Source organism: Burkholderia sp. ABCPW 111, assembly GCF_000773065.1.
Taxonomy (GTDB): Bacteria; Pseudomonadota; Gammaproteobacteria; order Burkholderiales; family Burkholderiaceae; genus Burkholderia; species Burkholderia savannae.
This window is the reverse complement of sequence record NZ_JPWT01000014.1, coordinates 1-57,671: the sequence shown is the minus strand read 5'-3', so window position 1 is coordinate 57,671 and position 57,671 is coordinate 1. Positions and strand designations below refer to the sequence as shown.

Below are 57,671 nucleotides of genomic sequence, written 5' to 3'. Positions count from 1 at the left end.
CTGCACGAGGCGGCCGAGCGCGTCGTAGATCGAGGTGGTCGCGCCGGTGCCGTCGGGCGGCGGCTGCCAGCCCGCGCCCGTCGCCGCGTACGGCAGGAACGATGCGGCGACGAGGCCGCGCGCGTTGCGCCGCACCGCGTTCGTGACGGTCCATTGGCCGGGCGCGGCGGCGGGCGTGCCCTTGCCGAGCACGTTGCCCGCGCCGTCGATCCACGTGACGGCGGGCACGGTGTCGTTGCCGCCGTGCGCGCTGCGCGTGGCGCTCGTGATCGTCGAGATCGCGCCCGCCGCGTACGCGAACGCGATCGTCGGCAGCGCGGCCGTGTCGAGCGGGCCGATCGTCGCGACGACGCGGCCGAGCGCGTCGAATGCGTCGGTCGTCAGGTGGCCGTTCGCGTCGGTGAGCGACGCGGTCTGGAACACGCGCGCGTCGGTCGTCGCCGACACCGCGTTGCCGAGCGCGTCGATCACCTTGACGACGCGCTGCCCGTTCGCGTCGTATTGCAGCGTCTGCTGCGCGCCGAGCGGGCCTTTCGTCGCGAGCGTCGGCCCCGTCGCGTTCGATCCGCGCGCGTGCGCGCGCCGCGTCTTCCACCAGCCGGACGCGTCGCCGCTCAGCCGGTGGTAGCCGTACTGCGTGAGATCGGGCGGATGGTCGCCCCAGACCGACGCGGCGAACGCGTCGTCGAACACGCGGTCTTCGATGCGTGTGACGAGGCCTTGCGTCGCCTGGCCTTCGGGTAATCCGGTGAACGCGTCGCCGTCGTAGAAGCAGATCGATGCGGACACGATGCCGCCGCCGGGCGCGGTCTGCGTGATGCGTGCCGGCAGCCTCAGGTTCTTGCCGCCCGTCGCGAGCGTGGTCGTCGTCGTCACGTACTGGTCGGGCGCGGCGACGCCCGTGCGCTGCGCGCGCGTGCGTTGCGACGTGACGTCGCCTTCGTTCGTGATCGCGAGATAGTCGACGGTGCGCGTCGACACGACCGCGCCTTGCCGCTCCCAGCGCTCTTCAGTCGACGTCGTGCAGTACGGCACCGCGATTTGCTTGCCGTTGCCCGCCGTCGACGCGACGAGCAGCGCATCGTACGCATGCCGCGTGATCGAATACGGCCGGCTCTCGAGCGGCGAGCCGTCGAGCCCGTACGTCGCGGTGACGAGCGGCTTGCGGCGCAGCGCGCCTAACTTGAGCGCGTCGTCGTTCGTGAGCGGGCGGCTCGGATCGGCCGGATCGAGCCCGAGATGAAACGTCGTCTCGACGCGCAGCGTCGGGCACGACGCGTCGCCGAGCTGTTCGCTGTCGACGCGGCCGAAGCCGAGGAACGTGCGCGTCGCGGGATCGTAGCGCGCGTCGTGATAGGCGTAGCGGGTCGACGTCGTCGCGCCGGTGCCGTGGTCGGTCTGGTCGGTGCGCGCAACGCACTGGATCGGAAACGGATGATAGGTTCGCCACGGCGCGCCGGCGGTGGCGTCGTCGCGCGCGTATTCGGTGCTCGTCCGGTAGCCGATGTGCGTGCTCTGCGCCGCGCCGTGCGTGAGATCGGTCAGCAGATACGGCTTCGCGCCGCCGCCGAGATCGAGATAGGCCTGGCGCGACGCGCCCGCGATCGACGGCAGCTGGAAATGCACGCCCGCCGTGCCCGAGCCGAGCAGGTCGACGACCCGGTAGCTGCCCGGAACCGCGACCGGCGTGCCGGGAATCGCGACGGGCGCGGCGAGCCGCGTCGCGCCGACGTTGCGCCATAGCGTGACGGATTGCAGGCCGACGTAGACGAGGTCCGCGCAGCCGTCGCCGTCGACGTCGTACAGCGCGAGCCGGCGCGGATCGAAATCGCGCGCGAACGCGGGCGACGGCGTCATCGCGATCGCCGCGTCCCAGCCGCCGTCCGCGCGCGCGGGCCAGTACGTGAGCCCGCCGCCCGTCACGCGCACGATGTCCATCAGCCCGTCGCCCGTCATGTCGGCGAGATGCACGTGCGGATCGGCGAGCGATACGGGCGGCGTGCGCGCGGGCGGCAGCACGCGCGGCGCGTCGGACCACGTCGTCGGGCCGTCGCGCAGGTACATCAGCCAGCCGCGCCCGGTGTCGAGCAGGATGTCGGTGATGCCGTCGCCGTTCAGATCGAGAAAGCGCAGCCGCACGTCGCTCGGCGAGACGGCGGGCGCGCGCTCGAACACGATCGGCCGGCCGAAGCCCGCGGGCTCCGAGCCGCCCGGCGCGGATAGCGGGTAGTAGCCGGAGAACGGCTCGTCGAGCACGAGCACGTCGACGCTGCCGTTGCCCGACATGTCCGCGAACGCGACGGACGGCGCCGACAGGCGCAGCGGCGCGGCCGTGCGCGCGAGCGGGCGCGGCGCGCCGAACCGGCCGCCGCCGAGGTTCGGATGCATCGTCGGCATGCCGTCGCCGAGATGGACGATGTCCGGCAGCCCGTCGCCGTTCAGGTCGACGAGATCGGTGTTCGGATCGGACAGCGGCGTCGTCCAGCCCGTTACCGGCACGAGCGCGGGCGCGCCGGGCTTCGAGTACGCGAACGTGCGATCGGGCGCGGCGAGGATCGAGCCGTCCGCCGCGTGGCCTTGCTCGCGGATCGTCGCGAGCAGCGAGCGGCCGTGGCCGTTGTCGTCGTCGTACAGCAGCGTCCAGCTGCGCACGAGGCTCTGCGCTTCGGTTCTCGCGTGCAGCTCGATGCGGCTGCAGCGCTTGTCGAGCGTGACGGGCGCGCCGTAGCCGCCGTCGACGAGCACGTCCGGCCGGCTCTCGTAGACGAACACGAGCTGGTACGTGCCCCACGCGATCGTCTGCGGCACGCGGTTGCCGCCGTCGGCGAGCCACGTGTACGCGATCGCGTTGCCGGCGCTGTCGGTGCAGCGATCGACGAGCCACGCGGCGGGCAGCGCGCCGCCGTCGCCGATCTGCGCGTTCGCGCTCGTGCCGAGCGTGTACTGCGTATCGGTCTTGTCGGTGGCCGTCCACGACGCGCCGGTGAATTCGATCAGCAGTCCTGTCGCATCGACGATCGGCCGAAAGCGCCGCGCGCCCATGTCGACGAGCTCGCCGACGCCGACGAGCGTGCACGCGCCGGGTGGCGCGGGCTCGGCCGCGCCCGTCGCCGGCGTGATCCTGCGGCGGATCGTCATCAGCCCGAGCGACCAGCCGAGGCCGAACGGCCCGTCGCCCGTGCCCGCCGAATACTGCAGCGTGTGCGGCGGCGTGATGCCGTTCGGGCCGGCCGGCACCGTCAGATCGAACTTCAGCGTCGCGGTGCCCGTGTTCAGATCGACGCTGAAGTCGCCCCCATCGCCGCTGACCGATCCGCCGCCGGAAGGCAGGTTCAGGATCTCGTCAGCGGTACCGCTTGTCTTGGCCACGGTTCGCCTCCCGATCGGAATTCAGCTGCGCGGCTTGAACGCGTAGTCGATGACGAGCACGAGATTGATGAGCGACGACAGATCGAGCTTGCCGCCCGGCGCGAGCGACGGATTCGCGGCGGCGCCGAGCGTGAGCGTCCAGTCGCCGAGCGCGGAGCCGCCGACGGCGCCCGCCCACGCGCTGCCCGCGCCCTGCGACGAGATCGCGCCCGTCGCGTCGGTCACGCCGGACAGCGCGCTCTTGCCGGGCGCGGCCAGCGCGATCGTGACGTTCGACGCGGACGTGCCCGGCGTCACCGCGACGAGCAGGCTCGCCGCGGTGACGCTCGGCGCGGTCTGATCGATCGGGAAATCCGCGGCGGACAGGTTGAGCGTCAGCGCGCCCGTCGACACGAAGCCGTAGAACAGGTCCGGATATAGCCATGCGAGCGGAATCGAACGCTCGCGGTTGTAGAAGCCGGGCCGGCTCGCGAGCTGCGCGAGCACGGGCTGCACGAGGCGCGGATCGAAGCGCGCTTCGTAGATGAACGTCAGCACGACGTCGGTCAGCGTGCCGTAGTTGATGTCGTTGAGCGCGGGCGGCAGGCTCAGTGTCCAGCTGCTCGCGACGCCCGCGCCTTCGAAGATGCCCGTCTGGTTGTCGGGCGGCGGCGCGAGCACCGCGTCCTGCACGGGATCGTAGTCCGAAATGATTTGCGTCTCCGCGCTCTGCACGCGCACCTTGCTCGGCGCGGCGGGCGTCGCGACGTCGGCGGGCAGCCGGTAGAACGAGATGCCGTCGTTGCCGAGCGTGCCGGACACGCCCGTGGGCGGCACGATGCCCTGCACCGACACGAGCACGCGCCGGATGCGGCCCTGGTAGGTGCCGGGGTAGGCGGAATCGAAATCGTCGAGCGTCGTCTCGAACGTCATCGTGCCCGTCTTGCGGAGCTGCGTCTCGAACAGGTAGCCGTAGCGGCTCGCGAGCGAGATCGACTGCTTCAGGTACTGCTTCTTGCCGCGCTTCGCGTTGACGAGATCGTCGGTGAACGACTGGATGTCGGCCATCAGCGCGTCCGCGGCGAGCAGCCCGTCGACGACGCCCTGATACGACGCCTTGATGAACGACACGCTCGTGTCGTTCTCGAAGTTGTACGCCTGCTGCATCAGCTTCGCCGCGCGCAGCGCCATGTCCATGTAGCGTTCGTAGATCTGATCGACGAAGTTGCCCATCGCTCGCCAGACCTGCGGCGTGAACGTGTCCGCATCGAACACGCCGAGCGTCTGCGCGGCCGCTTGCGCGTTGAGCTGAGCGACCGCGAGATTCGCGCCGGCCGCGCTCACCTGCGCGTTCGCCGCGGCGGCCTGCGCCTGGGCCTGCGCGAGCGCCTGCTGCATTTCGCTCGTCGTGCGGTTCATGCTGTCGATCTGGAACTGCTGGCTCAGGCGGTTCGCGGCGAGATTGGTGGCGGCCGCGACGGTCGCCGAATCGCCGGAGATCCTCTGGCCCGACAGATATTGGTTTGCCATCGCGCTCACGCCGTTGTAGTCGCCGTCGTCGCCGCCCGACACCTGCTGGCCCGTCGCCTGGATGATGATCACCTGGCTGTTGAGCGATCCGTACTCCTGCGCATTCTTCGCGGCGTTCGTCGCGCGCGTCTGCGCGACCGTCACGCCTGCCTGATACGCCTGCGCCTGCGCTTGCGCGACGGCGAGCTGCTGCTGCGCGGCGTTGACCTGGCCGTTCGCCTGCGACACCTGGTTCGCGAGCTCGGTGCGCGTCAATGTCGCCTGGTCCGCCTGGTTCCAGAAGTTGATGACCTGGTTTTCCGCCTGCTGCGCGAGCTGCGCGAAATTGATCGCGACCTGCTGCAGATAGCTGAACGACCAGATCGGCACGGCCGCCGCGTAGGTGCCCCAGTAGTCGAGCCCCGCGCCGATCTGCACGAGCTTCGCGTAGACCTTGAGAAGGACGGCCGCGATCGCGACGTCGTCGGCCGACACGCCGCTCGTGCCCGTTTGCGCGAGCGTCGCGAGCTGCGGCAGCAGCGCGGTCGCGCTCTTCGCGGCGCTCGCGAGCCCCGCGATCTGGTAGAGCGACGCCGCGGGCGCGGCCGGGCTGCCCGGCGTGACGACCTTGCTGTAGATCGCCGTCGCACCCGCGCGGTCGCCCTGCTGGTAGAGGCTGTCACCCCAGGCGCCGTAGAGCCCCGCGAGCGCGACCCACACGTACGGGCCTTCCGTCGTCGTGTTGATGTACGCGTAGGCCGCCGCCTGCAGGTAGTAGGTCTCGGCGTTCGCGTAGTCGCCGAGCGCCTGGTAGCACTGCGCGATCGCGAGCGGGATCGTATAGAAGTAGTCGTGCGGGAGCAGCACCGAGCGCTCCCAGAGGCTGTTCGCGTTCGTCAGCGCGTCGGGCAGCGCGGTCGCGGCTGCATGCGGCGCATAGAGGATCGTCTTGATCGACGCGATGTCCGGCGTGCCGCTCGCCGCCCACTGGATCGTCTTGACCGCGGTTTGCGCGCCGCTGCCCGTCAGGAGTCCGACCTGCTTTTGCGCGAGCAGCGTGATCGGCAATTTCGGTATCGGCAGGATCTTGATCGGCGTGAGCGCCGCGGGCGCGAGGTCGATGCCGCGTTGCGGCAGCGCGCCTGTCACCGCCGGATGAAAGGCCGGCGTCGCGCCCGGCGCGGCCGGCGGCGCGACGTTCGGATTCGCGGCCGGATGCACGGTCGGGTTAGGCATCTGCGGCGGCGAGAACGCGCCGGCGACGGTCGCGTCGAGCGCCTTCGCACGCGCGACGGCCACGTTGCTCGCGGCGCTGTTGCCTTGCGCCGTGTAGACCGATGCGAGCTGCATGTCCGACAGCGCCTGCGCGGTCGCGGCCGGATTCGCGCTGACGGGCGTGAGCCCCGCGCCGTGCAGCGCGGCGGCGCCGGCGAGCGCCTGCGCGGGCGGCGGCGTCGCGGGCCGCACGGGGCTCGCGGGCGCCGGCACGGACAGCACGTTCAGCCATTGCGACGTCGCGGACAGCAGCGAATCGAAGAGCGCGGGATCGCGCGGCAGCCGCGAGCGCAGCCTGCCGCCCAACTCGGGGTCCCATTGCGGATCGAGCTGCGAGTAGATCAGCGATTCGCAGGCGAAGTAATCGTCGAGCGCGTCGTCGTACGCGCGGGCCTTGAACGACGCGGCGGCCGACGCGAGCAGCGCATCGATCTGCGCGAGCAGCGCGGCGTCCGTGTTCGACGTGCCGACCGCGCGCGGATTGACGGGCGGACGATCGATGAAGCTGTAGGTCAAAACGCGCTGTGTGAGCGAAAGCATCGTGGCGCCCCCCGGCAATGGCGCGCGGCCGCGTTCGATCGCCGGATGGCGGTCGGCCGGCCGAGCACCTGGTTCACTGTTGCAACTTCGTTCGCGCGGACAGCGATGACGGCGTCGAGCGGTGCGCGCCGCTTTTGCCGAGGCAATGCGAAATCGAAAACCGGCGTGTCGAGACAATGGGAGTGCATGCCCGTGTGCATGCGGGCGCGTCGTCTCTTTAAATGATTCCTTGTCTCAATATCGTTATTGTCAGATCAATTCGACTGTCGAAATTTTTCCAATTCGCCCGAAAAGACAAACCGCCGACAGCCAGGTCGAGACGCGCCCTGTTCTTGCGCGGATGCGTGGGAACCCCGTCGCGGCGTGCGCCGCGCACCGCGAGCAAGCGGTTTCTTTCTGACTTCGCGCGCTTGCCGGAACGTGGCTTGCTCTACTTTAGGCGGATATTCGGTTAAGTCAATTCGCAACTTTGAAGCAATTCGTTCGCCATTGGATCGGCTGGCCGATTTCATTTAAAAGGCCATTCAATTGCGTCGGCAATTAATTAAGAATTACATGCCGGCATGCAAGGGCGAGCAAGCGGGCGCTGCCGGTTCGATGCGAAGGCGCACGGCGCTTGCGCCGCCTGTGCCGCCTGCGGCCGGTGCATGACCGGTGCGCGGCCGCCGCTCGCCTCGAATGCGACGTGCGCCGCCTGCGGCCGATCACGTTCGGTCACGCTCGACCCTTCGGCGCGCACGGAAACGAGACGGCCGATTCGCCGCGCGTCATTCGGCATCCTGACAGAACAATTTCAATCCGATGTCGGAATCGTCGACGACATAGCGGGCGCGCCGCGTCGCTTATGCGCGTGTCGCTTCGCCCGCCGCGCGAAAAACAAAACCCGGCGGGCCCCACCGGACCGCCGGGTTTTTCGTTTGCGCGTTGATTGTTCTATCGATCCCGCCGAATTTGGGCGAGAACGCTTGTGTTATCGCGCAACGACTCCAAGGTGCCACCGAGCGCGTTTTTATTCCGGACGGGCGATGCGTTGCCCGCCGGGCGCCGTTTCGAATCGACGACGCACGATTTGCCGCAGCCGATGTCCGTCGCGCGTGCTCCGCTCGCCGCCGCCGCGGTTCGCCGCGGCGGCCGGTTCGCAGTCAGCCGGCCCTCGTTCGACGGTCACAGGCCGAGCGTGCCGCTCTTGCTCGTCCCTCCGATGATCGGCGCGCAGACGGTCAGCCGGTAATCCAGCTTCTTGCCGGGCACGTCGAGCGTCAGATCGACTTCGGACTTCAGCTTGTCGACCGCGCCGCCGAACCTGCCGCTCGGATGCGCGGGGTTCAGCGTGCAGCCGCCGATCCACTGCCGGGCGATGTACAGCTCGGCCGTCGCGGAAGCCGGTTCCCCGCTGACGCGAAACTCCAGCGTGACCGGGCCGATCGTCACCGAATGGCCGGACGCGTTGAAGATACTCTCGTCGAGCTGGTCGGCCCGAATGTGTGCGAGCAGGTCCTGGTTCATGCCCGTTCTCTTGTTGTTGTCGTCAGGAGATCGAAGCGGACGAGCGGCGATCGTCCGCTTACTCGGCGTCGAGCGTCGCCGCGGCGGCCGACACGGCCTCGTGACGAAACAGCCCGACTCTCACGGGGATGATCCCGTTCGCACCGCGAATGAAGATCTCCTTGTGATACTGGCTCTCGAACGAGCAAGTCGGCGTGCGGTACTTCTTGACGGTCGGCGACGGGCGCCCCGCGATGCCCGCGACCTCGAGCAGCACCCCGCCGATGAAGCCGGGATCGTGCACGAGATGGATGTTGCCGACGTTGAGCGGCGCCGCGCCTTCCGCGACGATGTGCAGGAACCCCGGCGTATGCGGGCTCAGGGCCGTGAACGTGGCCGTTGCGCTCGTCACCGAGACGAGGACCCGGCGTGGCTCGATGATGTCCGACGAACTCATGTTGGTCTCCGCGCGCTGCTTGTCCGCAGCGTCATGTATCGAGAGAAGCATCGTTGCCGGCATGCGGCGGTGCCGGTGAAACGAACGATACGGCGGCGGCGGAGCGAAATCCATTACATGCGATTACGCGCGGCGAGTCATGCGACGGATCGTTCGTCCTTCCTGCGCTCGCGTGCCGCAGGCGACATGACGGGCCGTCGAGGCGGCGGCCCGCGTTTCCGTTTTGCGTTCGATTGCATTCGAGCCAGGCGACGCACGCGCGACGTCGCGACGTCGCGACGTTCGGCGCTGTCACGGCGCTGTCACGGCGCGGCGCCATGCGCGATCGATTCGCGGCGCGCGCGGCCTGCATCGATGCGCGCGGCCGTCGCCGACGCCGGGGTTCGACGCGCAATCGATTTCGTCGCCGCCGCCCGTTGCCATGCAGGCCGGCGTGCGCGTGTGCGCATGCACGCGTGAAAACATCCTGATTCCGACCGGCGCTTATATCGACTGTAACAGTCGACGATGCATTCGATTCGACGGCCGCGTGCCTATTGCCCGGCGTCGCGATGAAGCGCATTCGACGCGCCGCGTTTTCGCATCCGCATATCGATAATCGCGACGCATCGCGCGCGTTTCGAGCGGACGTCGGTCATTCGATAAAAAAGGCCCGGCGATCCGTCGCCGGACGCCGGGCTCTTTCGTTCGCTTGTTGTTGTTCGACGATTTTCTGGCTTTGACGGAATTCGTCGTCTGTTGTCATGCAAACGATTCGGAATGCGGTGCGGTTCGCCGCCGGCCGGTTTCGATTCGGCCGGCGCGCCGCGCTCACGCGGCGTCGAGCGACTGCAGGAATGCGTCGGCTTCTTCGTGCGGGATCTGCTTGACCTCGACGACTTCGGTCTTGTTGCTGCCGTGCACGACGATCGTCGGGTGGAACACGCCCTGGAACGTATGTCGCACGCGATACGGCCGCGTGCCGTTCGTGAGCGGTCCCGTCCAGCCCATCACGTCGATCTTCAGTCCGCCGACGAAGTGCGGATCGCGTACCAGTTGAATGCCAGTCGTGAAGCGCGGCGCGTTGCCTTCCACCTCGACGATGAGGGCGCCGGGCACGCGCAGACCGAGCCACACGTAAGTGGCGCTCGCTTTTTCGAATGGTTCGGGTCCATAAAATCCCATGGCGGTCTCCAAACGCTAGATATCCGTAACATTTTCGGAATATTGAATCGTGACCGGCTTACGGCCGCGCCGGTGAAACAAAAAATAGGCAACGCGATCGGCGAAATCCATTACACCCAATTACGGCTTGTCGGCGATGCGGCGCTTGCCTATGATTCAACAGAATCTGATATTCGACCGTCAATCATTCACATAAGACGCGCACGACGTCCTAATCGGGTGCCGCCGGACGCCGTGCATTTTTCCGCAGGTCGACGAAATGGCGCTATTGGAAAACGGTCTTTCCGGGGAAGCCAGTCTGCTGCGCGCGCACCACGTATTGGGTCGCGATCCGCAGCGTTGCGACACGGTCATCGCCGATCCCTACGTATCGCGCATCCATGCCAGCATCTGCTGGGCGGCGGGGCAGTGGGAACTGCACGATCACGGCCGCAACGGCACGTTCGTATCCGGGAGGTTCGTCGGCGAAGGCGAGTGCGTGGCGTTGCGCGACGGCGACCTGATCCAGTTCGGCAGCAGCGGCTCGGTGCGCTGGCGCGCGCGCCAGCTGAGCGAGCCCGTCGACATGCTGTGGCCGCTGCGCGCGCCCGCGCAGCCGATCGCGCTCGATCGCGCGCAGGCGCTGCCGGGCGCGGCGATCACCGTGAGCCGCTCGGCGCAGGGCGACTGGCTTTGCAACGACACGGCGCCCGCGCGCGTGCTGCGCGACGGCGACGCGGTGATCTGCGGCGATTTCGCGTGGCAGCTCGTGCTCGCGCATCGCAACGTCACGGCCGCGCTGCCGCGCGTCGTGCAGGCCGCGACCTTGCCGCAGCGCGTCGACTTCACTGTGAGCCGCGACGAAGAGCACGTGACGGCGACGCTGCATACGCGCGGCGGCGCCGTCGACCTTGGCGCGCGCGCCCATCATTACTGCCTCGTGACGCTCGCCCGCGCGCGCTTTGCCGATGCGCAGGCCGGTTACGACGCCGCGTCGCAGGGCTGGATCGAGCTCGACGTGCTCGCGCGCATGCTCGGCCTCGACGAATCGCACGTCAACGTGCAGATCCATCGCGCGCGCACGCAGTTCCTGCCGCTCCTGTCCCCCGGTTCTCCCGAGCTCGTCGAGCGCCGCCGAGGCGGCGTGCGCTTCGGCGCGCTCGCTTTCCGCGTCGTGCGCGGCGACCGGCTCGAATGCCAGTCGGCCGAGTCCGACGCTTTCACGATACCGCCCGATCCGGTCGCGCGCGGCGCGTCGACGCTCGTCTCGCCCGCCGCGCTGGGCTGAGCGGCGCTTCATGTCTGCTTCCGCACGGGCCGATCGCGCGCGCGCCTGCGATCGCGGCGCGCTGCGCGCGATCGCGCCGCCGCTGCCCGGCGACGGCGACGAGCTGCAGGGCGAGCACCGTTACCGGCTCGGCGCCGTGCTCGGCGAAGGCGGCGCGGGCCGCGTGCACGAAGCGGTGAGGCTCGACACGTCGCAGCGCGTCGCCGTCAAGCTGCTGCGCGAGGACGCGCCGCGCGGCGCGCGCGAGCGCACCCGCCTGCGCGCGCGCTTTCGCCGCGAGATGGCGCTGTGCGCGCGGCTGTCGCATCCGAACATCGTCGCGCTGCTCGACAGCGGCGAGACGGCGGACGGCGTGCTGTTCGCGGTGTTCGAGCACGTTGCGGGCCGCACGCTGCGCGCGCTGCTCGCGGCCGACGGCGCGCTGCCCGCCGAGGCGACGGGCGCGCTGATGGCGCAGGTGCTCGACGGCCTCGCGCACGCGCATGCGAACGGCGTCGTGCATCGCGACCTGAAGCCGCAGAACGTGATGGTGACGACGCGCGACGGCGAGCCGTGCGCGAAGATTCTCGATTTCGGCATCGGCGCGCTGCTGCCGGACGCGCATGCGGGCGACGAGCTGACGCTCACCGCGACGACCGAGGTGCTCGGCTCGCCGCAGTATTGCGCGCCCGAGCAATTGCGCGGCGAACCGCCGACCGCGAAGAGCGACTTCTACGCGTGGGGCCTGATGGTGATCGAATGCCTGACGGGGCAACCGGTGATGCAGGGCGCGAGCGTCGCGGACGTGCTGTATCAGCACCTGAGCCCCGTCGACGTCGCGCTGCCGCCCGCGATCGCCGCGCATCCGCTCGGCGACGTGCTGCGCGATGCGCTCGGCAAGGACCCGCGCCAGCGCGCGGAATCCGCGCAGACGCTTGCGAACCGGTTTCGCGCGATTCATTTTCCGGCGCTCGTCGGCGGCTTGCGCTACGGACGGCGCGCGCAGGCGGAGCCGGGCGTCGCGTATCGCGACCCCGGCGGGACGATCGCGGTTGACGCGCCCGTCGGGCGGCGGCAGATCACCGCACTGTGCTGCCGTGTCGCGGTCGCCGCGAACGGCGCGCAGCCGGACGACGCCGCGGCGGCCGAGGAAGCGCTCGACGTATTCCACGCGCAGTGGCTCACGCGCTGCTCGGACATCGCGGTGCGCTATGGCGGCCACGTCGCGGGCGCGCTCGGCGATACGCTGCTGTTCTACTTCGGCTATCCGGAAGGCATCGATCGGCCCGCTCAGCGCGCGTGCCGCGCGGCGCTCGAAATGACGCGGCACGCGGGGCAGACGGCGCTCGCGCCGCAACCGTCCGCCGACGGCGCGAGCGCGCCGGCATGGCGCATCGAGATCGCGGGCGCGATTCACGTCGGCACCGCGCTTGCGAACGCACGCGGCGCGTCGGGCGGCGCGATCGCGAGCGCGGCCGTCGGCCTGCAGCGCATCGCGCAGCCGGGGCGCATCCTGTTGAGCGACGAAGCGGCGCGCGCGCTCGAGCGCCACGTCGACGCCGCGGCGACGTCGCTCGCATTCGCCGCGCCAGGCGCGGCGCCGCAGCCCGTGCGCGAACTGCTCGGCGAGCGCTACGAGCGCGGGCCGTTCGAATCGCTCGAGCTCGGCGACGCGGCGCCGATCGTCGGGCGCGACCGCGAGCAGGCGGTGCTCGCGCGCGCGTGGCGCGATGCGGTGCGCGCGGCGGCGGGCGGCCCGCGCGCGGCCGCGCGGCGCGCGACGCTCGTCGTCGGCGAGCCGGGAATCGGCAAGTCGCGGCTCGTTCACGCGCTGCGCGAGACGGTGCGCGCACAGCACGGCGCGTGCGCCGCATGCGTGTGCCTGCCCGAGCAGACGAACCACGCGCTCTTTCCGATCCTGCGCTTCGTGCGCGCGCACTGGCAGCTCGACGCGGGCGATCCGCATGCGCTCGACCGGATGCTCGGAGCGTTCGACGGCGATCGCGCGTCCGCGCGCGCGACGCTCGCCGCATGGCTCGGCCTGCCGGGCGGCGCGGACAAGCTGCGCTGGTCGGGCGCGCGGCAGCAGCAGGCGCTCTTCGACGTGCTGTGCCAACTGCTCGGCTCGCTCGGCGGCGGCGGCCCGGTGCTGCTGATCGTCGACGACGTGCAATGGGTCGACAGCGCGACGGGCGATTTTCTTGACACGCTCGCGCGCCACCCGGCATGCGCGGCGGTGTGCGTCGTGCTGACGTCGCGGCCGGAGCAGCTCGAGCGGTGGCGGCGCGGCGCCGAGCGGCTGATGCTGCGCCGCCTGTCGGCTGCCGCGACGCGCAACCTGATCGTGTCGCTGATGCCCGACGCGGGCGCGGACCGCGCGGCGCTCGACTTCCTCGTGAAGCGCACGGGCGGCGTGCCGCTGTACGTCGAGGAAACGATTCGCGCGCTCGTCGAAGGCGGCATCGTGCCGACTGCGGGCGCGCGCCTGCCGGATCTCGCGGAAGCGGGGCGCTGCCCGCTGCCGGGCAGCCTGCGCGAGACGCTCGAGCTCGCGCTCGAACGCGCGGACGACGCGCTCGACACCGTCCAGCTCGCCGCGACGATCGGCCTCGAAGTCGACGCGCGGTTGCTTGCCGACGCGTCGCCGCGCGCGGGCGCGGAGCTCGACGACTGCCTGCGGCGTTTGCTCGAAGGCCGCGTGCTGTACGCGCAGCACCGCATCGGCGGCGCGACGTACGTGTTCCGTCACGCGCTGCTGCGCGAGGCCGCGTACGAATCGATGCCGGCCGCGACGCGCCGCGAGAATCATCGGCGCGTCGCGCAGGCGCTGCTCGCGCGTCCCGCGGGCGGTGATCCGGCGGCGCGCTCGGCGAGCATCGCCGATCATTTCGCGCGTGCGCATGCGTTCGCCGATGCGGCGCCGCACGGCATCGAAGCGGCGCGCCGCGCGCTCGAGCGCGCGCTGCACGACGACGCGATCCGCTATGCGGGCGCGGTGCGCGGCTGGCTGCTGCATTGCGACTATCCGGGGCGGGACGAAGACACGGTCGCGATCGATTTGACGCTCGCGCACGCGCAAATGGCGCGTGACGGCTGGGGCGATCCGCGCGTGCGCGAGCACACCGACCGCGTGCTGTCTCGCGTCGGTGCGCTGGGCGACGCGAAGGCCGCGGCGAGCGCGCTGTGGACGATCGCCGTGTATCACCACGTCGCCGGCGATCGCGCGGCGGTGCGCCGCATCGGCGCGCAGCTGTCCGAGCTCGCTCGCGCGTCGGCGCGTGCGGATCTCGGCGTCGCCGCCGATACGCTGCACGGAATGAGCCGCTGGATCGACGGCCACTACGCGCTCGCGCTCGGCGCGTTCGACGCGGCGCTCGCCGCCTACGATCCGCGCCGCGACGGCGATCATCGGCGCACGTTCGGCCTCGACACGCGCGCGTGGGCGCTGTCCGCGCGCGCGAGCGTGCTGTGGGGCATCGACGACGACGTTGCGCGCACGCTCGCGCTCGCGCACGACGCGGTTCATGTCGCGACCTGCAGCGATCATCTGCCGACGATCGGCGTGACGATGATGTACCTCGCGCGGATGCAGCAATGCGCGGGCGATCGCGACGGCGCGCGCGCGACGTCGGACGCGGTGCTGCGGCTGTCGCGCTGCTACGGGCTCAACGCGGTCGAGCGCTACGCGGCCGTCGTGCGCGCGTGGTGCGACGGCGATCGTGACGCGGCGCGCGCGAACGTCGACGCGTTGCGCCAATCGGGCTGCATGCTCGGACTCACGTATTACGCGTCGGTCGTCGCCGACATCGACGCGGCGCGCGGCGACGCACGCGCCGCGATCGCGACGCTCGACGAATGTCTCGCGCTCGCCGAATCGACGGACGAGCGCTATTACGTTGCGGAACTGCTGCTCAAGAAGGCGCGCTGCTTGTGTGACGCGCAAGGTCGAAGCGCGGCCGACGTGAGCGAAGCGGCCGGCGCGGCCGAATTGGCCGAAGCGGCCGTCGCGCTATGCGCGCAGGCGGCCGCCGTCGCGCGGCAGAGCGGCATGGCGCGAATCGAGAAGAAAGCGCAGACGGAGCTGCGCGAGTTGCAACGAGAACTCCGTTCAACCACGGGAGAAAAGCGATGATGGACCGAAGCCCCAGTATGCCGTCGTACGACCAGTTTCTCGAATACCGCGCCGTGATCGTGCAGGCGATCGCCGTGGCGTGGCATGACTCGAAGTTTCGCGAGCGGCTGGTCGCCGATCCGGTCGGAACGTTGCATGAGTACTTCGACTATCGGTTTCCGATGAAGATGCATTTGGAGGTGCACGAGAACAGCTCGGCGTGGACGCCGCTCACGAACGGCGGCTGGACGACGAACGAGGTCAACCGGCTCGCGCTCATGCTGCCGCCGGCGCCGCCGCCGGAGCAGCGCGCGGCCGCGCTCGCCGCGTACAACGCGAAGCACATCAGTCTGTTCGGACCGGACCGCAAGGAGATCTGACATGGCCGACAACAACGCAGTCCCCACTCAGGAATCACTGCTCGAGTTTCAGGAAGTCTATCTGCGCGCAATCGCGCTCTCTTGGGAGAACGAAGCGTTCAGGCAGATGCTGCTCGCCAATCCGTACGATGCGCTCGAACGCTATCTCGACTATCGCTGCCCGTGGATTCTGGATCTCAAGATCGTCGAAGTCGCCGCGAAGGACGGGTACGGCTGGCATCGCGAAACGCAGCGCTGGCATCTGCCTGTCAACACGATGAGCGTCGGCATTCCGACGCGGCCCGCCAACATCGCCGAGGAAGGCATCGCGCTCGCCGAATACAACGACGCCGGGCCGGCGTATCTGTTCACCTGCTGCTGAGCCGTCCACACGGCGACGCGCGGCGCGGCCCGAGGCGCTTGGTTCGCGGGCCGCGCCGCCCACTTCGATCGCGGTGTCCGATACGGGGGGACGATGCTCGATGACTTCTCGCGCGTGCTGCGTTTCAAGCCGCATCTGCTGGTGCGTGACGCCGGTCCCGGCGCGTTGTATGTGGTGGACGAATTCAGACGCTCGGTGCTGCCGGGCGACGTGTTTCCCGCGCTGGCCGCGTGCATGCGCGACGGCCTGACGATCGCGCAGACCTTCGCGGCGCTCGCCGCGCGCTTTTCGCAATGGGAGCTGCTCGGCGCGCTCGATCATCTGGCGCGGCGCGGCTACGTGCGCGCGGACGCGCCGGGCGAGCGCGACGCCGCGATCGGCTTCTTCGAACGAACGGGTGTGGACGGGGATGCGGCGGCCTGCATCGCATCGCGGCTCGCGGTCGCCGTCGAGGCGTTCGGCGTCGATCCGCGCGCGCAGCTCGACGCGTTCGCCGCGTGCGGCATCGGCGTGGCGCCGGATGCGGCGCTGACGGTCGCGTTGACCGACGGCTACGATCGCGCCGAGCTGACCGATGCCGCCGAACGCGTGACGGCGCGCGGCGGCGCGCTGCTCGTCGTCGCGCCCGATCGTGTGGAGCCGCTGATCGGGCCGCTGCTTGGGCCGCTGTTCGGGCCGCTGTTCGGCGCGTCGATCGGCCAGCCTGCGGCTGCAGCGGCATCGTCGGCGGCGTCCGGCGAGACCGACGCGCCGCCGTGCATCGAATGCGTGCGCTACTGGACGGCGCTGAACCATCCGGTCGAGACACTGCTTGCGCGCATGCACGGCAGCGGCGCGGCGCGCCTGCCGAGCGTGCACAGCCGCGCGAGCGCCGCGGCCGTCGCGGCCGTCGTCGCGTCGTTCGTCGAGCAGATCGCGGTGAACGCGCAACGCCGCCGTCATGCGGGCTCGCACATCGTGTCGCTTCGCATCGATACGCTCGCGACCGCCGTGCACCGCGTGGTCAGGCGCACGCAGTGTCCGCGCTGCGGCAATGCGGCGTGGATGCGCGAGCAGGCGGAGCGTCCGGTGACGCTCGCGTCGGCGCAAGCCGGGGCGCACCGCGAAGGCGGCCATCGGACGCTCGCCGCCGGCGATCTCTTCAAACGCTACGGACATCTGATTTCTCCGGTGAGCGGCCCGATCGCCTATCTGCATCCGATGCCGGGGCGCAACGCCGGCATGCGGCACGTGTACGTCGCGGGCTATCTGGTGTGTCCGCAGCGCGCGCCGCGCGAGAACCGCTTCGACAAGCTGTGCTCGGGCAAAGGCGCAAGCGATGCGCAGGCGCGCGCGAGCGCGCTCGCCGAAGCGCTCGAACGCTTCAGCGGCGTTTATCAGGGAGACGAAGCGGCGTTGCGCGGCAGCCTCGCGGAGCTGTCCGCGCACGCGCCGCCGCATGGCGCGCCGATCGACGTCAACGCGCTGCAGCAATACAGCGATCGCCAGTTCGAGCGGCGCGAGCGCCACAACGCGACCACCGACGATCCGCGCAAGCAGGTGCCGCAGCGCTTCACGCCGCAAAGCGTGATCGACTGGACGCCCGCGTGGTCGATCGCGACGGGCGCGCGGCGGCTCGTGCCGCTTGCCTATTGCTACGCGGAAGCGCCCGCGTCGAGCGGCACCGCGTATTGCGTGCACAACCCGAACGGCTGCGCGGCGGGCGCGTGCATCGAGGAAGCGATCCTGCAGGGCCTGCTCGAGCTCGTCGAGCGCGATGCGGTGGCGATCTGGTGGTACAACGAACTTTGCCGGCCGGGCATCGACATCGCGAGCTTCGGCGATCCGTATTTCGACGCGCTCGTCGCCGAATACGCGTCGCTCGGCTGGCGCTTGTGGGCGCTCGACATCACGCACGACCTGCGCATTCCGGTGTTCGTCGCGCTCGCGCGCGAAACGGCGACGGGACGCTTCTCGATCGGTTTCGGCTGTCATCTCGACAGCCGGATCGCGCTGCAGCGCGCGCTCACCGAGGTGAACCAGTTGCTCGACGTCGGCGCGTCGGCGCCGCCGCCGTGGGACGCCGACAAACTGTCCGGCGAGGCCTTCCTGCATCCCGATTCCGCGCTGCCGCCGATGCGCGCGCCGTTGCGTGCGACGGGGACGGCCGCCGATCTGAAGAGCGACGTCGAACGCTGCGTCGCGCGGCTGTCGGCCGCGGGCATCGATACGCTCGTCGTCGACAAGACGCGGCCCGACATCGGGCTGCCGGTCGTGCAGGTGATCGCGCCCGGCCTGTGCCACTTCTGGCCGCGCTTCGGCGCGCAGCGGCTGTATTCGGTGCCCGTTCTCGAACGTTGGCGCGAGCGGCCGCGCGACGAAGACGCGCTCAATCGCGCGCTGCTGTTTCTGTAGCGGCGTGGCCGGCGGCCGCGGCCGCCGGGCTTTCGGGCGCCGCGCCCGTTGCGCGCGCGCGGCGCGTTCGCATCGATGCCATTCGACGAGGAACGCACGTCATGACTCAAGCACAGAATCAGCCGTTCGCCCGCCCGTCGCGCATTGCCGAAGCGGAGTGGCAAGCGCGCGTTCAACTGGCGGCCGCCTATCGGATCTTCGACCATCTCGGCTGGAGCGAGCTGATCTACAACCACATCTCGCTGCGCGTGCCCGGCGAGGCCACCCATTTCCTCATCAATCCGTTCGGGCTGCATTACCGCGAGGTCCGCGCGTCGAATCTGGTGAAGGTCGACGTCGACGGCCATCCGGCCGGCCATGCGGACTGGCCGGTCAACCCCGCCGGCGTGACGTTTCATGCGGCGATTCACGCGGCGCTGCCGGATGCGCACTGCGTGATGCACGTGCACACCACGCCGACGATGGCCATATGCGCATCTCGGCGCGGGCTGTCGTTCTCCAATTTCTATGCGGCGCAACTGCACGGCCGCGTCGCCTATCACGATTTCGAAGGCATCACGGTGCGGCCCGACGAAGGCCAGCGGATCGTCGACAGCGCGGCGGGGCGCCCGGTGCTGCTGCTGCGCAATCATGGGCCGGTCACGATCGGCCGCACGCTTGCGCATGCGTTCTCGCTGATGTGGCTGCTCAATCGCGCATGCGAAGTGCAGGTCGCGACGCAGGCGGTGGGCATGCCGCTCGAGATCGACGCGCCGATTCTCGACGCGTGCGCGCGCGATTCGCTGAATCTCGATCCGCGCTACGGCGCGGGGCAGGATGCGTTCGATGCACTGCAGCGAATCGTCGATCGGCTCGATCCGAGCTATCGGAGCTGAATGCGCGGGGTGCGATGATTGCGCTCGAAATCGTTCACCGGACCGACTTCAAATATTAAGAATCAATTGATCCGGAACGTCGTCATTCGGAAGCAAAATTTGATGGTTTATTGTTTGAATTTAGATTTCAATAGATTATTTTCGCATGCTGTCGATGCGGCATGCATACGAATGTATTTTCGTCCGATGTTTGGCCGAACGGCATGCCAGAAGAGCCAAAGCAGGAAAAGCGGATGTCGCGTACGGAGCGCCTTAATTTGAAATGAATTGCGTCACCCAGCCCACACACTCGCGTCACGATGTCGTGGATGATCGCATCAAGTCGAATGGGCGCAAATCAAAATCGATTTGGTATCCGAATTTCGGATCGATTAATGGAATGCGTCCTCGAAATGATCGCGGCCTGCCGCTTCCGGTGATGCATCGATGGCTTCCGTCCCCAGTCGATTGTTTTGCGATCCGATCGCACGGCGCGTTCGGCGCTCGCGCGCGGCCATCGCGATCGCGCTGACGGCGGCCTTGCTCGGCACGGCGCTGCTGTCGGCCGAGCTTCGCGAAATTGCGCGCGGCCGCGCGTATTTCGCGATGCCGGCGAGCATTTGCGCGCACCTTTCCCGTCGCGCGTTCGGCGTGGGCGGCATCGTCGCGGCGCCGTCATGGCACGCGGCGCAGAGCGGCGCGGCGGCGTTCGTCCACGCGCCGCGTGACGATGCGGCGCCGGATCTCGACGCGATCGAGCGCGTGCTCGGCCGCATCGGCGTGCACGAGCGGCGCGCACGCGGCACGACGTGCACGGCGGATGCGGCGAACGCGATGGCCTCGGACGAATTGCTCGGGTGGCGGCTCGGGCCCGCGCGCGCATGCACGCTCGCGCAGTCGGCGTGGGGCGATGCGCCCGACCGCAGCGCCGACGCCGTGCCGCGCACCGCTTCGAACACGATGCCGCGACGGTCCCAGGCGGGCGCCGCGGCAGTCCCACAATTTCGCTCGCACTCGAACATGATTCACTCGACGTTTCGCGAACCGCTCGCCATCATGCTTGCCCTCGGCGTACTCGGCATGATCGCGCTCGCACTGCTGCCCGTGTTCCGGATCAGACGGCTCGCGCTTCGCCTCGGCGAAGCGGAAGGGGCACTCGCCATGAGCGAGGCGCGCGCCCGCGCGGCGCTCGTCGCCGTCGGCGACGGCGTGATCTTCACCGGCCGGGCCGGGCGCGTCGAATGCCTGAATCCCGCGGCCGAGCGATTGATCGGCATGCTTGCCGACGATTGCCGGGGCCGCCCGCTCGTCTCGGCGCTGCGCTTGTCGCGCGCGGACGGCGAAGCGGCCGATTCGTCAGGCTCGCCCGTCTCGCCCGACGCATCGCTCGGCGATCTCGAGGAAGGCGGCAGCCGCGATGTGATGCTGCATCGCACCGACGGCGGCGCGATCGCCGTGCGCGCGACGGCGTCGTCGATCGCGCCGCCGTCCGGGCACGTGCCGCGCGCATCCGGCAGCGGCCGCGTGCTCGTGCTGAAGAGTCTCGCGACGGAGCACGACCTCGTGCGCCGCCTTGCATGGCAGACGACGCACGATCCGCTCACCGGGCTGCCGAACCGCGCGGAGTTCGAACGTCACGTTCACTTCGCGCTCGCGGCCGATGCGTGCGGCCCGGTCGCGCTGCTGTTCGTCGATCTCGATCGCTTTCGGATCGTCAACGACACGTGCGGCTACGCGGCGGGCGACGCGATGCTCGCCGCGCTCGCCGCGCGCCTCGTCGCGTGCGCGGCGTCGGCCGGCATCGTCGCGCGGCTCGGCGGCGACGAATTCTGCGTGCTGCTCGACGCGCACGACGAAGCGGCGGCCGTATGCGCGGCCGAGCGCTTGCGCGCGAGCGTCGACGGCTTCGTGTTTGCGTGGGACAGCCAGCCGTTCTCGGTGACGGCGAGCGTCGGCGTCGCGCTGCTCGGCGCGCCGGAACGCACGCGGCGCGTCGAGGATGCGGTGCGCCTCGCGGGCATCGCGTGCGACGTCGCAAAGGCGCGCGGGCGCAATCGCGTGCAGCTCGCCGATCCGCACGATCGCGAGCTCGCGCATCACATCAGCGATGTCTCGTGGTGCGCGCGCGTGAGGCAGGCGCTCGAATTCGACGATTTCTGCCTGTACGTGCAGCCGATCGTCGATACCGCGACGCATGGCGAGACGGGCTTGCCGCCGCGTGCGAGCCGAGGCGAGCTGCTGCTGCGGATGGGCGCGCTCGGCGAGCGCGACAGCGTCGCGCCGCCCGGTCTTTTCATACGCGCGGCCGAGCGCTACGGGCTCGTGACCGACATCGACCGCTGGGTCGTGCGCACGGTGCTCGACGCGCTCGCGCGCACGCGTTACCGGCGCTTTACCGAATATGCGATCAATCTGTCCGGGATATCGATCGGCGACGAACGCTTCCTCGGCTACGTGCTCGAGCAGTTCGCGCGCACGGGTGTCGCGCCGGCGCTGATCTGCTTCGAGATCACCGAGACGGCCGCGATCGCGAACCTCACCGGCGCGCTGCGCTTCATGCACGAGCTGAAGGCGCTCGGCTGCCGGTTCGCGCTCGACGATTTCGGCGCGGGGATGGCGTCGCTCAGCTATCTGAAGCAACTGCCGGTCGAGTATCTGAAGATCGACGGCAGCTTCGTGACGGACATCGCGAACGATGCGGCGAGCCTCGACATCGTTGCTTCGATCAACGACATCGGGCATGCGATGAACTGCAAGACGGTTGCCGAATACGTCGACAGCGCGGCGACGCTGCAGAAGCTCACCGCGCTCGGCGTCGACTATGCGCAAGGGTATTACATCGGGCGGCCCGTGCCGTGGTGCGAGGCGGCGTATTCGTAGCGGCGCGTGCGGCGCAGGCGGCGATCACGGGCGGCGATCGTCAGCCGTGCGCCGCGTACCGTTCGTCGTGCTTCGCTCGCCAGTCGCCAGTCGCCCGACGTCAGACATCGGCCATCAGCCATCAGCCATCAGGCTCAGGCTCAGGCTCAGGCTCAGGCTCAGGCTCAGGCTCAGGCATCCGCCGCGGGCCGCGGCGCAGGCCGCGCGAAGATCGACACGCGGCGCCGGTACAGCACGTACGCGAGCGTCGCGGCGACCGCCGTCTCGGCGATCAGCACCGCGGCGGCCGCTCCCTGCTCGGCGAAGAACTTCGCGAGCAGCGGCAGCAGCGCGACGTTCAGCACGCCGGACGAAATCAGCACGCGGCTGAACGCGGTCTTCATGCCGAGCGGAAGCATCGTCTGCACGCCGAACAGATCGGTCATGCCGGCCATGAACGGAATGAACGCCATGCAGCGCAGCACGCCGACGGTGGGCTCGTAGGTCGAGCCGTACAGGATGTGCACGGCGAGCGGCGCGAGCGCGAAGATCGCGAGCGAGATCGTGAGCACCATCGCGCCCTGCACGACGAGCAGCTTGCGCAGAAACGACATCGCGTCCTCGCGCGCATGGTGCATCAGATAGCTGACGTGCGGATATGCAGCCGCCTTCAGCGGCTGCAGCAGGCTGATCGCCGAGCGGATCAGCTTGTCGCCGGCGGCGAAGTAGCCCGCCGCGACGTTGCCCGACACGAAGCCGAGCAGCACCGTGTTCGTCGATGCGTAGAACGCCACCGACGTCGACGCGAGAAACACCTGCCAGCCGCCCTTGAGCGCCGCTGCGACGTCGGCTGCGCCGATGCGCACGAACTCGACTTCGCGTTGCACGATCAGATAGCCGAACACGAGCACGCCGCAGACGAGCGGCACCGCCGCGTTGATCGCGACGGCGTCGATCAGGTCGGCGGGCGAGCGCACGAGCAGATACATCGCCGGCACGCTGAGCGCGCGGCACGCGAACAGCGTCATGCTGTAGATGCGCAGCTTCTGGATGCCCTGGAAATACCAGCCGGGCGTGAGCGCCGCGCCGACCGTCATCCCGAAGCCGATCACGAGCAGTGTGCGATCGATCGCGAAGCGGTCGATCACGAACGTGAGCGCGAGCAGGATCGCGAAGCCCGCCGCCGTGATCGCGGCCTGCGCCGCGAACGTCGCCCAGAAGATCTTCGAGCGCGCCGCGAGATCGTCGTGCGCGAGCGCGACGCGCGGCGTCGCGGTCAGATCGAAGCTGTAGTTCGTGAAGTTGATGAAGTACGTGATGACGGCGAGCACGAGCGACAGCTGTCCGTAGGCTTCCGGCCCGAGTACGCGCGTGAGGAGCGGCAATGTGACGAGCGGCACGACGTAGGTCGAGATCTGCAGCGTCATCAGCAGCAGAAAGTTCTTGCGGACGGTCGTCATGCGTGGCCTTCGCGTCGCACGGGCGACATCGTGTCGCGCGCGCTCGTGGCGCGCGCGATGGGGTAAATCGGGTCGATCAATCGCATTGCGGCGCGAGTTCCCGGGCTTCGTCGGCGCTCAGCTGCAGCAGCGCGCTCAGGCGTTCGGCGTAATGCTGTCGCGTGTAGAGCGACCAGTCGTAGCGGCGCTGCGGGTCGCGCAGGTGCGCGCGCAGCGCGTCGAGCGCTTGCGCGAGGCTCGCGTCGTTGCGCGCGTAACGGATCTTGTTGCCGATCTCGTCGCCGAAGCTCGACAGGCTGCCGACGTCGTGGACGAGCACGGGCAGCCCGATCATCGCCGCCTCGACGATCACGAGCGGCGCATTCTCCGCCCACACCGACGGCAGCACGAGCGCATCGTGCTCGCGCAGCGCGACGAAGAGCTGCGCGTGATCGAGGCGGCCGGCGAAACGCAGCTGGCCCGACGCGAGCAGCTCGGCGTACTTGCTTTCGAGCGTCGCGCGCTGGCCGCCGTCGCCGTAGACGGTCACGCTCGCGATGCGTTCGAAGCGCGATGCGCGCGCGAGCTCGAGGAATTCGTCGAGCCCCTTTTCGGGATCGATGCGGCCGACGAACGCGAGATCGAGCCGCTCGCGATCCGCGCATTTCGGCTCGCGCGCCGTGAGCGCGGTGCTGACCGGATTGTGCAGCAGCGCGGTGCGCGTGATGCCGCGCTGCGCGAGCGCATCGCGCATGTACGGGCTCGGGCAGAGCAGCAGATCGAACACGTCGGCCGGCTGCACGAGCGCGTCGATCGCGTGCCAATGCAGCTTCTTGATCGCGTCGTGCAGCGCGCCGCGCGGGCTCGAGCGCTCGAAGAGCCGCGTGCGGCGCGTGAGCGCGTCGAGCGGCAGCGGCGTCGCGCGGCCGCCCGGATACGTGAGCAGGTTCGGGTTGTAGAAGACGAGATGGTAGTCGTGGCACGTGAGGTACACGCGACAGCCGGCGCGCCGCTTGTAGCGTGCGATCACCGGCACGACGGAAGGCGACAGCAGGTTGTGGTAGTTGTGCACGAGCACGCGCTGCGGCGCCTCTCGTTCGAGGGCGGCCGCGAGCGCGCGCGCGGCGGGCGCGTTCCATGCGCGCGCCGCGCCGTTCGACGCGCCTTCGAACGCGCTCTCGTCGAACTTCGCGACTTCGACGCCCGGCTGCGCGCGCAAGACGTCGACCGATGTCCGGTAGACCTCTTCGGCGCCGCCCTTGCGGGCGAAATCGTTGATGACCAGTACTTTCATGCGAAACGACGCGGGCGGTTCGCCCGCGTTTGTCAGTGCTCGCCGAGCGCGCGGACGGGCTCGGCGGTGGGCGCGAGCTCGGCTGCGGCCGGCTTCGCCGCTTCGGGCGCGGGTTGCGCGCTCGCGCGGCCGTAACGGTCGTCGAAGCGAACGATGTCGTCTTCGCCGAGATAGTCGCCCGATTGGACTTCGATGATCTCGAGCGCGATCTTGCCCGGATTCTCCAAGCGGTGAACCGCGCCGACCTCGATGTACGTCGATTCGTTCTCGCTCAGGAGGAACGTCTCGTCGCCGCGCGTGACCTTCGCGGTGCCGCGCACGACGATCCAGTGCTCGGCGCGATGATAGTGCATCTGCAGCGACAGCTGCTTGCCCGGATCGACGACGATGCGCTTCACCTGGAAGCGCTCGCCGCGATCGATCGAATCGTAGTAGCCCCACGGGCGCTGCACCTTGCGGTGGTCCCGCACCTGCTCGTGCTGGCCGGACTTCAGGCGCGCGACGACGGTCTTCACGTCCTGCACGCGATGCTTGTTCGCGACGAGCACCGCATCCGGCGTTTCGACGACGACCACGTCCTTCAGCCCGACGCACGCGATGAGCCGGCCTTCGGAGCGCGCGAAGCTGTCTTCGGTGCCTTCGAACAGCACCTCGCCGCGCGCGACGTTGCCTGCTTCGTCCTTCGGCAGCAGTTCCCAGATCGCGTCCCACGAGCCGACGTCGGACCAGCCCGCCGCGAGCGGCACGATCACGCCCGGGATGCCGAGCGCGCGCGCGCCTGTCAGGCGCTCCATCACCGCGTAATCGATCGAGTCGGACGGGCATGCGGCGAATTCGGCCGCGTCCGCCTTGAAGAACTGGCCGTCGTTCGTGCCGTTGCGCCACGCGGCTTCGCAAGCCGCATGCATGTCCGGCTGCAGCGCGCGGATCGCGGCGAGCCATGTCGACGCGCGCACGACGAAGATGCCGCTGTTCCACCAATAATCGCCGGATTGCAGGTATTGCTGCGCGAGCTCCTGATGCGGCTTTTCGACGAAGCTGTCGATCGCGTGGCCGCTTGAGGCATCGTGCGAATCCGCGAGCGGCGCGCCCACCTTGATGTAGCCGTAGCCCGTCTCGGCGCGGCGCGGCAGCACGCCGAGCGTGACGATCGCGCCGTCTTGCGCGTAGCGCGCCGCTTGCGCGACCGCATCTTGGAACGCGCGCGTGTCGGACACCGCATGATCGGCGGGCATCGCCGCGAGCACCGGATCGCCGTGATGCGCGAGCGCTTCGAGCGCGGCGAGCGTGAGCGCGGGCGCCGTGTTGCGCGCGGCCGGCTCGAGCAGGATGCGCGCGCGCAGCCCGCGGGCGCTCACTTGCGCGGCGCTTGTGAAGCGATGCTGTTCGCCGCAGACGAGCAGCAGCGTGTCGGCGAGCTCGGCATTTGCAATGCCCGTCAAGCGGCGCGCGGTCGAGGACAGCGGCGATTCGTCGGCGATCAAGTCGATCAGCTGTTTCGGATGGTGTTCGCGCGACAGCGGCCAGAGGCGCGTGCCGGAGCCGCCCGCGAGAATCACGGGCAGGATGCGCGGCGGCGCCGGTTGCGGCGCGGCGGAAGTCGGGTTCGTAGCGAGATCGGTCATCGGTTCATTCCGGAATCGGCCGGAAGGCGGCCGGCGAGCGCGTAGCGCTCGTTGGTGGAGTCGGCGTCGGCTTGGCGCGTCGTGCGCGGTGCAGCCGTTGCAACGGCGCCCGCGCTCGTCGCGGTGCCGACGCGATCGAGCAGATCGCGCACGGCCTTCGACGGGCTGCTCGCCGGGCGCAGCATGCCGATGTACGGCGCGCCGTGCTCGAGATACGGCCCGTCGACCTTGCGGAAGCCGAAGCGGCTGTAAAAGTCTTCGCGGTGCGCGCTCACCTGCACGCGCACCGGCGCATCGGGCCAGCGCGCGTGCGCGGCGGCCAGCACGTGTTCGATCAACGCGTCGATCGTGCGGTCGTCACGATGCGCGGCGCTCGTCAGGATCTTGTCGATCGTCGTTTCGGGATCGATGTCGTCACCCGGCAAGAGACGCGCGTAGGCGGCGATCGACGGCCGTTCGCCGCGCTTGTCCGTTGCGAACACGTGGATAGCGAATTCGTCCTTGCCGTCGATGTCGAGATACGTGTGCGCATCCTCGACGACGAGGACTGCATTGCGTGCGCGAAGGATCATGTAAAGCTCGTTCGAATTCAGATACCTGAATTCGCAGCATGTCCAGTCCATGATGGAGATTCCTCGGTTCAGGGCCGCGTGCCGCGTCGTGCGGCGCGGGTTTGGTGCGCCGCGACATGAGAAGTTTCCGATGCGGCCTATGGACGCAACGATACGAGCGGACCTCCGGCCGTTCTGTTCGAAAGCGTACCGTGCGCGTTGCGAGCGGGACGCGGTGTGCGGCGCGCCGCCGATGTGTGCGGTGCACACGAGGCGCGGCGCCGATCCCTGCGTACTGTGCGCTTCCGCACATAGGGCGTGCGAGCTTGTTCGGATAATGGCCGCGATGCGATGACGACGCGCCACCGTGCCACCCGCGCCGCTCGCTGACGACGCGACCTGCGTTCGATTCGACGCGCCTTTGCGCACATCAAAAGGACTTCCTGTTTGAAGGTAGCAATCGTTCACGACTGGCTGGTGGTGTATGGCGGCGCGGAGCGCGTGCTTGCGCAGATGATCGACTGTTTTCCGCAGGCCGACATCTACAGCCTCGTCGATTTTCTCGACGACCGCTCGTGCCTGCGTGGCCGGCCGGTACACACTTCGTTCATCCAGAAATTGCCGTTCGCGCGCAGCAAGTACCGTAGCTACCTGCCGCTCTTTCCGCTCGCGATCGAGCAGTTCGATCTGTCCGGCTACGACCTGATCCTGTCGAGTTCGTATGCGGTCGCGAAGGGCGTGCTGAACGGCCCGGACCAACTGCACGCGAGCTACGTGCATTCGCCCGTTCGCTATGCGTGGGATCTGCAGCATCAGTATCTGAACGAGGCGGGGCTCGCGCGCGGCGTGAAATCCGCGCTCGCGCGCACGCTGCTGCATTACATCCGCAATTGGGATGCGCGCTCCGCGAACGGCGTCGATCTGCTCGCGGCGAACTCGCACTTCGTCGCGCGCCGCATTCGTAAGACGTATCGCCGCGACGCGACGGTCATCTATCCGCCCGTCGACGTCGATCATCTCGCGCTGCGCGACACGAAGGAAGATTTCTATCTGACCGCGTCGCGCCTCGTGCCCTACAAGCGCATCGACCTGATCGTCGAGGCGTTCTCGCACATGCCGTCGCGCCGGCTCGTCGTGATCGGCGACGGCCCCGAGGCAGAGAAGATCCGCGCGCTCGCGGGGCCGAACGTCACGCTGCTCGGCTATCAGTCGTTCGACGTGCTGCACGATCATCTGCAGCGCGCGAAGGCGTTCGTGTTCGCGGCGGAAGAGGATTTCGGCATTTCGCCCGTCGAGGCGCAGGCATGCGGCACGCCCGTGATCGCGTACGGCAAGGGCGGCGTGTGCGAATCGGTGCGCGCGGCGGGCCCGGTGCCGACAGGGCTTTTCTATGCGAAGCAGACGTGCGACGCGCTGATCGATGCAATCGACCGGTTCGAGGCAATGCCCGCGGGTACGTTCGATCCGCACGCGTGCCGCGCAAACGCGCAGCGCTTCAGCGCCGCGCGATTCCGCTCGGCATTCTCGCGTTTCGTGCTCGAAGGCTACGCCGCGCTGCAAGCGGAATTGGGCGAGACTTCCGGCGCCGCGCCGGCGCACAACGCCTCGATCGTCGCCTCGGCGCAGGCCGAGCCGCTCGCATCGGGCGTCGCGACGGACGACGGCGCGTCCGTCGAGCGCGCCGCGCCGACCTCGCCGCTCGACGCCTCCCGAAGCGACACGCTCGCGCGCATCTGAGCGCGAGCGTTTCCTCGATCCGACGCAATGCGACTTCTTTTCCTGCTGACCAATTTTGGCGATCCGTTTCTCACGGCGCCGCTCGCCGTCGCGGTGCTGAGCTGGCTCGCGGCGACCGGGCGCCGTCGCGCCGCGCTTTATTGGGCGTTCGGCTTCGCTTGCGCGGCGGGTCTCGTCGCGTTGACGAAATTTGTCTATGCGGGCTGGGGAATCGGCATTGCCGCGTGGCGTTTCACCGGTGTAAGCGGTCACACGATGCTCGGCGCGGCGGTGTATCCGCTCGTCGCGGCGATCTGCGTGCGCGACGCGCACGTGCGGCGCGCGATCGCGGCGGGCCTCGCATTCGCGCTCGCGATCGGCGTTTCGCGCGTGCTGCTCGGATTTCATTCGTGGTCCGAAATCGCATCGGGCTGGCTGGTCGGCGCGGGCGTCGCGCTGCTGACGGCAAGCCGTTTGCGTCGCGCAAGCGCCGCACAAGCCGATCCGGCGGGTTCGGCACCGCTACGCGCACGCCGCATTGAGCGCGTGCGCGCCGGCGCCATCGCGGTACGGCGTCCGGCAAGCGTTTCGCGATCGACGATCCTGTTCGTCGCGGCTGCCTGCACGATCGCGGTGTCGTGCTACGGGCGCAGCGCGCCCGTGAGCGCATGGATCTCGCACGCGGCGCCGAAAATCGCGGAATGGAGCCGTGTCTGGCTCGACGACGATGCGCGCTGAACGCGCGAGGCACATTCAAGCGGCATAAACGAGGTACACGGACAACTCGAAGAGACTTTCAATGAAACGATCGAACGGAATTGCACACATGTCTTATCTCAATAATATCGGGCGCAAAACGGCGGATCTGGAGGAATTTGTTTCATTCATACACAAACATTACGGCGCGACTGCGCGACAATGAGCGGGCAGGGGTGAAAGTGTCCTATTCGGGCCGTGTCAATTGCCCAATAAATGGTCAACGATGGTCAAATCACGGTTGGAAATCGATCGCAAAAGAGCGCGAATGGTAGAGTAACTTCGACAGTCGGCTTCACGAGCACGACGCTGTAAAGCCATCCTGAGAGCGAGGTGAAAAAGATCACGCGGCATGCCGCGCGATCCGACCGGACGAGTTCAACGAGCCCGGCCAACGGGCGATTCGACGTGTGCCTCGGCTTTCGGAGCCGGCCATGCGTCGCTCGTTCAGGGCCGCTTGCCGATTGCGCGGCGCGCCGCATGAATGAAAACGCGGCCGAAACGATACGTCGCCGCTTTCTTTGCGAAATCTAACCATCAATCAGAGACCAACGAGGCATCTGACGTGCGCTCCCGAACGATACGAACGGGTGCGTCCCGGCATCGTGTACGGGCGGGGCGCGACACCCTCCCATCTCGCACTGTATTGCCGGTAGGCGGACGATCGTCGGCTTTCGCCCACACACGAATTCGTCGAGTCACACAGTCAGTTCATGATCGGAGGCACCAATGACGACTAGCGCGATCATCGGGGGTCTCTCCCGGGGATCTATCCGACAGCGACCGTTGATTTACTGGACGCATCAGCCATCGACGCTGCTGCGCAAGGAGCTCGCGCGCCGCGACTGGAAGATCTCCATGGTCACGAGCGCGAACCAGGTGCGCACGACGGCGGGCGAAGTGACGGGCGGCATCCTCGATCTGAGCGCGGTGTCGAGCGGCGAGATGAACGCGGTCGCGGCCGTGTGCGCGTCGCTGCGCAACGTCGCGTGGGTCGCGCTCGTCGAAGCGCATCAGGCGAACGTGCCGGAAGTGCGCGCGCTGCTGCGCGATTACTGCTTCGACTACATCACGCTGCCCGCGTCGCACCAGCGGATCGCGGACGCGGTCGGCCACGCATACGGGATGGAGTGCCTGTTCGCGCCGAGCACGGCGCCCATCGCGTCCGCCGATCAGGGGATGATCGGCACCTGCGATGCGATGCTGCAATTGTTCGACACGGTGCGCCGCATCGCGCGCACCGACGCGCCCGTGCTCGTGTCGGGCGAAACGGGCACCGGCAAAGAGCTCACCGCGGCCGCGATCCATCAGCATTCCGCGCGCCGCACGGGGCCGTTCGTCGCGGTCAACTGCGGCGCGATTCCGCCGCATCTGCTGCAGTCCGAACTGTTCGGCTACGAGCGCGGCGCGTTCACGGGCGCGAGCACGCGCAAGATCGGCCACGTCGAATCGGCGAACGGCGGCACGCTGCTGCTCGACGAGATCGGCGATCTGCCGCTCGAGAGCCAGGCGAGCCTGCTGCGCTTTCTGCAGGAGCGCACGATTCATCGGCTGGGCGGCAGCGATCCCGTGCCCGTCGACGTGCGCATCGTGTCGGCGACGCACGTCGACCTGCGCGGCGCGATGAACGAAGGGCGGTTCCGCGCGGACCTGTATCACCGCCTGTGTGTGCTGCGCGTCGATCAGCCGCCGCTGCGCGCGCGCGGCAAGGACATCGAGCTGCTCGCGCGGCACATGCTCGAGCGTTTTCGCGCCGATGCGCGGCATCGCGTGCGCGGCTTCTCGACCGACGCGATCTCGGCGCTCTACAAGCACGACTGGCCGGGCAACGTGCGCGAGCTCATCAATCGCGTGCGCCGCGCGCTCGTGATGGCGGAAGGGCGGCTCGTCACCGCGCACGATCTCGAGCTCGACCATTGCACCGAAGTCGCGCCGCTGTCGGTCGCGGCGATTCGCAAATCGATCGAGCGGGAAGTGATCGAGCTCGCGCTGCTGCGCAATCGCGGGCGTCTCGCCGGCACGGCGCGCGAGCTCGGCATCTCGCGCGCGACGCTGTATCGATGGATGGAAGCGTACGGCATCGAGCGTCCGCGCAGCACCACATCGACCGCCAACTGACGTGCCGGCGAGCCGAGGCGAATGCGGCGCGCTTGCGCGAGCGTCGTCGTCAGGGCGACGCGGCGGCATCGGCGGAAGCCGCGTGCGGCGCGCCGTGCCGTGCGCCCGTCGGCCGGGGTCGCAATTGCGGCCCGCGCGTCCTGTCTCCCCAGCCCGTCAGCGTGTCGATGCAGAGCTCGATGACCATCTCGGCGGCCGACGTGCCGTACACCGAATGATCGAGCAAGCGGATCATCTCGACGCTCACGAGCGGCGAGCGCTTGAATGCGCGGCGCGGCGAGCCGAAGTAGCGGGTGAACTCGTCGACGCCCGGATCGAAATCGCCGTAGACGAGCATCGTGTGGATGCTCCGGTCGGTGAGCGCCCTGATCAGGCCGCGCGGCGTGTCGGGTTTCGGCCGGCGGCCGAGCCGCTCCGCGAGGCGTCCCGCCGGCGCGCTCAGGCGCGCGGTGACGTGGCGGCGCAGCGCGCTCAGCACCGGGCGCAGATCGCGGCCCTCGCGCAGCAGACGGCGCCATTTGCTCCAGTCTCGCATCGATGCGAGATAGCCGCGCGCGGAATTCGTCTGCTGTTTGCGCGCCTCGGCGATCGTGAGCCCGCGCGGCCAGATGAAGCGCGGCAGATTGACCGCGATCACGCCGGCCGCCGCGCGCGCGTGCGCGGCCGCATGCAGCGCGGCGAACGCGCCCGAGCACACGCCGAACGCGACGACCTGCCGCCGGCAGCGCGCGCCGAGCCAGTCGACGGCCGTGGCGACGTCCGCGATGGCCGGATCGGAATACAGCACTTCGGCCTGATCGTCCGGCGCGTGCGCGCCGCTGTCGCCGATGCCTTCGATGTCGATCCGCAGCGACGCGATGCCGCGCTGCGCAAGCGTGCGCGCGAGACGCACGCCGATGCGGCCGTCCGCGCTTCGCGGGTTCGCCGCGGTGTTCGCGATCAGCAGGCAAGGCGTGCCGGCGCGCGCGGGCGCGACGGGCTCGCACAGCGTGCCGACGAGCCGCTTCGGTCCGATGTGGACGAGCGTTTCGGCGATGCCGTCGAACGCGAACGTGATGGGTGACGCGGCATTCGGCGCGGGCGCATGATGACGCGCGTCGCGCGATGCGATGGTGATCGCGTCGTCGTGCGCATGCGCGGCGGCCGCGCGATCGGCGTGGCCGGCCGCGATCGGTTCCGCTGCCGCCGCCTGTTCGCCGAGGCCGATCCAGCGCGCGACGGATTCGAGCGCCGCGTGCGGCACGCGCGAGCGCGCGCCTTCCTGCAGCGCGTTCGGCCACCCCGGGAACGATTCGATGTGCGTCGACACGCCGCGCGCGACGAGCGCGGCGCGCAGCGCGGGACTGTCCCCATAGTCGGTGTCGACGAGCAACGCGGCGCGCGGCAGCGCGATCGTCGTCGCGACCGCGTTGCTCAAATCGACTTGCTTCAGATCGGCGACGAAATCGGCCGGGTAGCGATGGCCGAGAATGTTGAGCCACGGTTCCACGTGATGCTGCTCGCGGATCGCGGGCGGCGTTGTATCCAGCCAGCGCTTTTGGACGATCGACAACTCACGCAGATACGCGCGGCCGCGCACCACGGGCGCGAGCCCGACGAACGCATCGACGGCGGGCGCGTCGTCGCCCGCGAGCGCGAGCATCGCGAACGCGGCGCCCGCGCGCAGGCCGACGAGCGTGACGCCATCGACGCTCGCTTGATCGCGCAGCACGGCGAGCGCGCGGCGCACGCTCGCGACGCTCGCGGGCAGCCGGCCCGGCGCGAGATCGTCGCCCGCCGAATCGCCCGCGCACGGGTAATGAAAGCGCAACACCCACATGCCGTCTTCGGCGAGGCGCTCGGCGAGCGCGCGGACCACTTTGTGCGTCCACAGCGCTTCGTGCCCGAGCGCCTCGCAGATGAGGACGCCGCGCCGCGTGCGTCCCTCATGCAGCCATCCTAAGCAATCGTCGAATCTGACTGGTCTCAATTTTCTATCCTCGGGCGAATGGTCTTGTTGGAATTCAGTGCTCGCACCTCGATCGCGGGCGGCGCAGCGAGGGCGGCGGACGCGTCGGGCGGATTGTCATGGGAATGGGGAGAGTGAGGGTCGGCGGCGAGCTCGATCCGCGCGGCGGCACCCGGCGCGAGATGAAACCAGTCGATGTCGGGCAGCAGCCCGGGCGCGGACACGTGCACGTAGCGCGCGAACGTACGCGTCTGCACGTCGACGCACCAGCGGCCGTCGCGATAGGCGGCGCTCGCCTCGAGGCCGATGTCGGCGCGCTCGAACACGGTCGGCGCGGTGCGTTCTGGGAAGTGGAACGCTTGCGAAAGCAGCGCGCCGTCGGCCGCGTGCAGCGATGCGATCACGACGTCGTGCTCGCGCGGGCCGAAGCGGTATGCGTACGTGAAGTCGAAGAAACGACCCAGCAGGTCGGCGGAGTTCACGCATTCGCCCGCGTGCGCGTCGATGCGCAACGTGCGGCCGGCGCGCGCGATCGGCGTCTTCCCGTCGCGCAGCGCGACGAGCTCGATGCGCGCGTCGAGCGGCGTCGGCGCGTCGTTGAGCACATGCACGTCGAGGCCGTTGAGTCCCTCGTCGGTGAGCAGGATCTGCCGCGGCTGCGACACGCGCTTCAGCGCATGCCACGCGGATTTCGGCCGTCCGTGCGCGTCGACGAGGCCCCAGCCGGCGCCCGGCATCACATCCTGGAACTGCCAGACGAGCGCGCCCGCGCACGACGAGCCGACGCGCCGCCACTCCGACAGCGTCTGCGCGATGAGGTCGGCGACGATCGCGCGCGACAGCGTGAGATAGCGCGCCGGGTCGCAGCTGCGCAGACGCGCGGGCTCGACGCCGTACAGCGTGCGCAGATAGTGATCGCGCACGTCGTCGAAATCCCACGGCGCGCCCGGATCGCGCGGCACTGCGCGTTTCCATCTGGGCTCGTGCGCGGCGGGCGAGCCGATCGACGCGAGGGTTGCGTCGCACGGCACGTTCGCGAACGCGAGGCACTCGCTCGCGAAGCGCACGCCGGCGCGGCGCGCGTCTTCAGGCGGCCGCAGGTACGCGCCGACGCCGTAGTAGTGCGCGACGCCTTCGCGCGGCGCGAACGGCAGCACGCCGCCGTGCGGCGAATCGGCGACGTAGATCGCATCGGGCCGATGCGTGGCGCACAATTCGGCAAGCAGTTGCTCGGTCGCGGGCACGCGGCGCTCGTCGGGCGCAAGCCCGACCATCGCCGCCTGTTGCGCGATCTCACTGCCGCCGCACAGCACCGCGATCGACGGCCGCGCCGCATGCCGGCCGAGAAACTGCTCGGCCTCGCGCTTCAGCGATTCGGCAAAACGCGGATCGGCGCTCGGATAGTCGAAGTTCGCGAGCATGAAGTCCTGCCAGACGAGGAGCCCCAGCTCGTCGCACAGCGCATAGAACGCGTCGGCTTCGTAGGTCATCGTGCCGCCGACGCGGATCATGTTGCAGCCGGCGTCGCGCGCGAGCGCGAGCGCGCGGCGGTAGGCGGCCGGATCGGCTTGCAGGCCGAGCGGGTCGGCGCTCGTCCAGCATGCGCCGCGCGCGAAGACAGGCGTGCCGTTGACCGACAGCGCGAAGCCTCGGCCGTCGCCGCCGCGTTCGACGGCGATCGTGCGAAAGCCGGTTCGCGCGAGCGGAATCGTCGCGTCGCCGATTTCGACGCCGACGTCGTACAACTTCGGTTCGCCATGCGTGTGCGGCCACCACGGCGTGACGTTCGGAATCCTGAGCGTTGCGCGCGCGGTGCGCGGGCCGGTTGTCTCGAGCGTCGCCGCGTGCGCGCCGCACACGAGCCGCGCACGCATCGTTTGCGCGAGCGGCGCGGCGAATTCGAGCGTGGCGTCGAGCACGCCGTCGCGGCCGTCTAGCGTCGCGCGCAGCGTGTCGCGCACGATCGTCGGCGCGCCGGCCGGATTCACGATCTCGATCGAGCGCCACGGCCCGATCGGTTCGATCGCCGGGAACCAGCCCGGCATCCGGCCGAGAAACGTCGTGCGCACGCCGCGCAGCGCGGGCGTGTCGACGAGGCGCGTGCGCCAGCGCGCGCGGCCCCGCGGCGCATGCGCGGCGAGGTGGCGATCGAGCGAGCGGAAGCAGAGGGCAAGACGATTCGCACCGCCGAGCGTCACGGCGATGTCGTGCGCGACGTACATGTTGTCCGAGCAGAGCAGCAGCGCGTCGTCGAGCCAGACCTCGGCGATCGTCGCGAGCCCGTTCAGCCGGACGATGCGCGGCCCCGCGCCGTGCAGCGTCGTTCGATACCAGTAGTCGCTATCGCCGAGCGGATACGGATGCGCCGGATCGAAGCGCCGCGCGCCGGCAAGCGCCTGCGCGACCGTGCCGGGCACGGGCGCGGCGCACCAGCCGGCTTCGGAGAGCTCGCTCGGCCGCGCGATCGCGCCGGCGGGCGTCGCGATCAACGTCCATTGAGCGGCGCTGCGCGCCACGCGATCCGGCGCGGATTTCATCTGACCGTGGAGACGGGCCTCGGCGGCACGTACAGCGTGCCGAACGGCGGATTCGGCTCGGCCTTGCCGGGCGGCGCGATTCGCGCGACGCCGTCGACGAGCGAGGCGTACGCGCGCTCGAGAATGTCGAGACTGCTCTCGCCGCGTTCCTCCTTGCCGCGTGCGCTCGCACGCGCGAGGCGGAATTCGAGCACCATCGATTCGGACGCGATCGTGTCGCACGCGGCGACGAGCGTGTCGAACGCGCCGTTGCAGCCGCTCGCCTCGAGCCAGCGCAGATAGCGGCCGAACAGCTCGAAGTTCGCGCCGAGCTGGCGCAGCGTATTGAACGAATACACGTGGAAGTACGAGATCGGCCGCGACGCGATCGTCTTCGCGTCGCGCGCGAGCTGCTCGCGGAACGCGGCGATCGGGTTCGATGCGGGCCGGCGCTTCAGATGGCGCGCGAGGAGGCCGAGCGACGCTGCGCACAGCTCGCGTTCCTCGAGCGGCTTGAACCGCCGCTTCGCGCATTCGACGTACGGCACGAGCTGCGTCGGCCCGTGCTTGCCGAACAGGCCGTCGTAATCGATGCCTTCCGCGAGGTAATAGCCGCTGTTGTGGAAGTAGCCGACGCGGCGGCGTTCGCGATCGATCGCGTCGATGCCGATCGTCGTTTTCGTGTGCTCGGTCTGATAGCTGTTGCCGCGCGTGTCGGGCAGATACCATGCGTCGACTTCGACGAGCATCAGGTTGCCGCGCGCGACCTGGTTCTCGACGTGCGCGTCGACGGGTTCGAAGATCGCGTGCTCCTGCACGACGATTCCGTACAGCGTCTCGAGATCCTCGAACGGAAACTTGAAGAACGAGAACTGGTCGCCCTCGAAGTCGAGCGTGATCGTAAACGGCAGCGCCGCGTACGGATTGAGCCCCCACCAGCCGAGCACCTCGATCCACAGATCGACGTAGCAGTTGGTTTGCTTCCAGACCATCTGCGGCCCGTGCAGCGCGTGCGGGCGGTAGTGTCGCACGCGATGCCGGATGTCGGTGAAGATTTCTTCGAGCGACGCGCCGTTCGCCGGCGCGTCGAGCAGGATGCTGCTCATCGATGTCCCCACAGTACGTCGCGTACCGCTTGCGGCCATGCGTCCGGATCGAAGCCGTGATGCCTGAAGAGGCCGAGCGTCAGGCGCTCGAGGCCGAAGCCCACGCAGCCCGTGTGCGCGACCGCGGCCTCGGCCGTCTTGATGCCCCACAGCAGGCCGAAGTGGTCCATGTGGTAGTTGAAGCTCAGGCACGCGGTCAGGCGGCCGTCGTATTCGATCGGAATCAGGAGTTCGAACTTCAGGTTCTGATCGCGCTGGCTGCTCGCGACGATCTTGCCGCCGCGGCCGAAAAACGGATCGTTCGCGAGATCGATGCTGTTCGGCAACTGCAGCGCGTCGATCATTCGCGTGCCGCGCTCGATCCAGTCCTGGCGGAACGCGAGGATCTGCTCGGGTGTGCCGATCCGGATGTATTCGCGCATCCGGAACAATTGCATGCGCGTCGGATCGAGCGACGGCTCGTGGCGGAAGCAGTACGAGAACGCATCGACGATCCGGCCGTCGGCGGGCAGCGCGCCGCGCTGCGCGACGACCGGATAGACCGGGTAGCATGCGGCGGGCGTCATCACGACATAGGTCGGCTTCTGATTCTCGGTCCAGTCGTCGCCGCGATCGAGGCATTGCAGCACGCGCTGGTGATCGTGCTCGTTGCCGCAAAAACTGTGCACGGTGCCCGCGAGTTGCGGGAAGCTCTTCAGATATTCGCTGCGCTCGAACTCGGGGCGGCTCATCGCGGGCGGGAAGCGCAGCACTTCCGCGTGCTGGTCGGCGCCAAGGCGCGTGATGTAGCCGTCGAGCGCGTCGACGACGCGTTCGAACTTCTCGCTGCGGCCGAACAGGCCCTGAATGCCCGTCGAGATCAGCAGCCCCGCTTCGACGAGTTCGTCGCGCAACGGGTTCACGCCGCCGCGATCGATGGGCGCCCGAGCCGCTTCGGCCGCGCGCGCGGAAGGGTTGGTCATGTCGTTCAAATCTCTCTCTCCAGCGTTGCGGGACGCAACGCGAGCAGCAGGTTCGCCGTGTTGGCTTCGATGCGATCGTTGCTGATCATGAGCGGCGCCGAATGCAGGTCGCGGATGTGGCGGCCGAGCGTGTATGGCGTGCCGTTCTTGTACGACGCCATCCCGCAGATCATCGTCGCGTGCTTGACCACGTCGAGCGCGGTCGTCGACACGTAAGTCTTCAGCGTGTTGATCTCGGCCGCCTGCGCCATCGACGCGGACCACGAGCGCGCGGCGCTCTGCTCGTGCAGGCGCAGCGCGCCGTCGATGCGCGCCTGCATCGCCTGCAGCAGCGCGAGCGCGTCGGCGATCCGGCGGCCGGACGGCGGCAGCGTGCCGCCTTGCTTTTGCATCTGCGCGCGGAAGAACTGATGCGCGCGCAGGAACGCGTCGTTCGCGATGCCGGTCCACACGGCCGCCCACAGGATGTGCGACGTCGGCACCATGGTCCGCTCGGCGATCTGCGCGAACGGCACCGGGAAGATCTGCTCGCAATAGCCGCGCGCGTCGAGCGCGAAGCCTTCGCTGCAGGTGCCGCGCATGCCGAACGTATCCCAGCCGCTGCGGCGCGTGAGGGTTGCGTTTTCCTTCAGCAGCGTGACGAGCACCTGCTCGGCGGCGGGCGCGTCGCGATCGCGCCGCGCGGTGACGAGGATCGCGTCGGCCTGCGCGCCGTACGAGATGGTCGGCGCGAGTTTCGCGAGCGTGAACATGTCGCCGTCCGCTTCGATCGCGCAGCGGCTGTTGCGCAGATTGCCGCCGACTTCCTCTTCGGACGTCGCCGAGGCGAGCAGCCATTCGCGCTCGGCGAGCTGCTCGATGAAGCGGCGATGCCAGTCGCTCGACAGCGCATGATCGACGATGCTGGCGACCTGCGTCTGATGCATCGCGTAGATCATCGCGGCCGACGAGCACGCCTGGCCGATGATCCCGCACGCGGCGGAAACGGCCGTGAGCGACGCGCCCCGGCCGCCCAGCTCGGTCGGCACGAGCGCGCCGAGCAGACGTTCTTCGCGCATCGCGTCGATCGCTTCGGTCGGAAAGCGCGCGTCGCGATCGACGGCATCGGCGAAGCGCGCTGCGACCTGCGCGACGCGGCGCGCTGCTTCGTTCAACGTATGATCTTCCGCAAGCGGGGATTCGACGGCAGCGACGCGTGCGCTGCCGGTTTCGGCGTCGAAGCGCTTCATGCGGATTGCTCGGCGCGCTGCAGTTGCGTGACGGCCCCGGCGAGCGAATCGATGCTTTGGAACAGCTGGCGATTCAGCATTTCGTCCGGAATCTCGATGTTGAAGTGCTTCTCGATGGCAAGCATCAGTTGAATCGTGTTCAGCGAAGACAGACCTGCCTCGTACAGATCGTCGCTGTCCGCGATGTGGTCGATCGACGCTTCGAGATGCGCGACGTCCTTGATGATTGTTCTCAATTCGTTTTTCATCTGGCGGCTCCGGCTTGAATGAGGTTCCCCGTACCTGCGGGCAAGACTCATGACGCCCGCGTGGCGTATCGTGGCTAGTAGACCATCGGGCATGCGGTGGTTCTGTTCGGCACCTAACCGACGTAGTCGCGCACCGCGCGGAGGGCGTGCACCGTGCGCCGCGCGTGCGTCGACGGTGCCGTACGAAAATGTCGCATGAAGCGCGCGCCGCCGCGAGCGTGCGGCGCGAAGCGGGGTCAGCTGCGCAATTCGGTGAGCGCGCCGGACGCGCTCGTCGGCGCGGACAGGATCTTCTTCATCTCGTCGCGGATGATCGTGTGGCATCCGCACGACTGTGCATCGAGCCCGGGCAGGTCGACGAGGATGATCGAGCTGCGGTACTGGCGGATCAGCCCCATCTTCTGGATGTCGCCCGCCGCGTCGGTGACGGTTTCGCGACGCACGCCGAGCATCTGCGCGAGCATGCTGTGCGTGACCTGGATTTCGACGCTGCGCGAGCGGTCGTACGCGAGCAGGAACCACCGGCAAAGCTGGTTCTTCAATACGTGATGCCGGCTGCAGAACGAGATCTGCTTTGCCTGCGCCATCAGCAGATGCGTGCAGCGAAAGATCGCCTGGCGGATCTGCGCCGATTCCTCGAGCAGGTTCGACAGCACGCGCGCGCTGAGCCGATACGAAAAGCCGTCGCGGCAAGTTATCACGCGGCATGGCGTCGCACCGTCGCTGCCGACGAGCTGCGGGCTCACGATCCCTTCGTTGCCGATCTCCGCGATCTCGAGCGTCATGCCGTCCGACGACGCGTACTGAATCGAGATGACGGTCGTGACCGGCAGGTAGACGTGCTCGAGCGGCGTGCCTGGCTCGCACAGCACCTGCCCCGACTTCACGTGCACGAGCTGCAGATGGCTTGCGAGCGTCGCGCGCTCGGCGACGCCGAGCGATGCGAGAAAACGGTTGGCGTCGGTGCGGTGCGGCAGCTCGATGATGCCGCCTGTCCTCGTCGACGGCTCTTTGTATTCGCGGTAGGTCACGGCTTGTCCTTCCCGGATCGGAGATCCGGAGCAACGGCGCAGGGCCCCCTGAAGGCGCCGCGCACGATCAAACCTGCCTGGCTAGACAGGTGTGGTTTTTATTTGTTAATTCGACTTGACGTTGAAAATCCAATTTCAGATTATCACGGCGGATTTTTTGAGGTTTGCGTGCGATGCGCATTTCACAAATTTTGACATTTAGGAATATTCCTAGATTTTTTGAGAAAGTACTTAATTGCTTCGTAAGGAATAATCGGTTTTACCATTTTTAATGCATTGCACGCCGACATTTCGGTATCTATTTCCGATTCAAGAAATTCGTTTGGCAATTTTTACCATTTCCCGAGAGAGGTGGTCGGTGAGCTTTTTGTGTTTTTGTTAAATCGTTTGTAATCAATGAATTACAGGCGTTGTGTGGGCTGGATGACAGAGTGTGTCAACTGTTCGTTGACTCACCTTTGCGACAGTTTTCAAAGAACCGCTGCGAACTTCCGTTTTATTGAGATGAAATGGTCATATCATTCCATTGACGCCTGTAAAAGTGCGCCGGCCGTTGTGCGGGAAGGGTTAAGCGCTAAGCGCCGGGGGCGTTGTAAAGATTACGAAATTGTTAGATGAGACACCTGCTGTCGCTCGAACTGTATCAAAGTGTCCGCGGATGAGACGCTTTCGGTTGGCGGCTAAATATTCAGATAGGAATTCTCCGGCCAATGCCTTTATATATTAAGGAATTGCACCAATTGGCACGTTAATCGCTTAAGGGTTTTCACCCCCGCGAAGAGGGTGGTGCGTCAGTGTGTAAGAGGACGACCAGAAGGGCCGCCGACACGATTCCGAGGAACATACGATTCTTGCTGTGACCGTGTCTTGCGAAACGGAATCCTGCGCCGCAAACGAGCGGCGCCGACAAACCGGGACACGAACATGCTTCATCAGAACAATGGGTTTCATGCCAACGCCCTGCTGGGCTCGCTCGACGACGACAGCCTTCGCGCGCTCGCGCCGCACCTCGAGCTCGTGAAGATCAAGAGCGCCCAGCTGCTCTGCGAAACCGACGAGCCGATGCGCCACCTGTATTTCCCGACCACCGCGATGATGTCCGTGCTGTATCTGATGGAAGACGGCGCGATGGTCGAAGTCGCCGCGGTCGGCAGCGAAGGCGTGGTCGGCGTGTCGACGCTCGCCGACTACGGCAGCGGCGGCGCATCGGGCCGCATCGAGGTGCGCAGCGGCGGCTACGCGTATCGCGTGCCGACTCAGGTATTCCGGCGCGAATTCGATCGCTCGCTCGACACCTTCCAGCTGATGCTGCGCTACTGGCAGGCCGCGATGACGCAGATCGCGCGCGGCGCGCTCTGCAACCGGCATCACTCCGTGAGCGAGCAACTGAGCCGCTGGCTGCTGCTCGCGCACGATCGCGTCGAAGGCGACGAGCTCGCCGTCACGCAGCAGACGATCGCGAACATGCTGGGCGTGCGGCGCGAAGGCATCACGGAAGCGGCGGGCAAGCTGCAGGAGGCGGGACTCATTCGCCAGCGCCGCGGCCACATCACGGTGCTCGACCGGCAGGGTCTCGAGGCGCACGCGTGCGAGTGCTACGGCGTGATCCGCGGCGAATTCAACCGCCTCATTCTCGAGGCGAGGCGCGAAGCGCATGCGCCGCAGCCGGTTCCGGCGGAAGGGCGGCCGCTGCGCGTCGCCGCGTATCACGGTGCAGTGCGTTCGGCTGCTTGAGACGAAATAACAAGAAACGCGGAGATTCACTGATGTTGGGACTCTTGAACAAGTTGCTCGATGTGTTGCTGGTCGCGGCTGGGGCGCTGGTCGCGCAATTGCTGTACGACGGCGGCATGCTCGACGTGTCCGACGAGCAGCGTACGGCCATCGCGCTGCTGTGCACGCTGACGCTGATCGTGTTTCCGGCGATCGGCGTCTATGACGGCGCGCGCGAACAGATGTCGTATCGCACGCTGTCGCGTGTGCTGCTCGGCTGGCTCGGCGTCGCGGCGGTTGCCGCGACCTTCACGTTGCTGCTGCACGGCGACGCCGACGCGTCGCTCGCGTGGCTTGGCCGAACGATGCTGATGTCCGGCACGGTGCTGCTGCTCGGCAAGGTGTCGATTCACGGCGTGCTGACCGGCTGGCGCAGGCCGGGCGCGAAGCCGCGCGCGGTCGCGATCGTGGGTTCCGAGGTCTACGGGCGCGCGGTGCTCGAGCAATTGCGCGCGGCGTCGTCGCACGGCTACGAGGTCGTGTGCGTGTTCGACGAAGGCGTGCAAGCCGTCGATGCGAAGCGTCAGGTCGGCGGCGTGCCCGTCGTTTCCGATCTGCGCGAGCTGAAGCGCCACGTGCGCGCGGGTGCGATCGACGAGATCTGGCTCGCGCTGCCGCTGTCGCACGAGCGGCAGATCCAGCGGATCGTGCGCGAGTTTCGCCATGATTTCGTGAACCTGCGCTTCCTGCCCGACGTGCGCGGCATCACGTTCTTCAACCGCTCGGTCACGCAGGTGGTCGGCATGCCGGCGATCAATCTCGCGACGAGCCCGCTGTCGATTCCGCAGCTCTGGCCGAAGTTCATCTTCGATCGCATGTTCGCGCTCGCGGTGCTGATTCCGCTGTCGCCGATTCTTGCCGCGCTTGCGCTCGCGGTGAAGCTGTCGTCGCCGGGGCCCGTGCTGTTCCGGCAGAAGCGCAAGGGCGTGGACGGCCGAGAGTTCGAGATCCTGAAGTTCCGCACGATGCGCGTGCATGCCGAGGCGGCGGGCGTTGTGCGCCAGGCGTCGCGCAACGATTCGCGGATCACGAAAGTCGGCGCGTTCCTGCGCCGCACGTCGCTCGACGAACTGCCGCAGTTCTTCAACGTGCTGTTCGGCCAGATGTCGGTCGTCGGTCCGCGTCCGCACGCGATCGAGCACGACGATATCTACAAGGAGCTCGTCGACGGCTACATGTACCGTTATCGCGTGCGCCCCGGCATCACCGGCTGGGCGCAGGTGAACGGCTATCGAGGCGAGACGCGCAAGGTCGAGAAGATGGCCGCGCGCGTGAAGTTCGATCTCTTCTACATGCAGAACTGGACCTTCTGGTTCGACATCAAGATCATCCTGATCACGCTCGTCAAGGGATTCGTCGGACGCAACGCGTTCTGAACGCCGAGCGCTCGCGCATCGGAACGCGCCCGCGGAGAACTCCGCGTCGACGACCACGCTACCAAGGAGAAACCACAAGATGTTCAAGCCCCTAGCATGGGCGGCCGCCGCGGCGGCCGCCTTGTCGGGCTGTGCGCTGGCCCCCGGGCCGGCGCTCGATTCGAGCCGCATGAACGACAATCTGAGCGCACCGACGGATTCGGCGGTGTACGACGTCAAGCTGATCACGCCGCAGCTCGTCTACACGCTCAAGCAGGCCGACGAGGCCGACACGCGCGCGAAGGAAGCGGGGATCGCGCAGAGCCTGCCCGCCGCGCCCGCCGACTATCGCGTCGGCCCGGACGACGTACTCGGCATCGTCGTATGGGATCACCCCGAACTCACGCGCGGCGGCAGTAACGGCACGGGCACCGACACGTCGCCGCTCGCCGACATCGGCACGCTGCAGGCGTCGGGCGGCCTGGGCGGCGTGCTGCCGCAGCAGGTCAGCGCGTTCGGCACGAACGGGCAGGGCGAGGTCGATTCGCCGGGCCAGCGCGTCGCCGCCGACGGCACGATCTTCTTTCCGACGATCGGGCGCGTGCGTGTCGAAGGGATGAGCCCCGTGCAGATCGCCGCGCTGCTGTCGCATCGGCTCAATAAACAGATCAGGAATCCTCAGATCGACGTGCGCGTGACGCAGTACCGCAGTCAGCGCGTGCAGGTGACGGGCGACGTGAAGAACCCGGGCCAACTGTCGCTGACGGGTTCGCATCTGCGCGTCGTCGATGCGCTCAACCGCGCGGGCGGCGGCAATCCCGACGCCGATCTGCAACGCGTGCTCGTCACGCGCGGCGACCAGGTGATGACGATCGACGTGAACCGCATCCTGAATCGCGGCGACTTGCGCCAGAACATCGTGCTGCAGGCGAACGACATCGTTCACGTGCCCGATCGCATGCAGAACCGCGTGTTCGTGATGGGCGAGGTGCCGAAGCCGCAGACGGTCTACATGAACCAGGGGCAGTTGTCGCTCGCGGATGCATTGAGCGCGGCGGGCAGCATCGATCCGACGGGGGCGAATCCGCGCCAGGTGATCGTGGTCCGCCATCCGAATCCGCCGCTTGCTCAGGCACCCGGAGTGCAAAGCGGATTGCAGGAAGGCCTGAAGAAGGTCAACTACGCGCCCGAGCACAACAAGCCCGAAGTGTTCCGCCTCGATATGACGCAGGTGGACGCGCTGATGCTCGCGACCGAGTTCGACATGAAGCCGCTCGACGTCGTGTACGTGGGCACCGCGCCCGCCGCGCGCTTCAACCGGATGCTCGCGCAGATCCTGCCGACCGCCGAGTCGTTCTATCTGATCTGGTCGGTAAGCCACGGCCGCTGACGCATGCGGATGCGGCGCACGGCGACGTTCGCGCGCCGTGCGCCGCCTTGTGCGCTGCGTTGTGCGCCGCGTTGTGCGACGGAACGCACAGACCGCGCGCCACGGAACGACGACACTTGAACGTGTATAGCGTACATCCGCGACTGTCGCGGATGCGACCGTCAACCAGGTGTCGTCACGCCGCCGCTGCCGCCATGAATCTGTCTTCCCCCTTATCCAAACCGTCGCCGCATGTGCTGCGAGATCGTCAGGACTTCGATGTAATGACGGTGAGCGCGTCGCAGGCGGCGAGCGCGGTGCACGACGCGCCGCCTCGCGCCGCGCTCGCCGCCGAGCGTTCGGGCGTCGCGGCGTTGCCGGCGCCCGTCGCGATCAACGGCAAGTTCACGTCGCAGCGCCTCACGGGCGTGCAGCGCGTCGCGCACGAGTTCACGTCGGCGCTTGCGCGTCTGTTGCCGGGCGAGCGTAATCCGACGCTCGTCGTGCCGCGCGATCACGCGAGCGATGCGCTGCCGCCTGCGGTCGCGCGTCGCGTCGTGCCGCGGCTGCGCGGCGCGCTGTGGGAGCAACTGGCGCTGCCGTTCGCGACGCGCGGGCAGACGCTCGTCAGCCTCTGCAACGTCGGGCCGCTCTTCAAGCGCAACCAGGTGGTGATGATTCACGACGTCGCCGTGTTCGACTTTCCGCAGGGCTATTCGCTCACGTTCCGCCTTTGGTATCGCTTCGCGTTCTGGATGCTCAAGCGCCGCGCGCGGCACATCCTGACGGTGTCGCGTTTCTCGAAGGAGCGGATCGTCGCGCGTCTCGGCGTCGCGCCGACGGACGTGTCGACGATCGTGTCGGGCGTCGACCACTTCGGACGCGTCGAAAGCGATCCGTCGGTGCTAGAGCGGCTCGGCCTCGCCTACGACGGCTACGTGCTGATCGTCGGCTCGATCGCGCCCGGCAAGAATCTCGCGCGCACGCTCGACGCGATCGCGCGGCTCGAGCGCACGCACCCCGAGCTCAAGTTCGTGATCGCGGGCGGCAGCAACGTCAAGATTTTCGGCGCGTCGCAGCTCGGCGAGAACGCGAGCGCCCGGAACGTCACGTGGGCGGGCTACGTGAGCGACGGCGAGCTGAAGGCGCTTTACGAGCATGCCGGTTGCTTCGTGTTTCCTTCGTTATACGAAGGATTCGGCCTACCGCCGCTCGAGGCGATGTATTGCGGGTGTCCCGTGATCGTGTCGCGGGCGGCGTCGCTGCCCGAGGCGTGCGGCGACGCCGCGCTGTATTGCGACGCGCACGACGCGATCGACATCGCGGCGACGATCGCGCAGCTGATGGGTAATGCCGAGCTGCGCCGCGAGATGCGCGAGAAAGGGCGCAGGCACGCGTCGCGGTATCAATGGGACGTCGCCGCGAAGCAACTGATCGGCGTGCTGCGCGCGCTCGATTGACGCAAGCCAAAAGAAGTCGAGAGGGCGTCGGAAGCGGTGGCCGAGCCCGGCCTGAATCGCGTCCGTATTGCGGTTGTTTGGCGATCGTAACGCGTGACGACGCGATTCCACGTGACGCGCGCGAGCGATCGTCGAACCGGTAGCTCGCCGGCATCGACGCGATGCCGGACACGCGGCCGTCGCTGTCGCCTTCGCCGTCGCCGTCGCCTTCGCCGGTGCGGCCGCGGAGGCTGCGCGCGTTGAGCGTGAGGTACGCGCCCGCGCCGGCGGAAAGCCTGACCTTGTCATCGAGGAGCGCGTGCGCGAGCCACCGATGCGACATGTAGTACGCGGCGCGCACGCTCATCAACACGCCCCAGCCGTGCGAGTTCGAACAGCCGCGCCCTTCGGACGCGGCGGTCGTGTCGAGATACCGGTACGGGCCCGCGCCCGCCGAGATCACGAAGCGGTTGTCGCGCAGCGGCGGCCGGCTCCAGAGCCGGACCGCCTGGCCGTCGCGGTGGTGATTCGTAATGTGTCCCTCGTTGTACTAGGCGAAGCCCCGGCGGCCGCATAGCGGCCGAGCCCTTCCTGATAATCGAACGCCCGCGTGTAGCTGTGAGCGCCTCCGCCCGAGAGCAGACCGCCGAACAGCGCGAATTCCTGCGCGTGCGCGGATGTCGCGGCGAGCGCGGATGCGCGGACTGCGCTTCGCAGCGGAAACCGGCGGGACAGGGCGGTGCGAAGAGGCGACGACGACAGGCGGAGAACTGGCGCAACCTTTCACATGGTTTGATTCGGGTCGAACCGATTGTCGCGTAAATGGCAGGAACGTGACGTGACGCGCCGGCGCGCGACGCTGATTTCGCAAATGGCGGAAGAGACGAGCGGGAGCCGTTCGCGCGCGATGCGACGATGCGGCGTATTGCGCGTGCGGTGAAAGTCCGGCGGCGGCGCTTCGTACGAGCTCGCATCGCCGTGCGAGCGACGTCGCCGCGCAATCGTGCGCGGGCGGACGAGCCGGGCAAAAAAAGCGGCCCGAAGGCCGCGTCCAAACTCGCAGATTTTCCTTCGGACGGAAGGAAACAAGCAACTGTGTGCAACGAGTGTAGCGAAACCTCGCGTGCGGATTCAGCCCGTTTCGTGCAAATCTGTGTTCTCGGCGGCAGCTTTCCGCCTGCCGGCATCCGTGCATCGGCCGCCGGACGCGATGTCGCGCGCGGGCGGACGCGGCGGGGCGATCGCATCGCGCCGAGCGCCGCGCGTGCAAGATCGTCTACCATCGGAATTCAAGCGGGCGGCGTGCGCGCCCGCGCAATGTGCTCGACGATCGTAAGGAGGAGCCATGTTGACATTGCGCAAGATTGGAATCGGCGTGCTCGCGTGCGCGTTCGCGGCGGGCATCGCGCGTGCGGAGACGGTGAAGCTCGCCGCGAACCTGCAGCCGTCGAGCGAGGTGCCGCCGACGACGAGCAAGGGCTCGGGCGCGCTCGACGCGACCTACGACACGGCCACCCACACGCTGCGCTGGAACGTCGCGTACCGCGACCTGACGGGCCCGGCGACGGCCGCGCATTTTCACGGCCCCGCGCCCGTCGGCCAGAACGCGGGCGTGCAGGTGCCGATCCCGAAGGACGCGCTCGCGAGCCCGATCGCGGGCGAGAAGGCGCTGACCGACGAGCAGGTCGGCGACCTGATGGCGGGCAAGTGGTATTTCAACGTGCATACGAAAGCCCATCCGGGCGGCGAGATTCGCGGCCAGATCCGGCCGGCGAACTGAGCCGCGCAGGCGGATTTAGAGGGGCCAATCGACGGACGCGCGCCGAATCGCACGTAGTATCGTCACGTTCTTCTGGTTCGGAGTGCGTTCGATGAGTTGGCAGAGCAAAGTCGCGTGCTGGCTGCTGCGCCGGCAATTTCGGCCCGAGACGCTGCGGCCCGTGATCGATCCGGCGCGCGCGCGGCGTCTGACGAAGCTGCGCATGCGCGTGCCGCGCCGCCCGCCCGCGGGCTGGCGGCTGCGCGAGCGCTACGCCGACGGCGACGCGCCGTTGCGCGGAGAATGGCTCGAGCGCGCGGACGCGCTGCGCGGCCACGCGCGGCACAGCCGGATGCTGCTGTATTTCCACGGCGGCGGCTATTACTTCTGCTGCCCGCAGACGCATCGGCCGCTCGTGTTCGCGCTGACGAAGCACGCGGGCGTGCGCTCGTTCTCGCTCGACTACCGGCTCGCGCCCGAGCATCCGTTTCCGGCCGCGCTCGACGACGCGCTCGCGGCGTACCGGCATCTCGTCGCGGCGGGCACGCCGCCCGAATCGATCGTGTTCGGCGGCGATTCGGCGGGCGGCGGCCTTGCGCTCGCGACGCTCGTCGCGCTGCGCGACGCGGGCGATCCGCTGCCCGCGGGCGCCGTGCTGTTCTCGCCGTGGACCGATCTCGCCGCGACGGGCGACACGCTGCGCTCGCACGACGGCCTCGATCCGATGTTCGCGGGCGCGGCGCTCGGCCGCGCGGCGCGCCTCTATCTCGGCGACACGCCGGGCACGCATCCGTACGCATCGCCGCTATACGCGGATTACACGGGATTGCCGCCGCTCTTCATCCAGGCGGGCAGCACCGAGGTGCTGCTCGACGATTCGCGGCGCGTCGCGCACAAGGCGCGCGCGGCGGGCGTGCACGTCGAGCTCGAGGTGTGGCCGGAGATGCCGCACGTGTGGCAGATCTACGTGCCGTTCGTGCCCGAATCGTCGCGGGCGCTCGAGCGCGCGGCCGCGTTCGTGCGGCGCGTCGCCGTCGAGCGCGCGACTCAGCGTACGGCCGACGCGTCGATCGCCTGATACGCGGCCTTCACGGCCGCCTGCCCGTACTTGCGCTCGAGCCGGCGCACCGCGAAGTGGCCGTGCGCGGCCTGCTGGAAGTGGTCGATGAAGAGCGTATTGACGGTTGCGCCGAGCACGGCGCCGATCGCCGGAATCGACTTCGCGGCGATCTGCTCGGTCACCTGCACCGAAAAGCGCGACGCGATCGACTGCACGAGGCGCAGCAGGGCGGTCGAGCCGTGCGTCGCGAAACCCTTCGACGCCATCTCCGACGAGGCTTTCGACACCGCCTGCGCGAGTGCGCCGCGCAGCACGAAATAGCCGATGTCGGCGTCCTCCTCTTCCTTCTCGCGCCTGTCCCGCCGCGCATTGCCGCCGGTTTTGTCCGCGCCCGGCAGCGGGCCGAAGCCGCCGCCCATCCCGAGCACCGCGAGGCATTGCAGCTGCGCCTCGGCGGCCGACAGATCCTCGCCCTCGCTGCGCGCGATGTCGCAGATCGAGCGGAACATCAGCGTCGTCGTGACGGGCAGCTCGACAGGCAGCGCGAACAGGCCGAACGCGCCGCCCGCCGCGCCCGTCGTCGCGACGGCGAGCTTGTGCAGCAGGTTGCTCGGCTTGCTCGGCGTCTCGCCCTCGCTCGCGACGCCGTCCGACTTGCCGAGCGTGCGCAGCGCGATGTGCAGGCACTTGCGCAGCGCGAGCTGCGTCGCGTCGTTGATCTTGTCGGTCGCGAAGCCGGGCAGCTTGCCGATCATCTTCTCGACGGGCGCGCCGACGACGCTCGTCAGCTTGATCGTCAGCGACGGGCTTTCGAGCGCCTGCTTCGCCCGGCGCAGCGTGTCGAGATCCTCGGCCGACAGCGTCGGCCCGGTAACGATTGTGAGCGGTTCCATCTGACTCCTTCGCGGCGCGCATCGCATGGGGGGCGCCGGCTAGATTACCCGATGCATGATAAAATTTTCAATTCGTTGACGCATCAAAAGTTGCGCGAACAAAAAATGGCTGTCCATACCGCCGCCCACCATTCGAGCGGGCAAGTCCTTCCGTTTCGAGAATCGCTGCTCGCGATGCTCGGCATTTCCTTCGTGACGATGCTCGTCGCGCTCGACCAGACGGTGGTCGGCACCGCGCTGCCGACGATCGTCGCCGAGCTGCGCGGCTTCGACCTGTACGCGTGGGTCGCGACGTCGTACCTGCTCGCGTCGGTGATCACGGTGCCGATCTTCGGGCGGCTCGGCGACTATTACGGGCGCAAGCCGTTCGTGATCGCGTCGCTCGTCGTGTTCACGGGGGCGTCGGTGCTGTGCGGGATGGCGCAGGACATGCTGTCGCTCGTGCTCGCGCGCGGGTTGCAGGGAATCGGCGGCGGGATGCTCGTCGGCACCGCGTTCGCGTGTATTCCGGACCTCTTTCCCGATTCGGTCGTGCGGCTGCGCTGGCAGGTGCTGATGAGCTCGGCGTTCGGCATCGCGAACGCGATCGGGCCGTCGCTCGGCGGCGTGCTCACGCAGAACTACGGCTGGCGCTCGGTGTTCTACGTGAATCTGCCGGTGGGCCTGCTGTCGCTCTTCTTCGTGTGGCGCTATCTGCCGCACATGCGGCACGTCGAGCACAGCGCCAAGATGCGGCTCGACTGGCCGGGCGCGCTCCTCATCGCGGCGACGCTCGGCGCGATGCAGCTTTTCGTCGAATGGCTGCCGAAGTACGGGATCGGCGGCTGGCCGACGCTGCTGCTCGTCGCCGCGCTTGCGGGCGGCGTCGCGCTGTGGCGCTGGGAGAAGCGCTGCGCGCAGCCGATTCTGCCGTTCGACATGTTCTCGAACCGTGCGCTGTCGGCGCTCTTCATTCTCGCGATCCTCGCCGGCTTCGCGATGTTCTCGCTCCTTTTCTACGCGCCGCTGCTGTTCCAGGGCGGTTTCGGGATGTCGCCGCAGCAGGCGGGCGTCGTCATCACGCCGCTCGTCGTGTTCATCACGATCGGCAGCATCATGAACGGCCGCGTGATCACGCGCATCCGCCACCCGAATGCGATGCTGTACGTCGGTTTCCTGCTGTTCGCGATCGCGTGCGGGGGCGTCGTCGCGTCGACGCACGCGACGCCCGGCTGGGCGCTGATGGCGCTGATGGTCGCGGGCGGCGTGGGCCTCGGCTTCGTGCTGCCGAACCTGACCGTGTTCGCGCAGCAGACGGCGGGCCGCGAGCATCTCGGGATCGCGACCGCGCTGCTGCAATCGCTGCGGATGGTGGGCGGGATGGTCGGCACGGCGCTCACGGGCACGCTCGTCAACCAGCTCTACGCGAGCGGCGTGCGCGACGCGCTCGCCGCCGACGGCGCGCTGCGGTGGCAGGCGAGCCTCGCCGATCCGCAGGTGCTGATCGACCGCGCCGCGCAGGCGCGCCTGGTGGACGAACTCGCGCGCGCCGGGCATCATGGCGCGCGTTTGCTCGAAGCGGCGCGCGAGTCGCTCGTCGGCGCGATTCATATCGGCATCGCGCTCGGCGCGCTCGTCGCGCTCGTCGCGGTGTGGCAAAGCCGCCGCGTGCCGCCCGTCGAGCTGCGCCGCAAGCTCGAGCCGACCGTCGTCGCCGAGTGAGCGGGCGCTTGCTCGCGCCATCCCTATCAGTTTGCTTATCGGAGCCGAAGTCAGCGCATGGAAGAACAGGACCGCATCGCGATCTTGCAGCAGTTCGGACGCACGTACCGCGCGTTCATGGCCGCGTTCGAGACGCACGTCGGGCAGCCGCTGCCGCGCTGGCGCATCATGGTCGCGCTCGAGCAGCAAGGCGGGGCGTCGTCGCAGAAGCGGCTCGTCGAGCTGTTGCGCGTCGATCCGGGCGCGCTCACGCGCCAGTTGAAGACGCTCGAGACGCTCGGCTGGATCGACCGCGAAGCCGATCCGCGCGACAACCGCGTGACGAACGTGAAGCTGACGAGCGCCGGGCGCGCGGCGTTCGAGGCGTGCCTGCCGCGCCGCAATGCGTTCCTGCACGACACGATGGCGTCGCTGCCGGACGATGCGCTCAGTGCGCTGTCCGGCGCATTGGCGATGCTGGAGGCGCGCGTCGCCGAAGTGGGCGGCGCGCCGCAGGCGAAGGCCGCGACGCGCTGAGCGCGCGGCGTGCATGCGGTGCGCGCCGCCGCGCGCGCCGGCTCAGAGTTCGATGCGCGTGCCGAGCAGCGCGAGGAATTGCGACAGCCACGCGGGATGCGCGGGCCACGCGGGCGCGGTGACGAACGGCGCGTCGGTGACGGCGGCGTCGACCGGGATATCCGCATATTCGCCGCCCGCGAGCCGCACTTCCGGCGCGCACGCCGGGTAGGCCGAAATCCGCTTGCCGCGGATCACGTCGGCCGCCGCGAGCAATTGCGCCGCGTGACAAATCGCCGCAATCGGCTTCTTCGCTTCGGCGAACGCGCGCACGAGCGCGATCACTTTCGGGTCGAGACGCAGATACTCCGGCGCGCGGCCGCCGGCGATCGCGAGCGCGTCGTAGCCCGTCGCGTCGACGTCGTCGAACGTCGCGTTGAGCGTGAACTGGTGGCCGGGCTTTTCCGTGTACGTCTGATCGCCTTCGAAATCGTGAATCGCCGTCTTCACCTTGTCGCCCGCGCGCTTGCCGGGACAGACGGCGTCGACGTGATGGCCGATCGCGAGCAGCGCCTGGAACGGCACCATCGTCTCGTAGTCTTCGGCGAAATCGCCCGTCAGAAACAGAATCTTCTTTGCTGCCATGGCCTTCTCCTGTTGAACGACGTCGGATGATCCAGGACGAACGGGCAGTGTACTCCGGCCCGCCGCGATGCAGATGACGCGCGCGTGAAGCGCGCGTGACGCAAGGGGCGATCGGGTGCGCGGCCGCCGCACCGGCGCGGCGCGCACGGATGATGGGGCCGTCGGCGTCAGGATGCTTGGCGAGGCGGCTGCCCTCTCGGCGGCGCGGAGAATGTGGCGCCGGACGGAATGAAATGATGCGCGGAGCGCGGCGCGGATGGGCGAAGCGTGCGGCGTGCGGGCGTTGCGCGAGCGTGCGCCGCCGATCGCGAAACGAACGGGCGCGGGAACGGCGAATCGAGCGGCGACTCGGCATGCACGGCACGCGCGGCATGCACGACGCGCGTGGCGCTAGCGCGCGCTCGTGCGCGACTGCTTCGCGCGAACGCCGGCTGCCCGTGCGCCAGATCGCTACTGCGGCCCGCCAAACGTGCGTCGACGCCGCAAGTGCGCGTGGATCGCCTCGGTCACGTGACGGCGCGAATCGATGACGAAGTAGCGAAGTAGCGACGAAGCGACGAAGAGCGGCGGCCGCCGCTCGGGTGCGACGCGGCACACGCGGCGTCGCGCGTCGTCATGCCGCGCCGTGCGTTGCCGCACTCGGTCGCCCCTCGCGAGCGGCCGCCGCTCGCGCCGCCGGCCGCTTGCGCGAAACGCGAGTCGACGTCAGAAGTACGTCTCGATCACTTCGGTCACGCGGTACTGCGGATCGACGACGAGCAACTGCCGCCATTTGTCGAACGTGAGGCACGGGTGCGAGATGTCGAACGCCACCATGTCGCCGACCTTCAGGTCCGCGCCTGCCGGAATCTTCAAGTACGCGTGCTGATCCATCAGCCCGGTCACCTCCCAGCCTTCGCCCGGCGCGATCTCGCGCGGCAGCCCGCCCGCGCTCGGGCGGAAGTGGCGCGCCGGCTCCGGCAGGCCCGCGTCGAACGCCGAGTCGCGCTTGCCGAGCGCGACGATCGCGCGCTCCGGCTCCGGAATCGATTGCACGTACGCCCACAGTTGCAGCGCCGGCAGCAGGCCTTCGCTCATCTTCCGCGCGATCGGGTTGCGCGCGAAGATGTCGGTCTGCGCCTTCTTGTAGATGCCGACGTCGTGCGTCAGATAGCAGCCGGGGCGCAGCACGACGTCGATCACGCCGGCGTCGGACGCCTGCGCGAACTCCTCGGCGACCACGTCGTACCATGCGGAGCCCGCGCCCGACAGCAGCGCCGGCGCGCGCGCGAAGCGGCCCGCCGACGCGAGCTCGTGCACGAGCCCGACCGCGCGCCTGAGGAACGCGCGGATCTCGCCTTCCTCCTTCAACACGCCTTCGTACAGCTCGATGCCCGCGAGCTTCAGCACGCCCGCGTGGCGCGCGATCGCGGCGAGCACCGCGTCGCGTTGCGCGTCGTCGCGCACGCCGGTGCGCCCGCCCGGCACGCCGAGCTCGAGCAGCACGTTGAGCGGCTTGCCCGCCGCGCCGAAGAAGCGGCCGAGTTGCTCGACGCCGTCGACCGAGTCGACGAGGCAGAAGAATTCGAAATCGGGGTCGGTCAGCAGCTCGGCGATCATCGCCATGTTGTGCTTGCCGACGAGCTGGTTCGCGAGCAGCACGCGCCGCACGCCGCCGTGGTACGCGGCGCGCACCTGATGCGCGGTCGCGAGCGTGATGCCCCATGCGCCCGTTCCGAGCTGGCGGCGGAACAACTGCGGCGCCATCGTCGTCTTGCCGTGCGGCGCGAGCTTCACGCCGTATTCGGCGACGAACGCCTGCATCCACTTCAGGTTGTGCTCGATCCGCTGCGCATACAGCACGGCGGCGGGCAGGCTCACGTCCTCGGCGAGCAGATTCCATTCGAGGCGGCCCGCGTCGGCGAGCGGCACGCTCGCGCTCGGCACGTTGCCGAGGCCCTTGCCGAACGGATCGATCGTCGCTTCCTGATAGTTTGTAACTTTCATCTCATCTCGCTCCATCGTCCATATATATCGATGCGAAGTTGACTTCGCGATAGTACAGAAAGTAGCATCGCTGCGGTGATGTTATTTATTAACAAGCCGGTTCGCACCGGCTGCCCCTGCAAGTACGCCGCGTCCCCATGATCTCGTCCATCGAGCAGCCCGCCTTCGACATCGTCGCCCGGATCACCGAGTGCGCGCCCGAGCTGCGCGACGCCGAGCGCAAGGTCGCGGCGCTGATCCTCGGCGATTTGGCCCAGGCCGCGCACGCGAGCATCGGCGCGCTCGCCGCGCAGGCGGACGTGAGTGTCGCGACCGTCACGCGTTTCGCGAAGGCGGTCGGCTGCCGCGACGTGCGCGAGCTGAAGCTGCGGCTCGCGCAGGCGGCGGCGGTCGGCCAGCGCTTTCTGACCCCGGCCGAGGCCGACTCGGAGCGCGACGCAACGCCCGTCGCGCGCGTGTACGAGGACGTGCAGATCGCGCTCGAGCACAACCACCGGCTGCTGCGCCAGACGCCGTTCGACGGGCCGGCCACGGCCCTCGCCGCCGCGAACATGATCTACGTGTACGGCCAGGGCGGCGGCTCGACCGCGCTCGCCGACGAGCTGCGCTTTCGCCTCGTGCGCTTCGGCCGGCCGGTCGCGAGCTACCAGGACGCGCTGTTGCAGCGGATGGTCGCGAGCACGGCGGCGCCCGGCTGCGTCGTCGTCGCGCTGTCGGTGTCGGGGCGCGTTCCCGAGCAGATCGAGAGCTGCGCGCTCGCGAAGCGCTACGGCGCGACGCTCGTCGCGATCACCGCGCCCGCGTCGCCGCTCGCGCAGCTCGCCGATCACCTGATTCCCGTCGTCGCGTTCGAAACCGATTTCATCTTCAAGCCGTCGACATCGCGCTATGCGATGCTGATGGCGCTCGACGTGCTCGTCACCGAAGTCGCGCTGCGGCTCGGCGACGACTGCCGCGAGCTGTTGCGCCGGATGAAGCACGCGCTCGACCTGCACCGCGGCGGCGGCGACCGCCAACCGTTAGGAGACTGACATGCACTCGCATCCCGAAGCGGCCGATACGCTGATCGTCGGCGCGCAGTTGTACGACGGCACGGGCGCGCCTCCCGTCGAGCGCGACGTCGCGATTCGCGGCGACCGGATCGCCGCGATCGGCAACCTGTCGAACTGGCTCGCCGAGCAGGTGGTCGAGGCGAACGGCCGCGCGCTCGCGCCCGGCTTCGTCGACGTGCACACGCACGACGATACGCACGTGATCGACGCGCCGCAGATGCTGCCGAAGATTTCGCAGGGCGTGACGACGGTGATCGTCGGCAATTGCGGGATCAGCGCGTCGCCCGTCGCGCTGAGCGGCGATCCGCCCGATCCGATGAACCTGCTCGGCGCGCGCGAGGCGTTTCGCTATCCGACCTTCGCCGCGTACGTCGACGCGGTGGGCGCGGCGCGGCCGGCCGTGAACGTCGCGGCGCTCGTCGGCCACACCGCGCTGCGCAACAACCAGATGGACCGGCTCGACCGCGCGGCAACCGAATCCGAAATCGCCGCGATGCGCGCGCAGCTCGAGGAGGCGCTCGCGCACGGCGCGCTCGGCCTGAGCTCGGGGCTCGCGTACGGCTCCGCGTTCGCCGCGCCGACCGAAGAGGTGATGGCGCTCGCCGAGCCGCTCGCGAACGCGGGCGCCGTCTACACGACGCACATGCGCACCGAATTCGACGCGATCCTCGACGCGATGGACGAGGCGTACCGCGTCGGCCGGCATGCGCGCGTGCCCGTCGTGATCTCGCATCTGAAGTGCGCGGGGCCGTCGAACTGGGGGCGCAGCGGCGAAGTGCTCGCGTCGCTCGAGGGCGCGCGGCGCATCCAGCCCGTCGGCTGCGACTGCTATCCGTACAGCCGCAGCTCGTCGACGCTCGACATCAAGCAGGCGACGGGCGACATCGACATCACGATCACGTGGTCGCGGCCGCATCCGGAGATGGCGGGCAAGCTGCTGAAGGCGATCGCACGCGAATGGGGCGTGCCCGAGCAGGACGCGGCGCGCCGATTGCAGCCCGCGGGCGCCGTGTATCACAACATGTCGGAGGACGACGTGCGCCGGATTCTGTCGCATCCGGCGACGATGGTCGGCTCCGACGGCCTGCCGAACGATCCGCTGCCGCATCCGCGCCTCTGGGGCGCGTTTCCGCGCGTGCTCGGCCACTACGCGCGCGACGAACGGCTGATCCCGCTCGAGGAGGCGGTGCGCAAGATGACGTCGCTGTCGGCGCGGCGCTTCGGGCTCGCGCAGCGCGGCGAAGTGCGGGTCGGCCATCACGCGGACCTCGTGCTGTTCGACGCGGATCGCGTGCGCGACGCGGCGACGTTCGAGCAGCCGCAGCAGCCGGCGCACGGGATCGAGGCGGTGTGGGTGAACGGCGTGCTGTCGTATTGCGGCGGCGCGCCGACGGGCGAGCGCGCCGGCCGCTTCGTCGCGCGCGGCGCGCGCGCCGCGGCGACGGCGGACGACGCGTTCTGAACGTGCCTGATTGCCGTGATGGAAGCGGCTCCCGATCCGGTCGAGGCGCGTGGCGGTAATCGAACGTCGGCAATGGAACGTCGGCAATGGAACGTCGGCAATGGAACGTCGGCAATGGAACGTCGGCAATGGAACGTCGGCAATGGAACGTCGGCAATGG

Annotated in this window: 42 protein-coding genes and 2 pseudogenes (1 of these 44 running past the window's edge); 20 read left to right on the top strand and 24 right to left on the bottom strand. The window is 68.6% G+C overall.

Annotated features, from left to right (window positions below):
• The 7 genes from X946_RS04115 to X946_RS04095 all read right to left on the bottom strand — a co-directional run.
• On the bottom strand, positions 1 to 3,369 hold the 5' portion of the coding sequence (locus X946_RS04115) for a toxin TcdB middle/N-terminal domain-containing protein (protein WP_038744422.1). Its footprint begins 2,730 nt before the window's first position; 3,369 of the gene's 6,099 nt are visible here — the first part of the coding sequence; its start codon is at positions 3,367 to 3,369; the stop codon falls past the left edge of the window.
• A 21-nt stretch (positions 3,370 to 3,390) separates the two neighbouring features.
• Positions 3,391 to 6,672 carry a hypothetical protein gene (locus X946_RS04110; protein WP_038744421.1) on the bottom strand — a complete coding sequence of 1,094 codons (3,282 nt, stop codon included), beginning with the start codon at positions 6,670 to 6,672 and terminating at the stop codon, positions 3,391 to 3,393.
• Entirely contained in the window at positions 6,645 to 6,860 is a 216-nt protein-coding gene (locus X946_RS36625; RefSeq protein WP_081989341.1) for a hypothetical protein, read from the bottom strand. The genes X946_RS04110 and X946_RS36625 overlap by 28 nt, the downstream gene beginning before the upstream one ends.
• Before the next feature lie 976 nt (positions 6,861 to 7,836).
• The gene (locus X946_RS04105) at positions 7,837 to 8,178 is read right to left on the bottom strand and encodes a hypothetical protein (RefSeq protein ID WP_038744420.1); all 342 of its coding nucleotides are present in this window, start codon (positions 8,176 to 8,178) and stop codon (positions 7,837 to 7,839) included.
• A gap of 58 nt (positions 8,179 to 8,236) precedes the next feature.
• Positions 8,237 to 8,614: a hypothetical protein gene (locus tag X946_RS04100; RefSeq protein ID WP_038744477.1), complete on the bottom strand. Its 378-nt coding sequence runs from the start codon at positions 8,612 to 8,614 to the stop codon at positions 8,237 to 8,239.
• Positions 8,615 to 9,248: 634 nt separating this feature from the next.
• Positions 9,249 to 9,428 carry a hypothetical protein gene (locus X946_RS36620; protein WP_081989333.1) on the bottom strand — a complete coding sequence of 60 codons (180 nt, stop codon included), beginning with the start codon at positions 9,426 to 9,428 and terminating at the stop codon, positions 9,249 to 9,251.
• Positions 9,425 to 9,778 carry a hypothetical protein gene (locus X946_RS04095; RefSeq protein WP_038744419.1) on the bottom strand — a complete coding sequence of 118 codons (354 nt, stop codon included), beginning with the start codon at positions 9,776 to 9,778 and terminating at the stop codon, positions 9,425 to 9,427. The genes X946_RS36620 and X946_RS04095 overlap by 4 nt, the downstream gene beginning before the upstream one ends.
• A gap of 268 nt (positions 9,779 to 10,046) precedes the next feature.
• On the opposite strand from X946_RS04095, the gene X946_RS04090 reads away from it, so the two are divergent.
• The 6 genes from X946_RS04090 (at position 10,047) to X946_RS04065 (ending at position 19,145) form a co-directional block, all read left to right on the top strand.
• Positions 10,047 to 11,045 (top strand): FHA domain-containing protein, encoded by a 999-nt coding sequence (locus tag X946_RS04090; RefSeq protein WP_052145001.1) that lies wholly within the window; start codon positions 10,047 to 10,049, stop codon positions 11,043 to 11,045.
• Positions 11,046 to 11,055: 10 nt separating this feature from the next.
• Entirely contained in the window at positions 11,056 to 15,156 is a 4,101-nt protein-coding gene (locus tag X946_RS04085; RefSeq protein ID WP_038744417.1) for a TOMM system kinase/cyclase fusion protein, read from the top strand.
• Positions 15,153 to 15,515, top strand: a complete 363-nt coding sequence (locus X946_RS04080) for a BMA_0021/BMA_0022 family TOMM bacteriocin (RefSeq protein WP_038744416.1) — start codon at positions 15,153 to 15,155, stop codon at positions 15,513 to 15,515. The genes X946_RS04085 and X946_RS04080 overlap by 4 nt, the downstream gene beginning before the upstream one ends.
• Position 15,516: 1 nt before the next feature.
• Entirely contained in the window at positions 15,517 to 15,876 is a 360-nt protein-coding gene (locus tag X946_RS04075) for a BMA_0021/BMA_0022 family TOMM bacteriocin (RefSeq protein WP_038744415.1), read from the top strand.
• Positions 15,877 to 15,969: 93 nt separating this feature from the next.
• Positions 15,970 to 18,270 (top strand): TOMM precursor leader peptide-binding protein, encoded by a 2,301-nt coding sequence (locus X946_RS04070; protein WP_038744414.1) that lies wholly within the window; start codon positions 15,970 to 15,972, stop codon positions 18,268 to 18,270.
• A 101-nt stretch (positions 18,271 to 18,371) separates the two neighbouring features.
• On the top strand, positions 18,372 to 19,145 hold the full coding sequence (locus tag X946_RS04065; RefSeq protein ID WP_038744413.1) for a class II aldolase/adducin family protein: 774 nt from the start codon (positions 18,372 to 18,374) through the stop codon (positions 19,143 to 19,145).
• Between the two features lie 371 nt (positions 19,146 to 19,516).
• Here X946_RS04065 and X946_RS36030 read toward each other — a convergent pair whose 3' ends face one another.
• The gene (locus X946_RS36030; protein ID WP_231753750.1) at positions 19,517 to 19,744 is read right to left on the bottom strand and encodes a hypothetical protein; all 228 of its coding nucleotides are present in this window, start codon (positions 19,742 to 19,744) and stop codon (positions 19,517 to 19,519) included.
• Between X946_RS36030 and X946_RS04060 the strand changes: the two genes are divergently transcribed.
• Complete coding sequence (locus X946_RS04060) at positions 19,665 to 22,004, top strand: putative bifunctional diguanylate cyclase/phosphodiesterase (RefSeq protein WP_038744476.1); 2,340 nt, start codon at positions 19,665 to 19,667, stop codon at positions 22,002 to 22,004. The two genes, X946_RS36030 and X946_RS04060, sit on opposite strands and share 80 nt — an antisense overlap.
• Positions 22,005 to 22,174: 170 nt before the next feature.
• On the opposite strand, the gene X946_RS04055 is transcribed toward X946_RS04060, so the two are convergent.
• The 5 genes and pseudogenes from X946_RS04055 to X946_RS36025 all read right to left on the bottom strand — a co-directional run bounded on the left by X946_RS04055 (position 22,175) and on the right by X946_RS36025 (position 27,321).
• Positions 22,175 to 23,443 (bottom strand): oligosaccharide flippase family protein, encoded by a 1,269-nt coding sequence (locus X946_RS04055; protein ID WP_038744412.1) that lies wholly within the window; start codon positions 23,441 to 23,443, stop codon positions 22,175 to 22,177.
• Between the two features lie 76 nt (positions 23,444 to 23,519).
• Positions 23,520 to 24,716 (bottom strand): glycosyltransferase, encoded by a 1,197-nt coding sequence (locus X946_RS04050; RefSeq protein WP_038744411.1) that lies wholly within the window; start codon positions 24,714 to 24,716, stop codon positions 23,520 to 23,522.
• A 32-nt stretch (positions 24,717 to 24,748) separates the two neighbouring features.
• Positions 24,749 to 26,341, bottom strand: coding sequence for a mannose-1-phosphate guanylyltransferase/mannose-6-phosphate isomerase (locus tag X946_RS04045; protein ID WP_038744410.1), 1,593 nt, complete (start codon positions 26,339 to 26,341; stop codon positions 24,749 to 24,751).
• Positions 26,338 to 26,964: a GNAT family N-acetyltransferase gene (locus X946_RS04040; protein ID WP_038744408.1), complete on the bottom strand. Its 627-nt coding sequence runs from the start codon at positions 26,962 to 26,964 to the stop codon at positions 26,338 to 26,340. The genes X946_RS04045 and X946_RS04040 overlap by 4 nt, the downstream gene beginning before the upstream one ends.
• Positions 26,965 to 26,981: 17 nt before the next feature.
• Positions 26,982 to 27,321 (bottom strand): annotated as a pseudogene (locus X946_RS36025) (hypothetical protein).
• 18 nt (positions 27,322 to 27,339) lie between these two features.
• Between X946_RS36025 and X946_RS04035 the strand changes: the two are divergent.
• The 3 genes from X946_RS04035 (at position 27,340) to X946_RS04025 (ending at position 31,482) form a co-directional block, all read left to right on the top strand.
• A complete protein-coding gene (locus X946_RS04035; protein ID WP_038744406.1) occupies positions 27,340 to 28,629 on the top strand; it encodes a glycosyltransferase family 4 protein in 1,290 nt (429 codons plus the stop codon).
• 27 nt (positions 28,630 to 28,656) lie between these two features.
• On the top strand, positions 28,657 to 29,346 hold the full coding sequence (locus X946_RS04030) for a phosphatase PAP2 family protein (RefSeq protein WP_038744404.1): 690 nt from the start codon (positions 28,657 to 28,659) through the stop codon (positions 29,344 to 29,346).
• A gap of 747 nt (positions 29,347 to 30,093) precedes the next feature.
• Positions 30,094 to 31,482 carry a sigma-54 dependent transcriptional regulator gene (locus X946_RS04025; RefSeq protein ID WP_038744401.1) on the top strand — a complete coding sequence of 463 codons (1,389 nt, stop codon included), beginning with the start codon at positions 30,094 to 30,096 and terminating at the stop codon, positions 31,480 to 31,482.
• Positions 31,483 to 31,531: 49 nt separating this feature from the next.
• On the opposite strand, the gene X946_RS04020 is transcribed toward X946_RS04025, so the two are convergent.
• The 7 genes from X946_RS04020 to X946_RS03990 all read right to left on the bottom strand — a co-directional run bounded on the left by X946_RS04020 (position 31,532) and on the right by X946_RS03990 (position 40,522).
• A complete protein-coding gene (locus tag X946_RS04020; RefSeq protein WP_038744400.1) occupies positions 31,532 to 33,451 on the bottom strand; it encodes an alpha/beta hydrolase in 1,920 nt (639 codons plus the stop codon).
• Positions 33,448 to 35,967: a glycoside hydrolase family 2 protein gene (locus tag X946_RS04015; protein WP_038744398.1), complete on the bottom strand. Its 2,520-nt coding sequence runs from the start codon at positions 35,965 to 35,967 to the stop codon at positions 33,448 to 33,450. Before X946_RS04015 ends, X946_RS04020 begins: the two co-directional genes overlap by 4 nt.
• Complete coding sequence (locus X946_RS04010) at positions 35,964 to 37,052, bottom strand: DUF1839 family protein (protein WP_038744396.1); 1,089 nt, start codon at positions 37,050 to 37,052, stop codon at positions 35,964 to 35,966. Before X946_RS04010 ends, X946_RS04015 begins: the two co-directional genes overlap by 4 nt.
• Complete coding sequence (locus X946_RS04005) at positions 37,049 to 38,023, bottom strand: amino acid--[acyl-carrier-protein] ligase (protein ID WP_081989329.1); 975 nt, start codon at positions 38,021 to 38,023, stop codon at positions 37,049 to 37,051. The genes X946_RS04010 and X946_RS04005 overlap by 4 nt, the downstream gene beginning before the upstream one ends.
• Positions 38,020 to 39,243: an acyl-CoA dehydrogenase family protein gene (locus X946_RS04000; protein ID WP_038744393.1), complete on the bottom strand. Its 1,224-nt coding sequence runs from the start codon at positions 39,241 to 39,243 to the stop codon at positions 38,020 to 38,022. The genes X946_RS04005 and X946_RS04000 overlap by 4 nt, the downstream gene beginning before the upstream one ends.
• A complete protein-coding gene (locus X946_RS03995; RefSeq protein WP_038744391.1) occupies positions 39,240 to 39,491 on the bottom strand; it encodes an acyl carrier protein in 252 nt (83 codons plus the stop codon). Before X946_RS03995 ends, X946_RS04000 begins: the two co-directional genes overlap by 4 nt.
• Positions 39,492 to 39,727: 236 nt before the next feature.
• A complete protein-coding gene (locus X946_RS03990; RefSeq protein ID WP_038744389.1) occupies positions 39,728 to 40,522 on the bottom strand; it encodes a Crp/Fnr family transcriptional regulator in 795 nt (264 codons plus the stop codon).
• 924 nt (positions 40,523 to 41,446) lie between these two features.
• On the opposite strand from X946_RS03990, the gene X946_RS03985 reads away from it, so the two are divergent.
• The 4 genes from X946_RS03985 (at position 41,447) to X946_RS03970 (ending at position 46,479) form a co-directional block, all read left to right on the top strand.
• Positions 41,447 to 42,256 (top strand): Crp/Fnr family transcriptional regulator, encoded by an 810-nt coding sequence (locus tag X946_RS03985; protein WP_038744387.1) that lies wholly within the window; start codon positions 41,447 to 41,449, stop codon positions 42,254 to 42,256.
• A gap of 32 nt (positions 42,257 to 42,288) precedes the next feature.
• Complete coding sequence (locus X946_RS03980) at positions 42,289 to 43,671, top strand: undecaprenyl-phosphate glucose phosphotransferase (protein ID WP_038744385.1); 1,383 nt, start codon at positions 42,289 to 42,291, stop codon at positions 43,669 to 43,671.
• Between the two features lie 79 nt (positions 43,672 to 43,750).
• Positions 43,751 to 45,040, top strand: coding sequence for a polysaccharide biosynthesis/export family protein (locus X946_RS03975; protein ID WP_038744383.1), 1,290 nt, complete (start codon positions 43,751 to 43,753; stop codon positions 45,038 to 45,040).
• A gap of 194 nt (positions 45,041 to 45,234) precedes the next feature.
• Positions 45,235 to 46,479: a glycosyltransferase family 4 protein gene (locus X946_RS03970; RefSeq protein ID WP_038744381.1), complete on the top strand. Its 1,245-nt coding sequence runs from the start codon at positions 45,235 to 45,237 to the stop codon at positions 46,477 to 46,479.
• A 30-nt stretch (positions 46,480 to 46,509) separates the two neighbouring features.
• Here the strand turns inward: X946_RS03970 and X946_RS30070 are convergent.
• Positions 46,510 to 47,220: pseudogene (locus X946_RS30070) on the bottom strand (hypothetical protein); the annotation flags it as partial.
• 583 nt (positions 47,221 to 47,803) lie between these two features.
• On the opposite strand from X946_RS30070, the gene X946_RS03960 reads away from it, so the two are divergent.
• Both X946_RS03960 and X946_RS03955 read left to right on the top strand, forming a co-directional pair.
• Positions 47,804 to 48,238: a CHRD domain-containing protein gene (locus tag X946_RS03960; RefSeq protein ID WP_038744379.1), complete on the top strand. Its 435-nt coding sequence runs from the start codon at positions 47,804 to 47,806 to the stop codon at positions 48,236 to 48,238.
• 91 nt (positions 48,239 to 48,329) lie between these two features.
• On the top strand, positions 48,330 to 49,295 hold the full coding sequence (locus tag X946_RS03955) for an alpha/beta hydrolase (RefSeq protein WP_038744377.1): 966 nt from the start codon (positions 48,330 to 48,332) through the stop codon (positions 49,293 to 49,295).
• Here X946_RS03955 and X946_RS03950 read toward each other — a convergent pair.
• Positions 49,265 to 50,170, bottom strand: coding sequence for an EcsC family protein (locus tag X946_RS03950; protein WP_038744375.1), 906 nt, complete (start codon positions 50,168 to 50,170; stop codon positions 49,265 to 49,267). The two genes, X946_RS03955 and X946_RS03950, sit on opposite strands and share 31 nt — an antisense overlap.
• A gap of 105 nt (positions 50,171 to 50,275) precedes the next feature.
• Here X946_RS03950 and X946_RS03945 point away from each other — a divergent pair, with 105 nt between their 5' ends.
• On the top strand, positions 50,276 to 51,871 hold the full coding sequence (locus tag X946_RS03945) for an MFS transporter (protein ID WP_038744373.1): 1,596 nt from the start codon (positions 50,276 to 50,278) through the stop codon (positions 51,869 to 51,871).
• A gap of 57 nt (positions 51,872 to 51,928) precedes the next feature.
• Entirely contained in the window at positions 51,929 to 52,387 is a 459-nt protein-coding gene (locus tag X946_RS03940) for a MarR family winged helix-turn-helix transcriptional regulator (protein WP_038744371.1), read from the top strand.
• A gap of 42 nt (positions 52,388 to 52,429) precedes the next feature.
• Here X946_RS03940 and X946_RS03935 read toward each other — a convergent pair whose 3' ends face one another.
• Positions 52,430 to 53,011, bottom strand: coding sequence for a DJ-1/PfpI family protein (locus X946_RS03935; protein ID WP_038744369.1), 582 nt, complete (start codon positions 53,009 to 53,011; stop codon positions 52,430 to 52,432).
• A gap of 705 nt (positions 53,012 to 53,716) precedes the next feature.
• Positions 53,717 to 54,997 (bottom strand): amino acid deaminase, encoded by a 1,281-nt coding sequence (locus X946_RS03925; protein ID WP_038744366.1) that lies wholly within the window; start codon positions 54,995 to 54,997, stop codon positions 53,717 to 53,719.
• A 137-nt stretch (positions 54,998 to 55,134) separates the two neighbouring features.
• On the opposite strand from X946_RS03925, the gene X946_RS03920 reads away from it, so the two are divergent.
• Together X946_RS03920 and X946_RS03915 are read left to right on the top strand one after the other, a co-directional pair.
• Complete coding sequence (locus tag X946_RS03920) at positions 55,135 to 56,028, top strand: MurR/RpiR family transcriptional regulator (RefSeq protein WP_038744364.1); 894 nt, start codon at positions 55,135 to 55,137, stop codon at positions 56,026 to 56,028.
• A 1-nt stretch (position 56,029) separates the two neighbouring features.
• Entirely contained in the window at positions 56,030 to 57,511 is a 1,482-nt protein-coding gene (locus X946_RS03915; protein ID WP_038744362.1) for an N-acyl-D-amino-acid deacylase family protein, read from the top strand.
• Positions 57,512 to 57,671: the final 160 nt, after the last annotated feature.

Coding starts and splice junctions, on each gene's coding strand:
- X946_RS04110 (WP_038744421.1), bottom strand. CDS start 6,672: ATGCTTTCGCTCACACAGCGCGTTTTGACCTACAGCTTCATCGATCGT.
- X946_RS36625 (WP_081989341.1), bottom strand. CDS start 6,860: ATGCACTCCCATTGTCTCGACACGCCGGTTTTCGATTTCGCATTGCCT.
- X946_RS04105 (WP_038744420.1), bottom strand. CDS start 8,178: ATGAACCAGGACCTGCTCGCACACATTCGGGCCGACCAGCTCGACGAG.
- X946_RS04100 (WP_038744477.1), bottom strand. CDS start 8,614: ATGAGTTCGTCGGACATCATCGAGCCACGCCGGGTCCTCGTCTCGGTG.
- X946_RS04095 (WP_038744419.1), bottom strand. CDS start 9,778: ATGGGATTTTATGGACCCGAACCATTCGAAAAAGCGAGCGCCACTTAC.
- X946_RS04085 (WP_038744417.1), top strand. CDS start 11,056: ATGTCTGCTTCCGCACGGGCCGATCGCGCGCGCGCCTGCGATCGCGGC.
- X946_RS04080 (WP_038744416.1), top strand. CDS start 15,153: ATGATGGACCGAAGCCCCAGTATGCCGTCGTACGACCAGTTTCTCGAA.
- X946_RS04075 (WP_038744415.1), top strand. CDS start 15,517: ATGGCCGACAACAACGCAGTCCCCACTCAGGAATCACTGCTCGAGTTT.
- X946_RS04070 (WP_038744414.1), top strand. CDS start 15,970: ATGCTCGATGACTTCTCGCGCGTGCTGCGTTTCAAGCCGCATCTGCTG.
- X946_RS04065 (WP_038744413.1), top strand. CDS start 18,372: ATGACTCAAGCACAGAATCAGCCGTTCGCCCGCCCGTCGCGCATTGCC.
- X946_RS36030 (WP_231753750.1), bottom strand. CDS start 19,744: ATGCTCGCCGGCATCGCGAAATACGCGCGGCCGCGCGCAATTTCGCGA.
- X946_RS04055 (WP_038744412.1), bottom strand. CDS start 23,443: ATGACGACCGTCCGCAAGAACTTTCTGCTGCTGATGACGCTGCAGATC.
- X946_RS04050 (WP_038744411.1), bottom strand. CDS start 24,716: ATGAAAGTACTGGTCATCAACGATTTCGCCCGCAAGGGCGGCGCCGAA.
- X946_RS04045 (WP_038744410.1), bottom strand. CDS start 26,341: ATGACCGATCTCGCTACGAACCCGACTTCCGCCGCGCCGCAACCGGCG.
- X946_RS04040 (WP_038744408.1), bottom strand. CDS start 26,964: ATGGACTGGACATGCTGCGAATTCAGGTATCTGAATTCGAACGAGCTT.
- X946_RS04030 (WP_038744404.1), top strand. CDS start 28,657: ATGCGACTTCTTTTCCTGCTGACCAATTTTGGCGATCCGTTTCTCACG.
- X946_RS04025 (WP_038744401.1), top strand. CDS start 30,094: ATGACGACTAGCGCGATCATCGGGGGTCTCTCCCGGGGATCTATCCGA.
- X946_RS04015 (WP_038744398.1), bottom strand. CDS start 35,967: ATGAAATCCGCGCCGGATCGCGTGGCGCGCAGCGCCGCTCAATGGACG.
- X946_RS04010 (WP_038744396.1), bottom strand. CDS start 37,052: ATGAGCAGCATCCTGCTCGACGCGCCGGCGAACGGCGCGTCGCTCGAA.
- X946_RS04000 (WP_038744393.1), bottom strand. CDS start 39,243: ATGAAGCGCTTCGACGCCGAAACCGGCAGCGCACGCGTCGCTGCCGTC.
- X946_RS03995 (WP_038744391.1), bottom strand. CDS start 39,491: ATGAAAAACGAATTGAGAACAATCATCAAGGACGTCGCGCATCTCGAA.
- X946_RS03985 (WP_038744387.1), top strand. CDS start 41,447: ATGCTTCATCAGAACAATGGGTTTCATGCCAACGCCCTGCTGGGCTCG.
- X946_RS03980 (WP_038744385.1), top strand. CDS start 42,289: ATGTTGGGACTCTTGAACAAGTTGCTCGATGTGTTGCTGGTCGCGGCT.
- X946_RS03975 (WP_038744383.1), top strand. CDS start 43,751: ATGTTCAAGCCCCTAGCATGGGCGGCCGCCGCGGCGGCCGCCTTGTCG.
- X946_RS03970 (WP_038744381.1), top strand. CDS start 45,235: ATGAATCTGTCTTCCCCCTTATCCAAACCGTCGCCGCATGTGCTGCGA.
- X946_RS03960 (WP_038744379.1), top strand. CDS start 47,804: ATGTTGACATTGCGCAAGATTGGAATCGGCGTGCTCGCGTGCGCGTTC.
- X946_RS03955 (WP_038744377.1), top strand. CDS start 48,330: ATGAGTTGGCAGAGCAAAGTCGCGTGCTGGCTGCTGCGCCGGCAATTT.
- X946_RS03950 (WP_038744375.1), bottom strand. CDS start 50,170: ATGGAACCGCTCACAATCGTTACCGGGCCGACGCTGTCGGCCGAGGAT.
- X946_RS03945 (WP_038744373.1), top strand. CDS start 50,276: ATGGCTGTCCATACCGCCGCCCACCATTCGAGCGGGCAAGTCCTTCCG.
- X946_RS03940 (WP_038744371.1), top strand. CDS start 51,929: ATGGAAGAACAGGACCGCATCGCGATCTTGCAGCAGTTCGGACGCACG.
- X946_RS03935 (WP_038744369.1), bottom strand. CDS start 53,011: ATGGCAGCAAAGAAGATTCTGTTTCTGACGGGCGATTTCGCCGAAGAC.
- X946_RS03925 (WP_038744366.1), bottom strand. CDS start 54,997: ATGAAAGTTACAAACTATCAGGAAGCGACGATCGATCCGTTCGGCAAG.
- X946_RS03920 (WP_038744364.1), top strand. CDS start 55,135: ATGATCTCGTCCATCGAGCAGCCCGCCTTCGACATCGTCGCCCGGATC.
- X946_RS03915 (WP_038744362.1), top strand. CDS start 56,030: ATGCACTCGCATCCCGAAGCGGCCGATACGCTGATCGTCGGCGCGCAG.